Annotated in this window: 52 protein-coding genes and 1 other RNA gene (1 of these 53 running past the window's edge); 18 read left to right on the forward strand and 35 right to left on the reverse strand. The window is 41.9% G+C overall.

Annotated features, from left to right (window positions below; all coding sequences use genetic code 11):
• Positions 1 to 10: 10 nt before the first annotated feature.
• Positions 11 to 649, reverse strand: a complete 639-nt coding sequence (gene trhA, locus NDN60_RS01145; RefSeq protein ID WP_099947792.1) for a PAQR family membrane homeostasis protein TrhA — start codon at positions 647 to 649, stop codon at positions 11 to 13.
• A 160-nt stretch (positions 650 to 809) separates the two neighbouring features.
• On the opposite strand from trhA, the gene NDN60_RS01150 reads away from it, so the two are divergent.
• Complete coding sequence (locus tag NDN60_RS01150; RefSeq protein WP_076632507.1) at positions 810 to 1,310, forward strand: DUF1836 domain-containing protein; 501 nt, start codon at positions 810 to 812, stop codon at positions 1,308 to 1,310.
• 83 nt (positions 1,311 to 1,393) lie between these two features.
• On the opposite strand, the gene NDN60_RS01155 is transcribed toward NDN60_RS01150, so the two are convergent.
• A complete protein-coding gene (locus NDN60_RS01155; RefSeq protein WP_099947658.1) occupies positions 1,394 to 2,263 on the reverse strand; it encodes a DegV family protein in 870 nt (289 codons plus the stop codon).
• A 261-nt stretch (positions 2,264 to 2,524) separates the two neighbouring features.
• Here NDN60_RS01155 and NDN60_RS01160 point away from each other — a divergent pair, with 261 nt between their 5' ends.
• Positions 2,525 to 4,240 carry an NFACT RNA binding domain-containing protein gene (locus tag NDN60_RS01160; protein ID WP_099713208.1) on the forward strand — a complete coding sequence of 572 codons (1,716 nt, stop codon included), beginning with the start codon at positions 2,525 to 2,527 and terminating at the stop codon, positions 4,238 to 4,240.
• Positions 4,241 to 4,390: 150 nt separating this feature from the next.
• On the opposite strand, the gene pyrE is transcribed toward NDN60_RS01160, so the two are convergent.
• From pyrE to NDN60_RS01225, 13 genes are all read right to left on the reverse strand, one after another.
• Entirely contained in the window at positions 4,391 to 5,029 is a 639-nt protein-coding gene (pyrE, locus tag NDN60_RS01165) for an orotate phosphoribosyltransferase (RefSeq protein ID WP_076631846.1), read from the reverse strand.
• Positions 5,026 to 5,745, reverse strand: a complete 720-nt coding sequence (gene pyrF / locus NDN60_RS01170; RefSeq protein ID WP_056947637.1) for an orotidine-5'-phosphate decarboxylase — start codon at positions 5,743 to 5,745, stop codon at positions 5,026 to 5,028. The genes pyrE and pyrF overlap by 4 nt, the downstream gene beginning before the upstream one ends.
• 3 nt (positions 5,746 to 5,748) lie before the next feature.
• Positions 5,749 to 6,672: a dihydroorotate dehydrogenase gene (locus NDN60_RS01175; RefSeq protein ID WP_076631847.1), complete on the reverse strand. Its 924-nt coding sequence runs from the start codon at positions 6,670 to 6,672 to the stop codon at positions 5,749 to 5,751.
• Positions 6,672 to 7,463, reverse strand: a complete 792-nt coding sequence (locus NDN60_RS01180; protein ID WP_099947657.1) for a dihydroorotate dehydrogenase electron transfer subunit — start codon at positions 7,461 to 7,463, stop codon at positions 6,672 to 6,674. Before NDN60_RS01180 ends, NDN60_RS01175 begins: the two co-directional genes overlap by 1 nt.
• A 106-nt stretch (positions 7,464 to 7,569) precedes the next feature.
• Positions 7,570 to 10,752, reverse strand: coding sequence for a carbamoyl-phosphate synthase large subunit (gene carB / locus NDN60_RS01185; protein WP_056947644.1), 3,183 nt, complete (start codon positions 10,750 to 10,752; stop codon positions 7,570 to 7,572).
• 17 nt (positions 10,753 to 10,769) lie between these two features.
• Positions 10,770 to 11,846, reverse strand: coding sequence for a carbamoyl phosphate synthase small subunit (locus NDN60_RS01190; protein ID WP_011374656.1), 1,077 nt, complete (start codon positions 11,844 to 11,846; stop codon positions 10,770 to 10,772).
• 3 nt (positions 11,847 to 11,849) lie between these two features.
• On the reverse strand, positions 11,850 to 13,139 hold the full coding sequence (locus NDN60_RS01195; protein WP_011374655.1) for a dihydroorotase: 1,290 nt from the start codon (positions 13,137 to 13,139) through the stop codon (positions 11,850 to 11,852).
• Between the two features lie 11 nt (positions 13,140 to 13,150).
• Positions 13,151 to 14,068, reverse strand: coding sequence for an aspartate carbamoyltransferase catalytic subunit (locus NDN60_RS01200; RefSeq protein ID WP_011374654.1), 918 nt, complete (start codon positions 14,066 to 14,068; stop codon positions 13,151 to 13,153).
• A complete protein-coding gene (locus NDN60_RS01205) occupies positions 14,061 to 15,365 on the reverse strand; it encodes a uracil-xanthine permease family protein (protein WP_011374653.1) in 1,305 nt (434 codons plus the stop codon). The genes NDN60_RS01200 and NDN60_RS01205 overlap by 8 nt, the downstream gene beginning before the upstream one ends.
• Before the next feature lie 174 nt (positions 15,366 to 15,539).
• Entirely contained in the window at positions 15,540 to 16,079 is a 540-nt protein-coding gene (gene pyrR, locus NDN60_RS01210; RefSeq protein ID WP_011374652.1) for a bifunctional pyr operon transcriptional regulator/uracil phosphoribosyltransferase PyrR, read from the reverse strand.
• A 182-nt stretch (positions 16,080 to 16,261) separates the two neighbouring features.
• A complete protein-coding gene (locus tag NDN60_RS01215) occupies positions 16,262 to 17,167 on the reverse strand; it encodes an RluA family pseudouridine synthase (RefSeq protein ID WP_011374651.1) in 906 nt (301 codons plus the stop codon).
• The gene (gene lspA, locus NDN60_RS01220) at positions 17,160 to 17,615 is read right to left on the reverse strand and encodes a signal peptidase II (RefSeq protein WP_011374650.1); all 456 of its coding nucleotides are present in this window, start codon (positions 17,613 to 17,615) and stop codon (positions 17,160 to 17,162) included. Before lspA ends, NDN60_RS01215 begins: the two co-directional genes overlap by 8 nt.
• A 105-nt stretch (positions 17,616 to 17,720) precedes the next feature.
• Complete coding sequence (locus NDN60_RS01225) at positions 17,721 to 19,394, reverse strand: formate--tetrahydrofolate ligase (protein WP_099947656.1); 1,674 nt, start codon at positions 19,392 to 19,394, stop codon at positions 17,721 to 17,723.
• Between the two features lie 202 nt (positions 19,395 to 19,596).
• On the opposite strand from NDN60_RS01225, the gene NDN60_RS01230 reads away from it, so the two are divergent.
• The gene (locus NDN60_RS01230; protein WP_011374648.1) at positions 19,597 to 19,803 is read left to right on the forward strand and encodes a cold shock domain-containing protein; all 207 of its coding nucleotides are present in this window, start codon (positions 19,597 to 19,599) and stop codon (positions 19,801 to 19,803) included.
• Between the two features lie 62 nt (positions 19,804 to 19,865).
• Here NDN60_RS01230 and NDN60_RS01235 read toward each other — a convergent pair whose 3' ends face one another.
• Entirely contained in the window at positions 19,866 to 20,282 is a 417-nt protein-coding gene (locus NDN60_RS01235; RefSeq protein ID WP_011374647.1) for an EbsA family protein, read from the reverse strand.
• 75 nt (positions 20,283 to 20,357) lie between these two features.
• On the opposite strand from NDN60_RS01235, the gene NDN60_RS01240 reads away from it, so the two are divergent.
• The 5 genes from NDN60_RS01240 (at position 20,358) to nrdF (ending at position 26,247) form a co-directional block, all read left to right on the forward strand.
• Positions 20,358 to 20,741, forward strand: coding sequence for a ribonuclease HI family protein (locus NDN60_RS01240; protein ID WP_011374646.1), 384 nt, complete (start codon positions 20,358 to 20,360; stop codon positions 20,739 to 20,741).
• Positions 20,742 to 20,826: 85 nt separating this feature from the next.
• Positions 20,827 to 22,284 (forward strand): cardiolipin synthase, encoded by a 1,458-nt coding sequence (gene cls / locus NDN60_RS01245; RefSeq protein ID WP_011374645.1) that lies wholly within the window; start codon positions 20,827 to 20,829, stop codon positions 22,282 to 22,284.
• A gap of 319 nt (positions 22,285 to 22,603) precedes the next feature.
• On the forward strand, positions 22,604 to 22,834 hold the full coding sequence (gene nrdH, locus NDN60_RS01250) for a glutaredoxin-like protein NrdH (RefSeq protein ID WP_011374644.1): 231 nt from the start codon (positions 22,604 to 22,606) through the stop codon (positions 22,832 to 22,834).
• Positions 22,835 to 22,958: 124 nt separating this feature from the next.
• On the forward strand, positions 22,959 to 25,130 hold the full coding sequence (nrdE, locus tag NDN60_RS01255; protein ID WP_056947652.1) for a class 1b ribonucleoside-diphosphate reductase subunit alpha: 2,172 nt from the start codon (positions 22,959 to 22,961) through the stop codon (positions 25,128 to 25,130).
• Positions 25,131 to 25,290: 160 nt separating this feature from the next.
• Complete coding sequence (gene nrdF, locus NDN60_RS01260; RefSeq protein WP_011374642.1) at positions 25,291 to 26,247, forward strand: class 1b ribonucleoside-diphosphate reductase subunit beta; 957 nt, start codon at positions 25,291 to 25,293, stop codon at positions 26,245 to 26,247.
• Between the two features lie 67 nt (positions 26,248 to 26,314).
• On the opposite strand, the gene NDN60_RS01265 is transcribed toward nrdF, so the two are convergent.
• The gene (locus tag NDN60_RS01265; protein ID WP_056947654.1) at positions 26,315 to 26,821 is read right to left on the reverse strand and encodes a MarR family winged helix-turn-helix transcriptional regulator; all 507 of its coding nucleotides are present in this window, start codon (positions 26,819 to 26,821) and stop codon (positions 26,315 to 26,317) included.
• A 137-nt stretch (positions 26,822 to 26,958) separates the two neighbouring features.
• Between NDN60_RS01265 and NDN60_RS01270 the strand changes: the two genes are divergently transcribed.
• From NDN60_RS01270 to NDN60_RS01290, 5 genes are all read left to right on the forward strand, one after another.
• Complete coding sequence (locus NDN60_RS01270) at positions 26,959 to 27,900, forward strand: ATP-binding cassette domain-containing protein (protein ID WP_056947656.1); 942 nt, start codon at positions 26,959 to 26,961, stop codon at positions 27,898 to 27,900.
• A gap of 12 nt (positions 27,901 to 27,912) precedes the next feature.
• Entirely contained in the window at positions 27,913 to 28,665 is a 753-nt protein-coding gene (locus NDN60_RS01275; RefSeq protein WP_099947337.1) for an ABC transporter permease, read from the forward strand.
• Positions 28,666 to 28,762: 97 nt separating this feature from the next.
• The gene (locus NDN60_RS01280; protein WP_011374638.1) at positions 28,763 to 29,230 is read left to right on the forward strand and encodes a DUF2975 domain-containing protein; all 468 of its coding nucleotides are present in this window, start codon (positions 28,763 to 28,765) and stop codon (positions 29,228 to 29,230) included.
• A 12-nt stretch (positions 29,231 to 29,242) separates the two neighbouring features.
• Positions 29,243 to 29,449, forward strand: a complete 207-nt coding sequence (locus tag NDN60_RS01285; RefSeq protein ID WP_011374637.1) for a helix-turn-helix domain-containing protein — start codon at positions 29,243 to 29,245, stop codon at positions 29,447 to 29,449.
• A 118-nt stretch (positions 29,450 to 29,567) separates the two neighbouring features.
• Positions 29,568 to 30,581: a lipoate--protein ligase gene (locus NDN60_RS01290; RefSeq protein WP_011374636.1), complete on the forward strand. Its 1,014-nt coding sequence runs from the start codon at positions 29,568 to 29,570 to the stop codon at positions 30,579 to 30,581.
• 209 nt (positions 30,582 to 30,790) lie between these two features.
• On the opposite strand, the gene NDN60_RS01295 is transcribed toward NDN60_RS01290, so the two are convergent.
• The 4 genes from NDN60_RS01295 to NDN60_RS01310 form a co-directional block, all read right to left on the reverse strand.
• Positions 30,791 to 31,444, reverse strand: coding sequence for a B3/B4 domain-containing protein (locus tag NDN60_RS01295; RefSeq protein ID WP_056947662.1), 654 nt, complete (start codon positions 31,442 to 31,444; stop codon positions 30,791 to 30,793).
• Between the two features lie 197 nt (positions 31,445 to 31,641).
• Complete coding sequence (locus NDN60_RS01300; RefSeq protein WP_099947655.1) at positions 31,642 to 32,388, reverse strand: hypothetical protein; 747 nt, start codon at positions 32,386 to 32,388, stop codon at positions 31,642 to 31,644.
• A complete protein-coding gene (locus tag NDN60_RS01305) occupies positions 32,381 to 33,253 on the reverse strand; it encodes an ATP-binding cassette domain-containing protein (protein ID WP_011374632.1) in 873 nt (290 codons plus the stop codon). The genes NDN60_RS01300 and NDN60_RS01305 overlap by 8 nt, the downstream gene beginning before the upstream one ends.
• Positions 33,246 to 33,617: a GntR family transcriptional regulator gene (locus tag NDN60_RS01310; protein WP_099947336.1), complete on the reverse strand. Its 372-nt coding sequence runs from the start codon at positions 33,615 to 33,617 to the stop codon at positions 33,246 to 33,248. The genes NDN60_RS01305 and NDN60_RS01310 overlap by 8 nt, the downstream gene beginning before the upstream one ends.
• A 159-nt stretch (positions 33,618 to 33,776) precedes the next feature.
• Between NDN60_RS01310 and NDN60_RS01315 the strand changes: the two genes are divergently transcribed.
• Together NDN60_RS01315 and NDN60_RS01320 are read left to right on the forward strand one after the other, a co-directional pair.
• Positions 33,777 to 34,580, forward strand: a complete 804-nt coding sequence (locus NDN60_RS01315) for a hypothetical protein (RefSeq protein WP_011374630.1) — start codon at positions 33,777 to 33,779, stop codon at positions 34,578 to 34,580.
• Positions 34,577 to 35,332, forward strand: coding sequence for a DUF3307 domain-containing protein (locus NDN60_RS01320; RefSeq protein ID WP_011374629.1), 756 nt, complete (start codon positions 34,577 to 34,579; stop codon positions 35,330 to 35,332). The genes NDN60_RS01315 and NDN60_RS01320 overlap by 4 nt, the downstream gene beginning before the upstream one ends.
• A gap of 231 nt (positions 35,333 to 35,563) precedes the next feature.
• On the opposite strand, the gene NDN60_RS01325 is transcribed toward NDN60_RS01320, so the two are convergent.
• Entirely contained in the window at positions 35,564 to 36,604 is a 1,041-nt protein-coding gene (locus NDN60_RS01325) for a zinc-binding dehydrogenase (protein ID WP_056947669.1), read from the reverse strand.
• A 131-nt stretch (positions 36,605 to 36,735) separates the two neighbouring features.
• Positions 36,736 to 37,320 carry a tyrosine-type recombinase/integrase gene (locus NDN60_RS01330; RefSeq protein WP_056947671.1) on the reverse strand — a complete coding sequence of 195 codons (585 nt, stop codon included), beginning with the start codon at positions 37,318 to 37,320 and terminating at the stop codon, positions 36,736 to 36,738.
• Between the two features lie 434 nt (positions 37,321 to 37,754).
• On the opposite strand from NDN60_RS01330, the gene NDN60_RS01335 reads away from it, so the two are divergent.
• The gene (locus NDN60_RS01335; protein WP_231953190.1) at positions 37,755 to 38,057 is read left to right on the forward strand and encodes a DUF1398 family protein; all 303 of its coding nucleotides are present in this window, start codon (positions 37,755 to 37,757) and stop codon (positions 38,055 to 38,057) included.
• A gap of 54 nt (positions 38,058 to 38,111) precedes the next feature.
• Here NDN60_RS01335 and NDN60_RS01340 read toward each other — a convergent pair whose 3' ends face one another.
• From NDN60_RS01340 to NDN60_RS01360, 5 genes are all read right to left on the reverse strand, one after another.
• Entirely contained in the window at positions 38,112 to 39,065 is a 954-nt protein-coding gene (locus NDN60_RS01340; RefSeq protein WP_011374624.1) for a phosphoglycerate dehydrogenase, read from the reverse strand.
• Positions 39,066 to 39,167: 102 nt separating this feature from the next.
• Positions 39,168 to 40,319, reverse strand: coding sequence for a THUMP domain-containing class I SAM-dependent RNA methyltransferase (locus NDN60_RS01345; protein WP_011374623.1), 1,152 nt, complete (start codon positions 40,317 to 40,319; stop codon positions 39,168 to 39,170).
• 78 nt (positions 40,320 to 40,397) lie between these two features.
• Positions 40,398 to 40,758, reverse strand: an RNA gene (gene rnpB, locus NDN60_RS01350) — RNase P RNA component class B.
• A 50-nt stretch (positions 40,759 to 40,808) separates the two neighbouring features.
• Positions 40,809 to 41,189, reverse strand: a complete 381-nt coding sequence (gpsB, locus tag NDN60_RS01355; protein ID WP_011374622.1) for a cell division regulator GpsB — start codon at positions 41,187 to 41,189, stop codon at positions 40,809 to 40,811.
• A 79-nt stretch (positions 41,190 to 41,268) separates the two neighbouring features.
• Positions 41,269 to 41,829, reverse strand: a complete 561-nt coding sequence (locus NDN60_RS01360) for a DUF1273 domain-containing protein (RefSeq protein ID WP_016265078.1) — start codon at positions 41,827 to 41,829, stop codon at positions 41,269 to 41,271.
• Positions 41,830 to 41,904: 75 nt separating this feature from the next.
• Between NDN60_RS01360 and recU the strand changes: the two genes are divergently transcribed.
• Both recU and NDN60_RS01370 read left to right on the forward strand, forming a co-directional pair.
• Entirely contained in the window at positions 41,905 to 42,537 is a 633-nt protein-coding gene (recU, locus tag NDN60_RS01365; protein WP_035146917.1) for a Holliday junction resolvase RecU, read from the forward strand.
• 6 nt (positions 42,538 to 42,543) lie between these two features.
• The gene (locus NDN60_RS01370) at positions 42,544 to 44,847 is read left to right on the forward strand and encodes a PBP1A family penicillin-binding protein (RefSeq protein ID WP_035146921.1); all 2,304 of its coding nucleotides are present in this window, start codon (positions 42,544 to 42,546) and stop codon (positions 44,845 to 44,847) included.
• Between the two features lie 84 nt (positions 44,848 to 44,931).
• On the opposite strand, the gene nth is transcribed toward NDN60_RS01370, so the two are convergent.
• The 7 genes from nth to NDN60_RS01405 form a co-directional block, all read right to left on the reverse strand.
• The gene (gene nth / locus NDN60_RS01375) at positions 44,932 to 45,582 is read right to left on the reverse strand and encodes an endonuclease III (protein ID WP_099947654.1); all 651 of its coding nucleotides are present in this window, start codon (positions 45,580 to 45,582) and stop codon (positions 44,932 to 44,934) included.
• A gap of 23 nt (positions 45,583 to 45,605) precedes the next feature.
• Positions 45,606 to 46,229 carry a DnaD domain protein gene (locus NDN60_RS01380; RefSeq protein WP_011374617.1) on the reverse strand — a complete coding sequence of 208 codons (624 nt, stop codon included), beginning with the start codon at positions 46,227 to 46,229 and terminating at the stop codon, positions 45,606 to 45,608.
• A gap of 119 nt (positions 46,230 to 46,348) precedes the next feature.
• Positions 46,349 to 47,647, reverse strand: a complete 1,299-nt coding sequence (gene asnS / locus NDN60_RS01385; protein WP_011374616.1) for an asparagine--tRNA ligase — start codon at positions 47,645 to 47,647, stop codon at positions 46,349 to 46,351.
• Between the two features lie 110 nt (positions 47,648 to 47,757).
• A complete protein-coding gene (locus tag NDN60_RS01390; protein ID WP_011374615.1) occupies positions 47,758 to 48,234 on the reverse strand; it encodes a cell wall elongation regulator TseB-like domain-containing protein in 477 nt (158 codons plus the stop codon).
• Between the two features lie 77 nt (positions 48,235 to 48,311).
• Positions 48,312 to 51,146 carry a helicase C-terminal domain-containing protein gene (locus NDN60_RS01395; protein WP_099947653.1) on the reverse strand — a complete coding sequence of 945 codons (2,835 nt, stop codon included), beginning with the start codon at positions 51,144 to 51,146 and terminating at the stop codon, positions 48,312 to 48,314.
• Positions 51,147 to 51,211: 65 nt separating this feature from the next.
• Positions 51,212 to 54,955 carry a helicase-exonuclease AddAB subunit AddA gene (gene addA / locus NDN60_RS01400; protein ID WP_056947675.1) on the reverse strand — a complete coding sequence of 1,248 codons (3,744 nt, stop codon included), beginning with the start codon at positions 54,953 to 54,955 and terminating at the stop codon, positions 51,212 to 51,214.
• A protein-coding gene (locus NDN60_RS01405) for a PD-(D/E)XK nuclease family protein (RefSeq protein ID WP_099947652.1) crosses the window boundary here: on the reverse strand, positions 54,939 to 57,671 show its 3' portion. It continues 828 nt past the right edge of the window; 2,733 of the gene's 3,561 nt are visible here — the last part of the coding sequence; the start codon falls outside the window, past its right edge — the gene reads right to left on this strand; it ends in the stop codon at positions 54,939 to 54,941. Before NDN60_RS01405 ends, addA begins: the two co-directional genes overlap by 17 nt.

The following is a 57,671-nucleotide window of genomic DNA, read 5'->3' on the forward strand; positions in this document are numbered from 1 at the left end:
AGTCAATAATTTAGATGTTCAGATAAATTGAAAAGAACATTAATGTCGTTCCAAGCATTACGAAAAAGTGCCAAATCAAATGTAAACCAGGAATTTTAGGAAAACTGTAGATCAAGGCGCCAACTGTGAAGACGATACCACCACTGACGAGTAACCAAAAACCTGAGGGTGATAAGTTAGTGTATAACGTCTTGCCCGCCAATAAGCATAACCAGCCCATAATAACGTAAATGCTGGTTTCTAGACGTTGGTAGCGACCGTGGCTAAAAATATGTGTTAAAATGCCCGCAATTGCAAGTGTCCAAATTGCAATCAATAGACTAATGCCCGCCGTATGCCCGATAAAAATCAAACAGTATGGTGTATAGGTACCAGCGATTAACAAGAAAATGTTACTATGGTCAAATATCTGGAAAATCCGTTTGGCTTTAGTAAAGGCTAAACAGTGGAATAACGTTGATGCGAGATACAGCGCTAGTAATGTGGCACCGTAAACGATTAGACTAGCAATCGCAACTGGGGATAGCGATTTTTGAACACTCTTGACAATCAGGAGGATTACCAATGCTAGGCTACCGAAGAAGCCCACACCGTGTGTAATGGCATTCCAAACTTCGTAGATAATTTGTTGTCGTTTATTAGTCATCATATGCAAATGATCGCCTCTTTTTTCTCTATTTGTCGAGTATTATAGATTGATATAGAATATAAGTCAACTAAAAATAGAATTGTATTCTACGTACGTGACAAATGATTAATGCTATGGCATAATAAAAGAACAAACAAGTCGGTCGTTAAGGAGTATCGAAATGCAATCTCAAGAATTTAAGCAGTGGCTTAGTGACTTTCAAGCTCTGCGCCTGCCGCAATGGGGAGATTTTCCGGATCTAGAGTTATATATGGATCAAGTGATTAATGAAGTCAATAAGCAACTAGAGCCACTCTTGCACGTTAAGATTACGAAAACGATGATTAACAGTTACGTTAAGATGGCCATTATTGAACGGCCAATTAAGAAACGCTACAACCGCGATCATCTAGCTGAATTGATTATTGTCAGCATTATGAAGCTTGTTTTTCCGCTAGACGTCTGTAAAAAAGGCATTCAACAAGCCTTAGATAATACTAGTACCGGTGAAGCTTATGACCAATTTGTGGCCCTTTTTAACGATGAAATGGCCAATATTAATGCGCCTGCCAGCGTCAATGAATTTGACCTCAGCGAATCGTCGTTGGCTATTGTGCAAAAAGTAGCTGTTAAATCTGTTATTTATAAACTCATTGGCACAAAATTAGTCGAAATTGGCTAACCGCTTACATGATTATATAACTAAAAAATGGTTTACAGCAAACTTAATTGCTGTAAACCATTTTTTTAAAGCATTATTTAATGTTATTCTTTCGTAAAATCCTTAATCCAAGCTAAGGCAATTGCCTTTTCACCTAAGTGGGCACCGATAACTGGGCCAAAATAGCTGATATCAATCGGTAAATCAGGATGTTTTTCACGGAGCTTGTCACGCCATGATAGTGCTGCCGCTTCATCGTTGGCATGAATAATTAATGCCCGTAATGGGTAGTCAACACGTTCTTGTGTTTCTTCGAAGATTTGTTCAGCGCGGGCGTATGCCTTCTTCAATGAACGCACCTTCTCAAAAGCTGTAATCTTGTTGGTTTCGTCATCAAATGTTAATAATGGCTTAATTTTTAACATGCTACCGATAAAGGCAGAGGCATTTGATAGACGGCCACCACGGACTAAGTTTTGTAAGTCGTTGACGATGAAGCATTCATCAATTGTGCTTCTTAAGTCATCAAGACGGGCCGTAATTTGTTCAACAGTGACTTCTGGATCGCGCGCCATTCTGGCTGCTTCCATTGCTAGATAGCCCATTAACATCACGGTAATCCCAGAGTCGTAAGGCACGACTTGGACATTATCGATGGTGCTGGCCGCATTTTTCAAAGTTGTCACAAATCCGGAGATCGTGCTGGCAAGGTGGATACTGATGACGGCATCGTAGCCTTCATTACCTAGATCTTCGTATAATTTTAACATCTCGCCTAGTGGAGGCTGTGAGGTGCTTGGAAATGTTTCGGCTGTTTTTAATTTTTGATAGAACTCTTCAGATGTAATGTCGACGCCTTCATCGTACACTTGTCCATCGAGAATCACTGGGATCGGAACAACGTAGAGATGATGGTCTTTCACTTGCTGTTCTGTGAGATAAGCAGTACTATCAGTGACTACAGCAATTTTCATGTTGACACCTACTTTTTTATTATTCGGTAATAACTATATCATAAATGACGGGCTAATTCCCCTATTAATCGCTTTTTTCAAAAAGTTGTATAGGCCCTCTCCCTTTAGTTTATCGTTATAACGGCGATGATAACGGTTTAGCTAATTATGTAAATTTTAAACACCTGCAGTTAGTTAGCAGATACGTTAATTTCTTTGAGGTTCTGTGCCAAAACAGTTACAATAAGTAAGATAATTCTATTATAGAAAGTGTGACCAATAATGACCTTTGACGGTTTAATGACTCACGCCGTTGTCAACGAGCTCAATACAACGCTTGCCGACGGTAAAATTACTAAAATCCAACAGCCTTATGCCAATGAGGTAATCTTAACCATCCGGGCTAATCGTAAGACATACCCCCTTTTGTTATCTGCACACCCTTCTTATGCACGAGTGCAAGTAACGCGGGTGCCTTATACGAACCCTGCAACGCCACCAAATTTTGCGATGACGCTTCGTAAATATTTAGACGGTGCTATTTTAGAACAGATTGAACAAGTTGAAAGTGACCGAATTTTGCGTCTAACCTTTAAATCCCGTAACGAATTGGGCGACATGCAGAAGCTATGTTTGATTGTCGAATTAATGGGTCGGCATAGTAATGTCATCTTGATTAACCTTGAAACTCAAAAAATCCTGGATTTAATCCGCCATGTCGGGGTTTCACAAAACCGGTTCCGCTTTTTAATGCCGGGTGCTGATTACGTTAATCCACCAGAACCAACTGGTCTAAATGCCTTTACGATCGATCTAGGAACTCTTGATTGGTTAAGTTACTATAATGAGGATGCCGATGAACAAATTCACTGGCTACAACAACAATTCCAAGGCATGAGCCGCGAAAGCGCCCTTGAATTGCAAACCCGTTTAATGGACCACGATAACTATTTAGCAGTCGTGACTGATTTCTTCAAGCAATTTGACCAAGCACAACCAACGTTAACAATTGGTGAAAAGAAATCATGGTTTACCGCCTTCCCTTATCAGAGCCTAACAGGGACGCAGAGCCATTTTGAAACGCTGAGTGAACTGTTAGACCAATACTATCTTCATAAGGCTCAGCGCGACCGTGTGCAGCAACAAGGTGGGGCCCTCATTCACTTCATTCGTAATGAGATTCAAAAGGATGAAAAGAAACTTAAAAAACTACAAAAAACGCTTAAAGCAGCTGATAGTGCCGACGATTATCGGATCAAAGGTGAAATTTTAACCACCTACTTACGCCAAGTTGAACGTGGCATGACCGAAGTGACACTCCCTAATTTTTACGATAACAATGAACCTATTAAAATCACGTTATCCAATCAAATTAGTCCTTCTAAAAATGCGCAGAAGTACTTCTCGAAATATCAAAAACTAAGAAACTCGATTGCTTATGTGAATGACCAAATGGCTAAGACAGAAGCTGAATTACAATATTTCTACACCATTATGGCCCAAATTGAGATCGCTGAACCTAAGGATTTGGAAGATATCAAGGCCGAATTACAGGCTGAAGGCTATCTTAAGATTAAGAAAACAGGCGCTAAGAAACAAAAACGCTATAAGATTAGTGAACCAGAAGTTTTCTATGCGACAGATGGCACGCGAATCTTTGTTGGGAAGAATAACTATCAAAATGATCAGTTGACCTTGAAAAAAGCGCATAAAACCGATATCTGGTTGCATGTTAAGAATATTCCGGGTTCCCATGTGATTATTGATAGTCCGACACCGTCTGAACAAACGATTCAAGAAGCCGGTAACTTAGCGGCTTACTTCTCGAAGGCCCGCTTATCAGCCGCTGTACCAGTTGATTACATTCAAGTTAAGAAAATTAAGAAACCAAACGGTGCCAGACCCGGTTTTGTCATTTACGAAGGACAACAAACCCTCTATACAACACCGGACGAAGCACTCGTTCAGCAGTTACGTAATAAACCAGTGCAAGCCTAATTAAAAAGCGTTCCGCCAAATTAAATTTTGACGGAACGCTTTTTTGTTGGTTTAGGCATATGACTTCCGCCACTTTCTAAATGTGTTCTATTAGTCATCCTATTCAGGGTTAATCCTCAAAGCATACCCGACTGGTGTCACGCTCTTTTTTTAATGTGCGTCTGACCATGCTTGTGGATCTTGGCGCCATTCATTTAAGGATGTCGCTTGTTCTGGTGTCAGATTATCGGCAGCTTGTTCAACGGCTAATAATGCTGAAAAGTTAGAAAGGGTCATCAGTGGGAAACCGGCTTGTTCGAAGTTCTTGCGACCAGCAGCTAATTCGTATGAGAAAATCCCGAAAACGCCTAGGATTTCAGCCCCTTCTTTTTGAGCAGCTTGAGCAGCTTGGAGCACGCTACCGCCAGTTGAAATTAAATCATCAATTAAGACCATTTTTTGACCGGCTGTAAAAGGCCCTTCGATTTGACGCCCTTGACCGTGGTCCTTTGGTTTAGAGCGAATATAGACCATGGGTAGATTGAGTTCAGCTGCAATCCAGGCAGCATGTGGAATCCCAGCGGTTGCGGTGCCACCAATGACTTCAACTTCTGGGAATTGCGCTTTGATGGCAGCGGCTAATTGACTGGCAATTAGCTTGCGGACCTGAGGATAACCAATTGTAAGTCGGTTGTCACAGTAAATGGGGCTTTTGAGGCCACTCGCCCAGGTAAAGGGTTGATTTGGGCTTAGGCTCACTGCTTTGATATCGATTAAGGCTTGTGCGACTTGTTCGGCAATTGTTGTCATTTGAAAGACTCCCATTCTGATTTGATAGCTTGGTAAGCTTGATAAGGATCACTGGCCTGCGTAATTGGGCGTCCAACAACGATGCCGTTACTATGCATCTGAGCAGCTTCAAGTGGTGTGACTGCTCGTTTTTGGTCGTTATTTTGGCTCGTTGCGGGACGAATACCCGGTGTGACGCAGAGAAAATCTGTAGCCGTCTTGCTTTTAATAGTGGTAATCTCTTGTGCAGAACAGATCACTCCGTCACAGTCGGATTGTTGCGCGAGTTGTGCGTAATGTGCTACTGACTCAGGCAGGCTGACAGAAACGAGTTGTTCCTGCTGCATTTGGGCCTCATTGGTTGATGTTAATTGCGTGATGGCTAATAACTTGGCGGGTTTGACATTGGCTTGTTTAGCACCCGCTTTTAACCCAGCGGCGCCGGCTTGCAGCATTGTTTGTCCGCCTGCTGCGTGAATCGTTGTGTAATCGACGCCTAATTGGCCGATGACGGTCATTGCGCTCTGAACCGTATTGGGAATATCGTAGAGCTTTAAATCGAGGAAGATCCGATAGCCGCGTGCTTTGAGCGTTTTAATAAGCTGCGGCCCTTCTTGATAAAAAAGTTCCATGCCGATTTTTACGAATAGCGCTTCATCTTTGGGGAATTGTTGGAGAAATTGGTCTGTTTTTTGCCAATTGGGAAAGTCTAGCGCGATAATTACGGGATTTGTCATTAATTATAGAACCTCCTGGTTAACGGCGAACGTTTTAAAGTCATGTAAATCGTACTTAGCAAGTTCATCAGGGAGCGCCTTGATGATATTGGGACAAGCAAATGGTTCACTGAAATTAGCCGTGCCAACAGCAATCGCGTTAGCACCAGCTGCCATCAGTTCGAGTGCATCCCCCGCTGTTGCAACCCCACCCATCCCAATAATCGGGAGGTTGGAAATTGAACGCACTTGATGAACTAGGCGGATTGCGACTGGCTTGATGGCTGGGCCTGAGAGGCCTCCAGTTTGATCAGCGAGGATTGGTTGCCGGGTCTTTGGATCAATGCGCATCCCAACTAAGGTATTGATTAGTGAGAAGCCAGCTGCCCCCGCTGCTTCGACTGCCTTAGCTATCGGTCGAATGTCGGTGACGTTTGGTGAGAGTTTGACGTAGACGGGGACCTGGCTAACTGCAACACAGGCTTTCGTTAAAGTCGCGGCGGCCTCTGGTGAAGTTCCGAACTCTAAGCCGCCGTGTGCGACATTGGGGCAAGAGATGTTTAATTCAATCACATGAACGTTCGGTGCTTGGCTAATCCGTTCACAGACAGCGACATAGTCTGCTTCTGTATTCCCCGCAACGTTGGCGATAATTGGCAGGTCTGGGTAACGTTCTGCTAACCAAGGTAGCTTTTCAGTCATAATGGCTTCAATCCCTGGGTTTTGTAAGCCGATTGCGTTTAACATCCCACTAGGTGTTTCTGCCACTCTTGGTGTGGCATTCCCTAAGCGGGGTTCTTTGGTCGCGGCTTTAATGATAATTGCGCCGAGTAAATTAAGATCATAATAACGGCCGTACTCTTGGCCAAATCCAAAACAACCTGATGCTGGCATAATGGGGTTCTTCAGTTCTAAGCCGGGTAAAGACACGTGTAAATCGCTAGTCATTAGAGTAACACCTCGTTTGTTTTAAAGACTGGTCCATCATCGCATATTTTTAGCTGGATTGTTGGATCGACTTTTAGTTTCGTGACGCAGGCGTAACAAGCACCAATTCCGCAGGCCATTCGCTCTTCTAATGAGATATAAGCGTTTGGATGTTCGCTGAAGCGATTATCGACAGCCATTAACAAGCCTTTAGGCCCACAGGCATAGATTGCGTCGTAGGTTGTGGCGGCATCTGCAAATTGCGCGTCGAGTAATAAGCCGACGTGACCTTTGTAACCGTAAGAGCCATCATTAGTTGCATAGGCGGTTGGCCCTAGTTTTTCAAACTCTGCTTGATAAAAGATAGCCTCTTGATTGGCAAAGCCAAAAACGTGTTGGACTTGAACGCCTTTAGCGACTAATTGTCTGGATAATTCGTGTAACGGTGGAATGCCGGTTCCCCCACCGATGATTAAAGCTTTTTGCTGAGGCTTAAGTTGATCAATTGGATAGCCGTGTCCGCCTAATGGACCTAAGACGGATAATTCAGTTCCCTGTGAACACTCACTGAGAATTTGGGTCCCTTCGCCAACCGTCCGATAAAGTAAGGTAATGGTGTTATGTGCGGCATCGACATTGGCAATCCCAAATGGGCGTCTCAACAGGAGCGCATCGCTAGGAATTTTAACATCGACGAATTGTCCGGGTTGCACCTTTTCTTGGGCTAAGTCACCTGATAAACGGAGTTCGAAAATACCAGGCGCAATTTCAGTTTGGTTTTGAATCGTTAACAGCCATTCTAGTGGCAACATAAGCGTGACTCCTTTGAATTTTTATGTAATAAAAGCGCCAAGAGACCAAGGCGGTCCTTGGCGCTTTTATAATGCTCAGAATATAACCAGTTTGAACGCACTTCCTTTATAGTGGTTTTGTAAGGAGTGATTGTGATTCTAGGACCGTTAAGATGGCATCCGTCGTGTCGAGCGATGTTAATAATGGAATGCCATGTTCAATAGCGGTTTGGCGAATGACAATACTATCTTTAGCCACTTGGGGTGCTTCGTTTAAACCGGTTGTATTGATGACCAGTTGGATATGGCCGGCCTTAATCTTGTCGAGTAAGTCGCCTGAAGTGGCGTTGATCTTGTCGACTTGTTGGACTGGGATGCCCGCCGCTTTAAATTGTTGTGTTGTTCCCGGGGTCGCGATGATTTGGTAACCAACCTCTCTAAAGCGTTTTGCTAAAGCAAGTGCTTGGGCCTTATCTTGGTTCGTGACTGTCATTAAGACGTTTCCGTGACTGGGCAGATGCATGCCACTAGCTTCAAAGGCTTTATAAAGTGCTTTTTGCATCGTGACATCTGTCCCCATCACTTCACCGGTTGATTTCATTTCAGGTCCTAAGAGACTATCAACACGGGTTAGTTTTGAGAATGAGAAGACTGGTGCTTTCACGTGGATGAGTGGGCCTGCTGGTAACAAACCTGTTGGACTCTTCAATTCAGCTAAGGTGCTGCCTAAAATTAATTGGGTCGCGAGTTGTGCCATTGGAATTTGAGTAACTTTACTTAAGAATGGCACTGTCCGGCTAGCACGAGGGTTGACTTCGATGACGTAAACTTCGTCATTTTGAATGATGAATTGGATATTCAACAAACCATGACAATCAAGTGCGAGACAAAGTTTAGTGGTGTAGTCGATAATTGCTGCTTTTTGATCTTCTGTGAGGTTTTGTGGTGGATAAACGGCCATTGAATCGCCTGAATGGACGCCGGCCCGTTCGATATGTTCCATGATACCTGGAATTAAGACCTCTTGACCGTCACAGATAGCATCGACTTCACATTCTTTCCCCATTAAGTAACGATCGATTAAGACTGGGTGTTCGTCTGAGACCTTAACGGCTTCTTGCATATAGTGGGTTAAGTCTTCTGGGGTATGCACAATTTCCATTGCCCGGCCACCTAAGACGAAACTAGGCCGAATTAAGACGGGATAACCAATCTCTGTTGCAATCGTTAACGCATCGGGTGCGTTGGTTGCTGTTTTACCGACAGGTTGGGGAATATTCAATTCTTGAATTAATTGGTCGAATAAATCACGGTCTTCAGCGCGGTCTAAGTTGGCAACGCTCGTCCCTAAGATCTTAACGCCGTTTTCTTCAAGTGGTGCGGCCAAGTTAATCGCTGTTTGACCCCCGAATTGAACGATAACGCCTTCTGGTTTTTCTAGTTCAACGACGTTTAAAACATCTTCGAGTGTTAATGGTTCAAAGTAAAGCTTGTCGGAGATTGAAAAATCGGTAGAAACAGTTTCTGGATTACTATTCATGATGATTGCTTCGTAACCGGCCTTTTGAATGGCTTGTACACAGTGGACGGTTGCGTAATCGAATTCAACCCCTTGACCGATCCGAATGGGGCCAGAACCGATAACTAAGATTGATGGTTTAGCGGAAACTAAACTTTCATTTTCTTGTTCGTAGGTTGCGTAGTAATAAGGGGTTTGTGATTCAAACTCGGCAGCACAAGTATCGACCATCTTATAAACGGGTTGAATACCACTTTCTTGGCGCATTTGGCGTACTTGAATTGGCGTGATTTGCCATGTTTTGGCAATCTTTTCGTCTGAAAAGCCGTTTTTCTTAACAATTTCGAGTAATTCGACGTCGCCTTTTTGACTACGGAGTTGTTCTTCTAGTTCAACGATGTGGCTGATTTTATCTAAGAAGAATAAATCGATCTTCGTTAATTCGGCTAATTCCTGAATGAGATACCCGCGACGTAATGCTTCTGCGAGGTAGAAAAGACGGTCGTCTTGCGGATGAATAATCCGTTGGACCAGATCGTTGTCGCTGACGCTGGTTAAACCATCTAATTCAAGGTGGGCTGTGCCGATTTCAAGTGAGCGAACGGCTTTTAGGAGTGATTCTTCGATGTTCCGGCCAATCGCCATAACTTCGCCAGTCGCTTTCATTTGAGTGCCTAATTGGCGGTCACCCTTATTGAACTTATCAAAAGGCCAGCGGGGAATCTTGGCAACAACGTAATCCAACATCGGTTCGAATTGCGCGTAAGTAGTCCCGGTAATTGGGTTATAGATTTCGTCGAGTGTTAGACCAACCGCAATTTTAGCGGCCATCTTAGCAATTGGATAACCTGTTGCTTTTGAGGCTAAAGCTGATGAGCGACTAACCCGAGGGTTAACTTCAATGATGAAGTAGCGCTCGCTGTTAGGATCGAGGGCTAATTGAACGTTACAGCCCCCCTCAATCTTCAAGGCCCGGATAATTTTTAATGAAGCATCCCGAAGCATTTGTACTTCGCGGTCACTTAATGTTTGAACTGGGGCAAAGACGATTGAATCACCGGTATGGATACCGACTGGATCGAAGTTTTCCATATTGCAGACGACTAAGGCGTTGTCGTTGCGATCACGCATCACTTCAAATTCGATTTCTTTGTAACCAGCAATACTTTGTTCAACAAGGACTTGACCAACTGGGGATAATGCAATCCCGTTTTTGACGATTGTTTTGAGTTGGCCTGCATTTTCGGCAATCCCACCGCCTGTCCCACCAAGTGTGAAGGCAGGGCGAATAATTACGGGGAAGCCATTTTGTTTTACAAATTCTTGTGCATCATCTAATGAGTGCGCAATGGCTGATTCAGGAATGGGTTCATTGAGTTGGTTCATCAAGTTCTTGAATAACTCCCGATCTTCAGCTTGATCGATGGCGCTTAATTTTGTCCCGAGTAATTCGATATTGAGTTCAGCAAGAATCCCACAATTAGCGAGTTCTAAGGCCATGTTTAAACCTGTTTGACCCCCAAGTGTTGGTAAGATCGCATCTGGTAGTTCTTTTCTTAAAATTTGTGTCACAAAATCAAGTGTGATTGGTTCGATATAAACCGTGTCAGCAACTGTTTTATCAGTCATAATCGTCGCAGGGTTTGAGTTGATGAGCACCACTTGGTACCCTTCTTCTTTAAGTGCAAGACAGGCTTGGGTTCCTGAGTAATCAAATTCGGCAGCTTGACCAATCACGATTGGACCGGAGCCAATGACTAAAATTTTACGAATATCGGTTCTTTTTGGCATCACTAAATCCCCTTTTTCTATTTTTGGCGGCGATTAAAATCATCAATCATGTCGATGAATTCATCAAATAGGTGGACAGCATCGTGTGGACCAGGTGCTGCGTCTGGATGGAACTGAACGGAAAATGCTGGGTACTGACGATGACGGAGTCCTTCGACAGTGTGGTCGTTAATTTCAACGTGAGTCACTAATAGTTGTTGTGGGTCGATTGAGTCTGCGTCAACAGCGAAACCGTGATTTTGTGACGTGAAATCAATCCGGTTAGTGGCAATTTCGCGAACGGGATGGTTAAAGCCGCGGTGACCAAACTTCATTTTGTATGTTTTAGCACCGTTAGCGAGTGCGAACAATTGATGGCCAAGACAAATCCCGAAGATTGGTAGCTTGCCTTGAATGCCCCGAATCATTTCGATTGCTTCTGGAACATCTTCTGGATCCCCAGGGCCATTGGTTAGCATGACGCCGTCCGGATCGAGGCTGAGAATTTCTTCAGCGGTGGCATTATAAGGTAGGACGGTTAAATTACAGTTGCGTTTTGATAATTCGCGTAAAATACTGTGCTTCAATCCGAAGTCGATAACCACGATATTGCGACCGGTCGCAGGACTAGGATATGGTTTAGCCGTTGATACTTGTTGGACTTGATTTTTAGGTAATACCAAAGCTTTTAATTGATCAAAAGCATGATCGTCGGCGGCATCCACGATGCTGGCCTTCATAGTACCTTTATCCCGTAAGCGACGCGTTAAGGCGCGGGTATCAATGCCCCAAATACCGGGAATTTTCTTTTGTTTTAAGAAGTCGTCAAGGCTCATGTTCATTCGCCAGTTATTAGCTAAGCGTGGGACTTCATGAACGACCACCCCTTTACAGGTAGGTTTGATTGATTCAAAATCATCGCGGTTAACACCGTAATTGCCGATTAATGGGTATGTAAAAGCAATAATTTGGCCGTTGTAGGATTGATCCGTAATGGTTTCTTGATAACCACTCATACCGGTATTAAAGACAATTTCACCGGTTGAGATTGTAGGTGCACCGAAGCCAAAACCGCTAAAGACGGTGCCGTCTTCTAAGATGAGATAACGTTTCATAAGCTATTTACTCCTTTGATAAGCAACTTGACCGGCAACTAAGGTCAATTCTGTACCGCCAAGTACCGTTTCACCGATGAATGGCGTGTTGTGACCCTTAGATTGAAAGTCGGTTGCTTGAATAGTAGTGGGTTGTGTCAGGTTAAAAACAGCGATATCGGCTTGGTCGCCAACGCGTAGTTGACCGGCTGCTGGTAGATTGAAAACCTGTGCCGGAACGGTCGTCATTTTAGCTAATAATTGGGCTAAGCTAAAGGGCCCATTAACGACCAGGTGTGTATAGAGTAAACTGAAGGCTGTTTCACTCCCTACTATACCAAATGGTGCTTGTAATAACGACTGACTTTTCTCAGCCGCGGTATGTGGTGCGTGATCAGTCGCAATCACGTCGATTGTACCGTCCATCAGACCTGCCCAGAGGCTTTGACGATCTGCTAACGTTCTGAGGGGGGGATTCATTTTTAACATGGTATCGTCACTAATGATTGAACGATCGTCGAGTAAAAGATGATGTGGTGTGACTTCGCAAGTGATATTAACACCATCTGCTTTAGCGCGGCGGACAAGCGCCACTGTTTCTTTAGTTGAAATGTGGCAGATATGATAGTGAACGCCGGTTGCACGAGCAAGTTCGATATCACGTGCGACTTGGGCGGATTCGCTCACACTAGGAATGCCAGGAACGTTTAACCGTTTAGCCGCGGCACCGTCGTGAATGACACCTCCGTTGACTAATGAGATGTCTTCAACGTGCGCGACGATTGGCGCATCAATTGCTGCTGCTTGTTGCATGGCGAGGTACATTGTTTGGGCATCTTGCACACCGTGACCGTCATTGGTAAAACCGGCGGCGCCTGCTGCTTTGAAAGCCGGCATATCAACTAGGTCATTATTGACTAAATCGCCGGTGATTGGTGCAAATTGATACGTATGGACGCTTGTTTCCGTTTGGTTACGGGCAACTAATGTTTTGAAATCGGATAGATTATCGGGCACTGGGTTGAGGTTCGGCATTGCAATGACACTCGTATAACCCCCGTGAGCCGCAGCCTGACTACCTGTTTGGAGGGTTTCTTTATCGGTGAAACCTGGATCTCTGAAATGAACATGTCCATCAATTAACCCGGCACTCACGAGCGCCCCTTGTGCATCAAAAATGGTTTCGGTTGGCTCGTCAGTTGGTGTAATTTGCGCTTCAATCGCAGTGATCCGTCCTTTTTCATCAATCGCGATGTCTCTTTTGACGAGTTGATCGTCAATTAATAGTTGACCATTTTGGATAAGTCGATACATACTGCAGACCCCTAATCTTTAATGAGATTTTTTTGTTTTAATAAGTATTCAATCATTGCCATGCGCATGAAGACCCCGTTATGCATCTGCTTAAAAATTCGTGATTGGGGTGCTTCGACTAATTCATCGGCGATTTCAACGTCGCGGTTAACTGGTGCTGGGTGTAACCAGATAGTACTTGCTTTTAATTGGGCGGCCCTTTGTGCTGTTAGGCCGTATTTAACGTGGAAGGCTTCGTCGGTCATTGTTTCGGCTGAATCAAAGCGTTCGTGTTGAATTCTGAGTAACATGACCACATCGACTTGATCTAAGATGCTATCGAGGGCGACGTGTTGACCGTAATCGTTGAATTCAGCCGTAAACCATTCTTCAGGACCGGCGAAGTAGAGTTGTGCGCCCAGTCGTTTTAAAAGTTGCATGTTAGATTTAGCAACTCGTGAGTGGCGTAAATCACCGCAGATAACGACTTTCAAACCGTCGAAGTGCCCGAACTCTTCATGAATGGTCATCATATCGAGTAGACATTGTGATGGATGTTGACCACTGCCATCCCCACCGTTAGCCAAGGCTAAGTGAAAGGCTGGATCGGCGAGTAAATCGTCGTAGTAGTAGTTTTGCGGATGACGAACAGCGACAAAATCGACGCCGATTGCTTGGACCGTCTTAAGTGTATCGCTGAGTGTCTCTCCTTTTGAAACTGAACTGGTTTCGGCTTCAAAAGACATTACTGATAATCCGAGCTTGCGTTCGGCCATTTCAAAACTCGTTTTGGTTCGAGTGCTATTTTCAAAAAAGAGGTTCATCGCGTATACGGGACGCGTTAATTCGCAAGTCGCACCTTGTTTAAAGGCTTCTGCCCGTTCAATTAAATTTAAAACAGATGAATTTGTTAGTTGTTCAACAGATACAATCGCCGTTTGATTAGTCATTTTGTTGTGCCTCCAATTCGATTTCACTCTTTGATTTTTGTGGTAAGATCAGGTTCATTGCGATGCCTAAGACCGTTGCAATCGCTAAGCCTGAGAATTGATATTGACCAAGTTGTAAGTAGGCATTCCCAATCCCAATCACTAAGATTGATGAGCCAATCATTAAGTTCCGTTTTTTATCGAAATCGACTTGGTTGTCGATTAAGACCCGGAGCCCACTTGAGGCGATAACGCCGAAGAGTAAGAAGCTAATCCCGCCGATAACAGGTGCCGGGATGCTTTGGATGAGTGCGCTTAGTTTACCGATGAAACCGAAGATGATGGCAAAAAATGCGGCGCCGCCTAATACCCAAACACTGTGAACTTTAGTAATGGCCAAGACGCCGATGTTTTCACCATAACTGGTGACAGGAGGGCCCCCAACAAAAGCGGCGATGATTGAAGCTGTTCCGTCCCCTGCTAAAGTCCGGTGAAGACCAGGATTTTTGAAGAAGTTGCGTTTCGTTAATTTATTTAAGACCATGATGTGGCCCATGTGTTCCGTCATTGTAACAAACGCAATCGGTGCCATACTGAGGATTGCGCCCCAGTAAAGACCGGGTTTATAGGTGACAAATGGCACTTGGAAATCCGGTACCTTGAACCAAGGAGCGTTTAAGACCGGTTGGAAATCAACGATGCCGAACAAGACGGCGATGATGTAACCTGAGACAATCCCGAGTAAGACCGGAATCAAACTCATGAAGCCTTTGAGATACATGTTAAAGGCGATTGTGATTAGTAAGGTTAAGATAGCGACTGCGAAGAATTTCAAGTCATAGTTACCAGCGGCATTGATTGTCGCTTGTTTAGCGGCTGTACCGGCTAATGAGAGGCCGATGACCATGACAATCGGGCCGACAACAATCGGTGGCAAGGCTTTGTCGATCCAGCCGGAGCCAATTAAACTTACTAAGACAGAAACGATGAGGTAAACCGCACCGACGGCCATTGTCCCTTGCGCAATCCCGGGATAACCAGTTGTTTTCATTAAAGCGAGCATTGGGACGATGAATGAGAAACTCGATCCCATGTAAGCTGGAATCTTCCCTTTAGTAATTAATAAGTACATCAGGGTGCCGACCCCGGAACTAAAGAGTGCGATACCGGGGTTTAAGCCGACCAAGATAGGCACTAAGACGGTTGAGCCAAACATGGCGAACATGTGCTGGATGGATAAGCCAATCCATTTCCCGGTTGTTGGACGCTCGTTCACGTCTAACACCGCATCGGGATTGCGGTAAGTTGATTTTGTCATATGAAGACCTCCGATAATTAATCATTAAGCGATAATGGCGATAAAAAAAGGACATCCCTACTCTGCGGGTATGTCCTTTGGACGCATAGTGGGCGAACTGATGCTAGTCAGTTTTCGCCAATTATGCGGGCAAACCCTTTTGCTCTCTCTGGAGACAATTAAACGGTTCTAGCTTTAATTCAATTTTTCAATGGTAATGCCATCATGTTCGTCAATTTCTTGCATAGCGACTTTAATTTGTTCGTTAAGAGCAGTTGGAATGTTTTTACCAACGAAATCAGGTCGAATTGGTAGTTCGCGGTGACCACGATCGACTAAAACAGCGAGTGAGATTTTTTTAGGGCGACCAAGATCCATTAAGGCATCAAGTGCGGCCCGAATTGTCCGGCCAGTATATAAGACATCATCGATGAGGATAACGTGTTTGTCCGTAATATCGACAGGGATGTCATTGCCATTTAGTTGGGGTTCATTATGACTATTTAAATCATGTTGATCATCACGGTAGAGTGTAATATCAAGTGTCCCCACTGGTACCGTAACGCCTTCGAGTTGTTCTAAACGTTTAGCGATGCGTTCAGCGATAAAAACGCCCCGTGTTTTGATGCCGACAAAGACAAGGTCTGAAATCCCCTTGTTTTGTTCGATAATCTCGTAAGTAATCCGTGTAAAAACACGTTTCATTGTTGTGCTATCTACGACTTCTTTCACCATGTTCATGACACTCCTTCCAACAAAAAACCTCTCAACCGATATTGGTTGAGAGGTTACAGTTTGAGACTAGTCCTAGAGTTCTAATCTAATGGATTAATTCACCGTGCCTTCTCAGCCTCACGGGACTGAAATTAAAGGTTTCTATTAAGTTGTGATAATCATAGTTGATAAATCGCGGTTTGTCAATTGTTTTCGCGTAATTCCTGCAACGTTTTTTCAAAAATGGCTGGTAATGGCGCTTCAAAACGCATGTTTTCACCGGTTGTTGGGTGCTTAAAGCCTAAAACAGCAGCATGTAAGAATTGCCCTTTACCAGGCAATGTCTTCCGAGGACCATAAGTTGGGTCGCCGGCTACTGGGCGGTTAATATAAGCGAGATGCACACGGATTTGATGTGTCCGGCCCGTTTCTAAGCGACAACGAATTAAAGTATAATCCGTAAAGCGTTCGACAACTTCAAAATGAGTGACCGCTGGGCGGCCGTCTGGGACAATTGCTTGTTTCATCCGATCCAGTTTTGAACGGCCAATTGGTGCATCGATTGTGCCTTCGTCTTCTTCGATATTACCATGCACTAATGCGAGGTATTCACGGAGATTAGACTTAGCCTTTAATTGTTCTGATAATGATTCGTGGGCTTCGTTAGTCTTAGCGACCATCAATAAACCGGAAGTATCCTTATCAATTCGATGCACGATTCCTGGGCGGAAAACACCGTTGATTTCAGAAAGTGGTGTATGTGCTAATAAAGCATTCACCAAAGTGCCATTAGGATGGCCTGGTGAAGGATGAACAACCATCCCTTGTGGCTTATTGACCACAAGGACTTGGTCATCTTCATAGACAATGTCTAAGGGAATATCTTCTGGTACTAAATCGAGTGAGACAGGATCCGGAATCGTGACGCTAATTTTTTCATCAGCAACCACTTTATGGTTACCTTTAGAAGTTTGCCCGTTGATTTCAACGAGGTCCTTTTTTAACCATTGTTGGATTTGGGAACGCGAATAATCAGGTAGTAATTGGCTTAATACCTTATCAATCCGGCCAGTTTCGGTTGTAATTGTAAATTCTTTTTTTTCAGTCATGAGTCACTTTCTCTTTCAACAAGATGGCAATAAAGACGCAGATAACACCACAAGTAAGGGCGGTATCTGCAACATTAAAGATGGGAAAATTAATAAATTCTAATTGGAACATATCGACCACGTATTTTAAATGTAAACGATCGATGAAATTCCCTAACGCGCCGGCTAACATTAACGTCAAGCCGATGCGATATAGTTTTTCAGATCGTTCAGAGGTATAAAATAAATAGCCAATAACACCTACTGCGATGATGGTAACAATATAGAAGAACCATTGCTGACCAGCCAACATACTCCAAGCAGCGCCGTCATTTTGGACGTAAGTAAGGCCGAGAATGTTAGGAATCACAGTGTGCAACGCGCCATAGCTAACATTGGCGACAATCCACCCTTTTAAGAGTTGATCACCCACCAAGATTAATAGGCCTAAAATAATATAAAGTAGCATGGTTGCCTCCTATTCATACTGATTAACATTGTCCTTAAAAAGAGCGCGCTTGTCAATCAGTTTTCGTGGTGGGGTGCAGGATTGTGCAATTTAGGTGCAGTCTCGTTAGAATAAGCCACTAATTTGGCCGTCTGCAGTAACATCCATATTGAGTGCGGCTGGTTTCTTAGGTAACCCGGGCATCGTTAAAACGGCGCCAGTCATTGCGACGATAAAACCGGCCCCGAGCTTTGGAATCAATTCGCGGACGTGAATTGTAAAGTCGCTTGGCGCACCGAGTGCTTTAGGATCATCTGATAATGAATATTGTGTTTTGGCGATGCAGACCGGTAAGTGAGCCCAACCATTTTTTTCAATTTGTTTTAGTTGATTGATCGCTTTGCCTTCGAACACGACGTCGCGGCCACCGTAAATTTCGGTTACAACGGTTGTTAACTTAGATTTGATGTCAGCTTGTGGATCATATAATGGTTTGAAGGCCTTAGGTTGTTGTAAGGCTGCTAAGACTGCTTTGGCTAGTTCAATCCCGCCTTGACCACCATTGGCCCAGACACTAGTTGGGACCGCAGTGACCTTCATTGCTTGGCAAAGATCTTGTAGCAATTGGACTTCGGCAGCCGTATCGCTTATAAATTCATTAACTGACACGACAACGGGGACGCCATAGCGTTGCATATTGGCAATATGTTTGGCTAGATTACTGAAACCAGCTTTCAAGGCATCTAAGTTTTCAGTGGTTAAATCGGCCAAGGCCACCCCACCGTTATACTTCAAAGCACGGATAGTCGCCACAATCACGATGGTATCTGGTGTTTTCCCTAATTGCGGTACCTTAATATCGAGGAATTTTTCAGCGCCTAAATCAGCCCCAAAGCCAGCTTCAGTAATGGCAATATCGCCTAATTTCAAGGCTGTTTGAGTCGCTAAGATACTATTACAGCCATGGGCAATATTGGCAAATGGGCCACCATGTACGAGTGCTGGTGTATGTTCTAAAGTTTGGACCATATTAGGCTTGAGTGCGTCTTTTAATAACATGGCGATGGCCCCGGTGACTTCTAAATCACCAACAGTCACGGGTTCGCGATCATAGTTGTAGCCAATCACGATTTTGCTAATCCGGTTTTTGAGGTCGGTAATATCGGTTGCTAAACAAAGAATCGCCATCAATTCACTGGCAACGGTAATATCAAAGCCGTCTTGTCTTGGCATCCCTTGTACTGGTCCACCTAAACCAATCACCACTTGGCGTAAAGCACGATCGTTAATATCGAGTGCGCGTTTCCAGATAATCCGTCTAGGATCGATGTTTAAAACGTTCCCTTGTTGTAGATGATTATCAATTAAGGCTGCTAGGGTATTTACGGTGGCAGTTAAGGCGTGCATGTCACCGGTAAAATGTAAATTAATGTCAGCCATTGGTACGACTTGGGCATAACCACCACCAGTCGCGCCCCCCTTCATCCCCATGACAGGGCCTAATGAAGGTTCGCGTAAGGCAATGACTGCTGATTGATCAAGTTGGCGTAAAGCATCCCCTAGGCCAACAGTAACGGTTGACTTACCTTCTCCGGCTGGTGTTGGATTAATCGAAGTGACTAAAACGAGTTTGCCATCTTCTTTTTCTTTTAACCGATTGATGGCTTGAAAGTTAAGTTTTGCTTTATAAGGGCCATATTGTTCAATATCGGTGGCCTGCAACCCGATTTGTTCGGCAATTGCCGTAATGGATTTCATTTCTGTAGCTTCATTTGCTTGTGCGATTTGAATATCTGACATAACGACCAGCTCCTTTTGTTTATGATAGTACCTAGTATAGCCGATTTTGTACGGAATTGGCAGATAGTAATCCGATAAATTTTATCTTCGACACGTCTCGACTAAAGTGGTAAGATGTAATTGTGATCAGTTAAGGCCTACAACTTAATTGGCACAATGACAATGGTGTGTTGACACACCACTCTTTAGAGGAGGGATTGTGATGGAACGAGGAATCGTGAAATGGTTTAGCAATGCTAAAGGTTATGGCTTCATCAATTACCGAGATGATGAGGAAATTTTCGTCCACTTTACCGCAATCCAAATTGACGGCTATAAGACACTAGACAAAGATGATCAGGTCTTATTCGAAGTCAAAGAAGGCGCCCGCGGTCTACAAGCGGCTAACGTCCAAAAAATTGAAGCTTAACGATATTAAAAAAGAGGACCCGCGCCAAAACGATTTTACGTTTTGCACGAGTCCTCTATTTTTTACTGTTTATTTTGAACTGGCCAGTTATTTGCTTGTAATGTGGTAATCAATTGTTGCTTAACTTTTTTCGATAATAATAATTGCTCTGGTTGATAGTCAAGCTCAGTTGTCTTAATTAATAAGCCGTGTTTTTGAACAATTACGGCTGTTGTTTGTGCCAATTGAATTGTTCGGTTATATTTAAATAATGGTCGTTTAAGCGTTATCGTCTGTGCAGAGATGTCGAGACGGTGACCAAATAGATTAATAATGGTTAAAATAACCGCGATGATCCCCACCGTAATTGATTGCCAATTAAGATTAATGAGTTCAAGTTGCAGAATTAAAGCTAGCGTATAAATAAAACCAATCCAAGACCAAATCGTGACGCAATAAGCGTAGTTTGGCTGATAAAATAGGCGTTTGTTAGTTTGCAATAGAAACACTCCTTATGCAGTCCATATTACCATTAACTAGGGGTCTCTGTCAGTGGAAAGGTGGAAACTTTACGAATGATTAAACTTTATACGGATGCGGCCACACTTGGCAATCCCGGTCCCAGTGCAGCTGGGATTTTAATTGTGACCGCCAAAAAGCAATATCAATTTAGCATTCCCTTACCGCCGGTTGATAATCACATTGCCGAATTTATGGCGGTTCAATTAGGTTTAGAAAAGATTGCCACACTCGCTTTGACCGAGTCACTGCTTCAAATTAATGTTGATAGTAAAATTGTCTGTCAAAGCCTCGAAAAACAATATGCGAAACATTATCAGCAATATGTTGATCAGATTATCGCCTTAGAACAGCCCTATTCCCTCGTGCTACATCAGTGGTTACCTGATCGGCAAAATAAAGGTGCGCACCACCTCGCACAACAAGCCTTAAAAAAATAGTCATTAAAAACATGGCGTTTCGAAATGGGTTTTAGTAGACTGTTTATAAATACACTTAATTAGTTTCTGGAAGGATTGGTTGCATATGATACTACTAACGGAGATTATTTCCGCAATTATTTTAATTAACGGCCTCTTTGCGGTCATTACCGTCTTACGACAACCGCGCGATATTGCGGCGACTTGGGCATGGCTACTAGTTTTAATCTTACTGCCTGTTGTCGGCTTTATTTTGTACCTTTTTACAGGGCGGGGGTTATCCCGGAAAAAGATTTTCCAAAGTCAGTCACAAATCAACGATGGGGTTTTGGCCTTAGTTGATATTCAACGTCAAGAAAATCGGCGGAATGAGTTATTACCTAAGAAGGTGTTGTCCAGTGAAGCGACTGAAATGGTCAATCTTTTCTTAAACATCAACAACGCACCGGTTTTAAAGGATAATCACGTAACGTTATATACTGACGGGACCGAAAAATTCGCTGCCTTGTTCGCCGATATTAAAAAAGCGACTAAGAGTATTCATATTGAGTACTACACCATTTACAATGATCAAATCGGTAATGAGCTACAAGCACTATTGGTTCAAAAAGCCCGAGAAGGTGTCGCAGTAAACGTCTTATACGATGCTTGGGGTTCTCAAGGGGCGACCCAAAAATGGTGGCGGCCACTTGAAGAAGCAGGCGGACATGCCCGGACCTTCTTTAGTTCGAAACATTCAATCACGGATTTTCGTTTGAATTTTAGAGATCACCGTAAAATCGTCGTTTTAGATGGCACAATTGGGTATATCGGCGGTTTTAACGTTGGCGATCAATATCTCGGCCGTAGTGCTAAGTTCGGCAATTGGCGTGATACACACATGCGCATTACCGGGAATGCGGTTTTGGCGCTTCAAGTACGCTTTTTGATGGATTGGAATGCCAGTGTTGAAGAAGCAATTCGTTTAACTTATTCTGAAAGCCACTTCCCGATTGCAGCGGAAGCTAACCGCGGCACGGCAGCGATGCAAATTGTTTCGAGCGGGCCTGATAAATTAGACGAACAAATCAAGTTGGGTTATTTGAAGATGATCAGTTCAGCTAAGAAAAAATTATGGATTCAAACCCCTTATTTGGTACCCGACGATAGTATTATCGATGCGCTCACGACAGCAGCGATGTCTGGTGTCGATGTGCGGATCATGACCCCTAGCATGCCGGATCATCCTTTTATTTATCGGGCCACACAGTATTATAGTCAGTTATTACATGAAGCTGGCATTAAGATTTACGCTTATCAAGACGGTTTCTTACACGCCAAAACAGTTGTCATGGACGGTCATATTAGTACGATTGGTTCGGCTAATATGGATATTCGTAGTTTCAAATTGAATTTTGAAGCCAATGCTTTTATTTATGATCCTAAATTGGCTCGTCAGCTCGAGCAGATTTATTTAGAAGATATCAAAAACGCGGTATTATTAACAGATGAAATGATTGCCCAACAATCTGCATGGTTACGTTTCAAACAAAAATTTTCACGACTTCTATCACCCATTTTATAAATCGTTCGGTAAAAAAAAGACCTTTGATTTTTCAGGGGTGAATCAGAAATTTTAATATTTTTTAGGAACGTTGCTACGGCTGAAACGGTGTCGGTTTCAAATTGCTTGCAATCGAATTGGGGATTGACATTATCCAAGATAATGGTAACTTTAAAACAGGAACACTACACAAGTTGAATTTAGAATCATTCGCGAACAGCCACTATAATTAGTGGCTGTTTTACTTTTAACTACCATATCTAGTATTTAAACATTGCATGATTCTTTTTTAAACGGTATACTAAAATTACTAATTAAGTTCCACAAGGAGTTAATCACAATGGCTAACATTACACTATATACGAAGAACGGCTGTCCTCAATGCCGTATGACGAAGCATTTTTTAGAAACACACAATATCACTTTTAGCGAACATAATATTAATGATGAACCCCAATATATTGATTACTTAAAAGAAAAAGGGTTCCAAGCTGTTCCTGTGCTTGAAGCTGACGGTGTTGAAAGTTTCTCCGGTTTTAGACCAGCCGAATTACAAAAATTGGCCTTTTAAGTTTAAGTGCTGTCCTTAAAATAGGCATCTACGAGTGGGACCAACTCCTTGAAGAGTTGGTCTTCACTTTTTTTACACCCAAAATCGGGCATTTTATTAATTTTTTTAAGAAAGTGGTGCGCTAATGTCTTTAAAAGAGATTAAAACTGAAAACGTAACTTATTATGAATTGAATAACCAAATCAACATTCCGGTTAACGGTCAAATCCCCCTTCAAAAGGATCAAGAAGCACTAGAAGCCTTTTTAGAACAAAATGTGCAACCCAACATGGTGACTTTTAAATCACTACAAGATCGCTTAAATTACATGGTGGCTGAAAACTATTACGAAGCGGATTTTCTAAAGGCCTACTCAATCGATTTTATGGAACGCTTAAACCAATATTTAATCGATCAAGACTTTCATTTTAAATCTTTCATGGCAGCTTATAAGTTTTATGCGCAATACGCTCTTAAAACAAATGATAACGGCTTTTACTTAGAAGACTTTAAAGACCGGGTCTTCACCAACGCGCTCTATTTTGCGGATGGTGACGAAGCCCTTGCAATGAGTGTTGCTGATGAAATGATCCATCAACGTTACCAACCAGCGACGCCTACCTTCTTAAATGCGGGACGTTCTCGTCGTGGTGAATTAGTGTCATGTTTCTTATTGCAAACAACCGACGATATGAATTCAATTGGCCGGACCATCAACTCTGCTCTTCAATTATCACGAATTGGTGGTGGCGTCGGGATTAGCTTGTCTAACTTGCGTGGTGCTGGTGATCCAATCAAAGGCATCGACGGTGCTGCAAGTGGTGTCTTACCTGTTATGAAATTATTAGAGGATTCATTCTCTTATTCCAACCAATTAGGGCAACGTCAAGGCGCTGGTGTTGTTTATCTGAACGTTTTCCATCCAGACGTCGTGGCTTTCTTGGGCGCTAAAAAAGAAAATGCGGACGAAAAATATCGGTTAAAGACCCTCTCACTAGGCTTAACAGTGCCAGATAAGTACTATGAATTAGTCAAAGAAGACGCTGATATGTATCTCTTCAGCCCATATAGTGTTGAACGTGAATACGGCCAACCTTTCTCATACATCGATATTACGGCCGAATATGACAACTTAGTGGCTAACGACGCGATTAAGAAGACGAAAATTAAAGCCCGTGATTTAGAAAATGAAATTAGCAAGCTCCAACAAGAATCAGGTTACCCTTATATCGTGAATATCGATACGGCTAATAAAGCCAACCCAATTGACGGTAAAATTATCATGAGTAACCTTTGTTCTGAAGTCTTACAAGTGCAAACCCCTTCTCAAATTAACAATCGTCAAGAATATGACGTTTTAGGAACTGATATTAGCTGTAATTTAGGTTCAACTAATATTCCGAACATGATGACCTCTCCTGATTTTGGCCATTCAATTGAAACGATGGTTCGTTCATTAACTTATGTGACCGATCATTCTGATATCGATGTTGTCCCTTCTGTGGCACATGGGAACCAATTAGCCCACACAATCGGCTTAGGCGGCATGGGCTTGCACACCTACTTCGCTAAGAATCAAATGATGTACGGTTCAGAAGAATCAATCGACTTTACAAGCAATTACTTTATGTTATTGAACTACTGGACATTAGTTGCTTCAAACAAGATTGCTAAAGAACGTGGGATTACTTTTGATAATTTTGAAAACAGTAAGTACGCTGATGGTAGTTACTTTGATCAATACCTGAATACTGAATGGGCGCCTAAGACGGCTAAAGTCAAAGGATTATTCGACGGCGTCTTCATCCCGACCCAAGCAGACTGGGCCGCTTTGAAAGAAGCGATTATGCAAGATGGGTTATATCATCAAAACAGACTCGCAGTTGCACCTAATGGCTCAATCTCATATATTAACGATACTTCGGCTAGTCTCCAACCAATTGTCAACCGCGTTGAAGATCGCCAAGAAAAGAAAATTGGGACAATTTACTACCCAGCACCAGGTCTATCAAACGAAACGATGCCTTATTATGAATCAGCCTATGACATCGATATGCGTAAAGTAATCGACATCTATGCTGCTGCACAAAAACACGTTGATCAAGGGATGAGTATGACACTCTTCATGCGTTCAACAATTCCAGCTGGCTTATACGACTGGAAAGACGGTCGCACAGATAAGATGACGACCCGTGATCTTAACATTCTCAGAAACTACGCGCATCATAAAGGCATTAAATCAATCTACTACATCCGCACATATACGGACGACGAAAACGAAGTCGGCGCAAATGCATGTGAAAGCTGCGTAATCTAAAAGAGTGCGCAATAAGCCGGGTATCTTCTGAGGATTAGCCTAGTCAGGTGAATGACCAACTTGTTGGTCGTTTGACAGACGTAGCTAACCGGAAGAAGCTGCCAATTAAACCCCAGCTGTTCCTCAGCTGGTCTACATACCTCAAAGGAGTTCATAGACGATGACAGAAAATTATCATGCAATTAATTGGAATCAAGTTGAAGATCAAATCGATAAAGCGACTTGGGAAAAGCTAACCGAACAATTTTGGTTAGATACACGAATCCCCCTTTCAAACGATTTAGATGACTGGCGTAGTTTACCAGACAATGAAAAATGGATTGTGGGTCACGTTTTCGGCGGATTAACGCTACTTGATACATTACAATCGCAAGATGGTATGGCGAGCTTAAAAGCCAATATCAGAACACCGCATGAAGAAGCTGTTTTGAATAACATCCAATTTATGGAATCAGTGCATGCTAAGAGTTATTCATCAATCTTTTCAACGTTAAATACGCCTAATGAAATTGATGAAATTTTTGACTGGACAAATACTAACGAATACCTGCAATACAAAGCCAATAAGATTAATAGTATCTATCAAAATGGCTCACCACTCCAACAAAAAATTGCCAGTGTTTTCTTAGAAACATTCCTCTTCTATTCTGGTTTCTACACTCCTCTTTATTACTTAGGGAACAACAAATTGGCTAACGTTGCTGAAATCATTAAATTAATTATCCGTGATGAATCTGTTCATGGCACTTACATCGGTTATAAATTCCAACTCGGCTTTAACGAATTAGCAAAAGCTGAACAAGAAGAACTTCAAAACTGGATGTATGATTTACTTTACGATCTTTATGCCAATGAAGAAAAGTACACTCACGAAGTTTATGATGGCACTGGCTGGACGGAAGAAGTCTTAACTTACCTCCGTTATAACGCCAATAAGGCCCTAATGAACTTAGGACAAGGCGCTCTCTTCCCAGATACAGCCGAAGATGTGAACCCAGTTGTCTTAAACGGGATGTCAACATCAACAGCGAACCATGATTTCTTCTCACAAGTTGGGAATGGTTACCGCTTGGGCAATGTTGAAGCCATGAACGACAGCGATTATGACTTCGATTAACAATAAATCTAACTAAAAAAGCGAGCTTCACTAAGAAATTAGTGAGACTCGCTTTTTTGATTGCCATTTATTTTTTAAATTGATTTAAGTACCGACTAGCCAATAACTTATGGAATTTAACGCCCAATGTGGGATTAGACGCGTCGATATCAGCGTACATCGCTGTTGTGATTTTTGTCAGTAACGGTACGAGTTGATCTAGTTCTGCTTCAGAAAGTGCGTTCACAAAAGGTGGCACTTCTCGACTAGCGGATTCGATTTCCTGGCGACCAGCAGCGGTCAGATTTACTAAATTAACCCGCCGATCACTCGGTAACTTGGTCAAAGTGACCAATTCACGTTTAACAAGTTTCGCAACAAATTCACTGGTAGATTGTGGCGACATGCCTAAACGTGAGGCGAGTTCTCGTTGGGATAAGTGATCCTCATCAGCTAGTGCCAATAAGATTTTCCCTTGACCTTCGACAATCAGATGGGGTCGCGCTTGTTTGACGATATCATCATAGATTTTACTGAGTTGTTCATATTCGGCTAATTTACCAGCAACTAATTCTGCTTTGACGCTGTTTGTCATGTGTCATCTTCCCCTTTGTCTTTCATCCAGTATACACCATTCTAAAATTTGAAAATAGCAATCCTTGACATTTTGGTAAGGGGGACTTACTATATTGTTTAATCAGGTGACCTGATTAAATATGAGGAGGCGCTAATATGCGTGAGGATAATGTCATTGAAGTCAGAAATGTTCAAAAAAAATTTGGTCAAAAGAAAGTCGTTCAAGATATTTCTTTCAATGTAAAAAAAGGCGAAATATTTGGCCTCTTAGGCCCAAATGGCGCTGGCAAAACGACCCTTTTAAAAATGATGACGACTTTATTACGCCCTGATGAGGGGCAGATTACGCTGAATGGCTTTAATACACTAAGCCAAAGTCGCCAAGCACGCCAACAATTTAGCGTGACGAATCAAACGGCAGCGATTGATCAAGACTTAAGTGCACGTGATAATCTCCGTTTATTTGGACGGTTAAACGGACTTAGCAGTCAAGCCAGCCGGATTCGTGCAGACGAGTTACTGACGGCTTTTGATTTAACGCAATCGGCTAATCAAGCGTTGGCCACTTTTTCCGGTGGCATGCGACGCCGTTTAGACTTAGCAGTCAGTTTAGTGGGTCGTCCGAAGATTTTATTTTTGGATGAACCGACTACCGGTTTAGATCCTAGAACAAGAATTCAAATGTGGCAAGCAATTCAAGCATTGGTGGCCCAAGGATCGACTGTCTTTTTAACCACCCAATATTTAGAGGAAGCAGACCAATTTGCCGATCACATCGCGCTCATTGATCACGGTCAACTTATCGCCAGTGGTACACCTAATGAATTAAAGCAAAAATTAGGTGGCTTACAACTTTCTTTAACCGTCACTGAGCTAGCACAATTATCCCAAGCACACGCGATTGTCCAGGACGTTTTAAAGCAACCAATCAGCGTTAGTGAACAGACATTAGTCAGCCCACTTGGTGGCGACGCTCTTCCAGCGATAATCGTAATATTAAATCAATTACAAATTGCTAAAATTACAGTTAGTCATTTAAAACTTGAGACACCTTCGTTAGATGATGTTTTCCTAAAAATGACGGTTGGTAAAAACTAAGGAGCTCAGATAATGAATACAAATATAATAAAACGTCATACTATACGTGATATTCTCACTTTAACCCACCGTAACTTATTAAAAACGCGCCACAATCCCGATAACGTCAGTGATGTGCTCATCCAACCGATTATCTTTACCCTATTGTTTGGCTATCTATTCGGCGGCGTCATCGCCGGTAGCGTTCACGCCTACTTGCCGATGCTGGTTTCTGGTATTTTAGTTCAAAGTATTTTAAATGCAGCTTCTGGTTCTGGCCAACAATTACGAGAAGATATTAATAACGGTATCTTCGACCGTTTTAAAACATTACCGATTTCCCCAATAGCACCACTGGCAGGGCAATTAGTAGGTGATATTTTGCGATTAGTGCTTTCTGGCGGAATGGCGATTCTTACAGCGGTGATAATGGGTTGGCGCCCCACCGTCAATCTGGGGGCACTGATCGGGGCATTACTACTGGCGGTCTTTATCGGCTGGTCAACTTCTTGGATTTTTGCCTTAGTGGGGTTAATGGTCAAAAATGCAGAGCTGATCAGCAGCTTATCGATGATTATTATCCTCGTGTTAACGTTCTTATCGAACGCCTTTATTCCCATCAAAACGCTGCCCCATTTTTTACAGCCAGTTGTTAGGATTAATCCGGTCAGCACAACAATTACCGCTATTCGGACGATCTTAAATACTGGCAGTTGGAACAATACAGCGACAATGGTCCTCATCAGTGGTGCGCTGATTATCAACACCGCTAATAGTGATTATTAACAAAGTATTAATTTATCGAAAAACGATAAAAATTAATTGTTTATCGATATTAAAATGTTATAATCAAGCTATTAATTCATTCAATGAGGTGTTTGATATGTTAAAAAAATGGCTTTTACGTTTAGCACTTTTAGGAATCGGCGCAGTCTTCTTCCTTTTTAGCTTTTTAGTTACCGTCCAGATTGTGACGGCAGCTAAATTAGACTATCCTTTTGAAATTATCACGTTGGCCCTGGCCGCTTATAGTGTGACGATTTGTGTGTGGGTTGCTTTATATGCGCTGCATCGCATTCTCAATACGATTGAACAACACCAAGTGTTTGCGCCAAAAACATTGCGTTATGTATCATCGATTAGAAATGCGGTCTTAATCGCAAGTTTTGCTAGTTTATTGTCACTTCCCTTTTTCTATCGGATTACGCAACTAGAAGATGCGCCGGGTTTGTTGTTACTTGGGATTGCGCTCATCTTTATTCCGTTTGCTTTGGCCATTCTGATGCAGATCGTTGAAGACCTATTTAAGAGCGCTATTGCATTGCAGACGGAAAACGACCTCACAGTCTAAGGAGGATTTAAAATGCCAATTCGGGTTAATTTAGACGTCATTCTGGCCCAACGAAAGATGAGTGTCACTGAACTTTCACAAAAAGTTGAGATTACCATTGCCAACCTTTCAAACTTAAAGACGGAAAAGGCAAAAGCGATTCGTTTTTCGACATTAGAACGTCTTTGCCAAGTGCTTGACTGTCAGCCAGGCGACCTATTAGAATATGTAGATGATTAAGAAAACCCGGATAAATGACCATTATCCGGGTTTTTTAGTAACTTCCTTTTTGTTAGTCCCTTTTTTTGAATCTGTAGTATAATGAGAAAGTAGTGAAAATGAAAGGGGTTTTATGCTGATGTATTACGTTGTTATGAAGTCAAATGATATTCGCCGTAACCTGGCCACCGAACAATATTTAATGAATCAAAAGAACTTTGATGAACCATTATTGCTTTTCTATATTGAAAAACCATGTATTATTGTGGGTCGGAATCAAAATACGTATGAAGAAATTAATCAAAAATACATTGAGGATAATCACATTACGGTGACCCGCCGCTTATCTGGTGGTGGTGGTATTTATCAAGATCTCGGCAACCTTTGTTTTAGTTTCGTTGTCGATGCTGATTCAGAACAATTTGGGGATTTCAAATCTTTTACGCAACCAATCGTCGATGCACTTCACGAAATGGGCGCAACATCGGCTGAAGTCTCTGGTCGTAACGATATGTTAGTCGCTGGTAAGAAATTCTCTGGCAATGCGATGTATACCAAAAACGGCAAAACGTTCTCTCACGGGACCCTTTCATGGAACGTCGATCTAGATGTCCTCACACAAGCGTTGAACGTCCCTGCTGATAAGATTGCTTCTAAAGGCATCAAGTCCATTCGCCAGCGGGTAACTAATTTAAAAGACCACGTGAACCCTGAATATCAAAATATGTCGACCGAAGAATTTAGAGATGTCTTACTCTTGAACCTTTTTAATGCCAAAAGCTTACCAGAAATTGCCGATCGTGAATATCAATTAACGGCGGCAGATGAACAAGCCATCGACAAGATTTTCAATGATCTCTATAGTAACTGGGACTGGGTTTATGGCAAGTCACCTAAATCAACAATTCAAAAGCGGAAACACTTTGATTTTGGGACGATTGATGCCCGCTTATTGATCGAAAATGGTAAGATTGCCAACGTTAAATTCTACGGCGATTTCTTCGGTTCAGGTGATGCTAATGATTTAGCAGAAAAATTAGCCGGAACGATTTATGACCGTGAACACTTAGCAGCAGCCCTCGAACCAATTGACACAACACCTTACTTTACAGGCATTCCTAAAACAGAATTAGTAGAATTATTAGCGCAATAAAAAAAGTGTGCCGTAACTCGGTTAGAGTGTTTCGTCAGCCGGGCAGGTCTTGAGGATTAACACAAAATAGCGAATGATTGCGTAGCAATCGTTTGATATTTAGGGTTAACCGGAAAGAGTTGGCTGACAGAACACGTTTAGACTATAAAAGTTCAGATAAATAAAAGAGGCTGAGACAAAATTTACTTTTGTCTTAGCCCCTTTTTCTTTTACGCGATGATTTCAGTTGTGATTTCTTCTGGGTTAAAGGCTGCCTGAAGGACGGTTTTAACGGTTTGTTCAATTGCCGCTAATTGTGCTGGTGATTGTCCAAAAGCATAGACAACAAGCATCGCTTCTGTCGTTTCAGGGGCAATCATGGCGCGTGTGGAATCCGAAATTGGACTGCCAAACGCACCTTGTTGATCGACTAGTGTTGGAAAGTGACTGATATTAATCGCGCCCTTACCAATTCCAGCATACTCGGCCCCTTCTTCAGCGACTTGATAACTGATTGGACCGTCGATTTTAGCTAAGTCGTAACTGCCAATCGGTAGTTGTAGCTTCAAAGAGAGATAATTATTCACATCAACTAACGCATTAATTTGATAGAGCCCCTGTCCTTTAACGACGCGGCGTAATAAACTATCCGAAGATGGTCGATGACGTGTTGCATCAAGACCGACTGCTTTATACGCTTTTTTCGTCGCAATAATGTTAGGCAACTCGCGAATTTGTTCGAGTGTTAAATCAGCTTCAATCTCCTTGAGTAACGGGGTTAAAGTCGTCTTCCAAAATGCAGTATCTTTTTTAGAATTAGTAAATCCAAATGTTGCGGTTACCAATTGTGCTTGCTCTAAGATTGCTTGTTTAGTGATTGTCATGTGTAAATCCTCCAATTTGTGTTAAATGCACGGAATTAGCGGATTGTTGGCACATCGCATTCAAAAAGTGGTGAATATAACATATTGATAGCCTCCTTAGTACTGATAAGTATTCATTATAATCAAAATAACACTAAAAAACAATCTGGGAACAAAAAGTCGGGTAATGACTATCATCATTACCCGACTATATTCAATTAAGCTGAACGACGCCACTTGAGCGCGATTTTTTTGGTTTGCATGAAGTATTGGCAGACCCACGCAACTAACAATGGGAAAACAAAACTGGTGAAAACAGTTAGCCAGAAATACGGACTCATCACAACCACTTTAGCAGCTGTCATAATGCTAACGTTATTGAAATTGAGCGCTGTGAGCTTGGTCCAAGTGGGTAAGATTGAATTAATAACGGGATGAACATAATGTTCAAAAAGAATATCTAGTACTACCCATAAGGTAATCACAATCCACCAAATCTTACGTTCAAATAAAGTGATAAAACTGCTAATTTCAATCCCACTAGCAATCACAATCCAAGCACCAATAATCATGATAAACATGAGATACGGATCAAATAGATTCGTATTGTCTTCAATGTGTGATTGAAAAATGGCGGCTGTTGCGGGATAAAAAAGCATAAAGGTCACAAGCTGACTACCTAATAGACTAACCAGATGTGTTGCATAATTCGTTTTTCTGGAAATGCCATTTAGAATCCCAAACTCAAAATAGGGTCGGGTCATTGTGAATGAAAGGACAATGAGACAGAGTTGTGTGACGATTAAACCGGTCATTGCTAAACTAGCGCCTAGTAATCCTATACTAAATGCTTGTTTGCTTAAAATTAATTCACTGGCAGTTGTTACGACGGCACCAATCGCTAACGCAATTAGCAACGTTTTCCAAATGGCCGTTAATCGATATCGTAACATTGCTTTAAACATGCTGTTCACGCCCCTTTTCAGTTAATTTAATGAAGATTGTTTGCAAATCGACATGTTTGATTGCTACGCGATCGGGGATCACCCGGTCTGCGGGTAACTCAGTGTAGAGATAGTTAGTGTAGAGTGTCCCGATTTGTTCACTCGCTAAGATTGGTAATTCCTGGCAATATGCCAAGACGTCTTCTTTGGGACCGCTAATTTGATAACTGTGATCAAGGACCGTTTCTAGATCATCATCAACAATGATTCGAGATTGATCAAGGATTAAAACGTGTTCGATTAAGTTAGCAATCTTTTCGATAATATGAGTTGATAAGACAAATGTCCGTGGTCGATTTTCGTAGGCTTCCAAAATATAGCGATACAATAAAACGCGGTGATTAGCATCTAACCCGAGAATTGGTTCATCTAGAAAAACGTAATCCGCTGGCACACATAATGCGACAATTGTTTTGAAAATTGTCCGATACCCAGTTGAGAGTTGATTAAGCTTTTGTTTGGGATTGAGTTCGAAATCAGCTAACATTTTATCAGCAAGCGTTTGATTGAAGGCCCCTTGTAATAAGGCGGTATCTTTCATAATCTTTTTAAGCCGATTTTCTTTATTGAATATGTTTTGTTCTGACATGAGATAAATGGCTTGTAAAGGATGATCACGCCCGGTTAACGGTGTTTTATCCCAATTAATTGTGCCACTTGAAGCAGTTATTTGGTTCGCTATAATGCTTAATAATGTACTCTTACCAGCACCGTTTCGCCCTAGTAAGCCATAGATCGTATTTGGCTTTAAAGTTAAATTGATATCATCTAATACAACCCGATTACCGAATTGCTTAATCAAATGTTCAGTTGTTAATTCAGTCATTTTGATAGCCCCTTTCAATCAGTGCAATTAAGTCGTCCTTCGATAATTTTAGTTGTTGCGCTTCTGTAATGAATGCTGCAACGTAATGATCTAAAAATTCATCTTGTCGTTGTTGATTAATTTGTTTTTGTGCCGTTGTCGTGACAAACATACCGCGCCCTCTTTTCTTTTCAATTAAGCCTTTTTCGACAAGTTGATTCATGCCTTTTAAAACAGTGGCCGGGTTAATATTAAATTGTCGCGATATCTCGGTTGTTGAAGGTATCTGACTCTCTGGTGGGAAAACGCCCGTAAAAATCCCTTCTTCAATTTGGTCGGCAATCTGTCGATAGATAGGAGTTTCGTTATTAAATTCAAAAAACAAAGGATCACCTACTTCCGTTAGTTGATTGGTTAGTTACTTATGTAGTTAACTATAACACTAACGTATAAAATCGCAAGTCTTTCAATTAAACATTTGATTTTAAGGATATATTTAGCTATTATGTACTTATAATCAAATGTTTTCCAAAGGAGGTTCATTATGCAAGCTGCTTATTGTTTTATCGATTTAGTTGGTAGTCGAACGAATTTTGCCGATCAAACGCAAGTTTTAACGTTATTACAGCACCTGCAGAAAAAACTGAATGATCGTTTCCCGGATTTACTCACCCCTTTCATGGTAAAAGATGGTGATGGGTTATTAGGTGGTTTTCAAGCGGCAGACCAAGCGCAATTGGCAGATTTATTTATTTTCTGTAATGCCTATTTGCGCAGTGTGGCTTTTAGACAATTTTGGGAACCGCTTTTTGGGTCAGTAGACCTTCCTGAATTCTATTTTGGCGTTGGTTTAGGAAAACTAGTTACAGTTGAAAAGGCAGATTATCAGGATGTTAATCGCGTAAATGGTTCGGCAATTGTTAATGCCTTAACTGCGGTTGATCAGGCAAAACGCCTAATGCAAGGCGCAACTTTACCCCTCGGTTATCCATTTTCAACCTCTCTTTTTAAGTGGCAATTAGTCACTGATCAGGCTGCAGAAACCGCTAATGGCATTAGTGCCCTTTTTTATTTAATTTATGAACGGCTATTAAACACGAAGCTGCGAAAAGAGACGTTTGCTCTACTTTATGCGCAACCGAACTTGAAACGTTATGAGCTGGCTCAAATTTTATGGGAAGCATATGGTAATCTGACTTATCAAGTGGATTATACGCAGCAAAAAGAGCGTGCTGTCGCTTCTAGTAAGATCAGTCGGTTGCTCAATCAGATGGATTATCCGCTCATTGAGCAGACGTTAACAACGGTTCGAGCGCAACTAATGAGTTTGGCGGAGGTGAACGCATGACGTTATTTGCGATTTTGCTATTGGCCCATTTCTGGACGGATTTTTTAATCCAATCCGATCAGATGGCCCGGTGCAAACGCTCAACAAAATTGGCCGTTAAATGGTACCCATTATTGGGGCACGCGTTGACGCAAGTGCCAATGGTGGTTGGCATCTGGTTAATCGGAACGCTACTGCGTGTTGCAAACTGGCCTTTTCTTGAAACGTTCGGCATTAGCTTAATAATCGTCGTGCTAACGCATTGGCTAATCGATGTCACTAAGCAGAATTGCCAACCCATTTTGAAACGTGCATTACGCTTAAAACCCAATCAAGTCCCTCTAATCAGTTACGTTTTAGATCAGGTTTTGCATTTAGTTGTGATTGTCATTGTTAGTCAATTATTAGGGACTAATTGGCAGTCAACCACGATTAGTCGGTGGTTATTAGCCGCAAGTGTGATAATTGCGACATTATATTTTGCCGATTATTTCATCAGCTTATTTTTAAAAAGCTTAGATTTAAATGTGGAACGACTACCAGACCGAGCACAACTGGGTCGGCACATCGGTCTCTTAGAACGTTTGGCGATTCTGTTATTATGCTATACCAATAATGTTGCGAGTATCGCGGTCGTCGTCGCAATCAAAGCCCTCACGCGGTTTCGCGCCATTGAAGCCAATGAACATCATTTTGCAGAATACTACTTAATTGGTAGTTTATTAAGTCTTATCTTTGGTTGCTTAGGTGGTTATTTACTTAAACTCATTTAAAAATACATAAAAAGCCGTCCGGATAAATTATCCGAACGGCTTTTTTGAGCTATATTAGCGTGTTAGTCGCTGATGTCGATCAACGAAATAGTAAGTAAGACCATATATAAGAATCATAACTGGTCGGTAATCATTGAAAAATGGGATTTTAATCCAGAAGCTAAGCAGTAATAAAATGACAAAAATTAAACTAATTAACCGGAAAATCATGCAACCATTCCTTTCAAATGATTAATCGCTAATCACTAATAATGATTTGATGGCTTGGCGTTGATCCATTGCTTCGTAAGCAGCTTGAATATCATCTAGGTTAAAGCGTTGCGTGAAGACCTTACCAGGGTTGATTTCACCCTTTAAAACAGCGTCGAGTAACCGTGCTTTATCATGGGTTGTGACTGCCGCAATCCCACCACGGAGGCCGATGTTCTTCCGGAATAAGACGTTGGTATTCATTTCTGCCTTTTGTGGAATCCCAACACGACCGATAACAGCACCCGCGCCAGCAACGGCTACCGCTGTTGCAACGGATTGTTCAGTCCCGACACATTCTAAGACGGCGTTAGCCCCAGCGTTGTCAGTTAGTGCCATCACTTTTGCAACAGCTTCGTCCCCACGTTCAGCAACAATATCAGTTGCACCGAATTCTAGTGCTAGTTTTTGCCGATCTTCATGACGACTCATGGCGATAATCTGTTCTGCACCTAATAATTTAGCACCGATTACACCACATAAACCAACTGCACCATCTCCCATGACGACCACTGTGTCACCAGGTTTAACTTCAGCAGAAACAGCGGCGTGATACCCAGTTGCCATAACGTCTGAAAGTGTTAAGAGATTATTTAACATTTTGTCCGAATAATCAGCTGGTTGGCCAGGGATTTTAACCAAGCCCCAATTAGCATTGGTATAACGGAGGAATTCACCTTGATAACCACCATTGCCACCGCCTTCTTGGTTTGTACAATCACCATCGAAGCCAGCTAAACAAGCAGCACAGTGTCCGCAACCATGCGTAAATGGGACAATTACAAAATCTCCAGCTTTAATATCAGTCACTGCTTCACCAACGGATTCAACAACACCGATTGCTTCATGTCCGACTAGTGATCCTGATTCACGTTTTGAAAGGCCACGATACCACCATAAATCAGAGCCACAGACGCAAGCCCGAATAATCCGAATAACGGCATCTGTCTTCTTTTCGATTGTTGGTTTAGGTGCCTCAGTAATCACCATTTTTCCTGGTTCAATAAAAGTTGCTGCTTTCATAAAAACATCTCCCAAAATTTTTTTGAACGTGTTTCTTCCTATTATATAGCGAAATTTCTAAACACAATTACAACTTATATAATTGATATCTCTACTATACACCTTGAAGCTCACTTTAAGGCAAGCCTTTTTTAAAGGCCGATTGCCAATTGTTGTTTCTTACTTAAAACTTCATCTTGGGTAATCCCAATATAATGTAAAGTCGTTTCCTGTGTTGAATGGCCAAAATCAATCATTAATGATCGCACATCACCAAATTGTTTATAGAACCAATACCCGTAAGTTTTGCGCATTGTATGTGTGCCAATATCATTGCGGCCGAGTTTCTTACCCGCCTCGGTTAACATACGATAAACACCATTGACTGTAATGTGACTATCACCGACGCGACTCCCGAATAACCAGTCGTTACCAGTCAGTTCATTATTTTGAATATATAAACTAATGTAGGGTCGCAAACTGGTTAAACTAATTTGGCGCCACTTACCTGTTTTTTGTTCGACGATGACCGGGTTGTCTTCGATTACGTCTTTCACTTTTAATTGGACAATATCAGAACAACGTAAACCGGTATTGATGCCTAATAAAAAAAGTAAATAATTCCGACTACCAATTTGGGAGTGTCGTAAGATAACTTTCATGTCCTCAATCTCGTCTTTGGTCCTTAAAGGCTGTACGTTTAATTTTTTACCTTTTTTAGTTCGTGATTTTCGCATTAAAATTCCGTCCTTTTGACCGCATTCTTTTTACTTATATCATTATAAACCATGCGGTCGTATTTTGCACCCCTGACTATCGTTGATTTAAAGGGATTCCGAGCGCATTCTTTCTACCAAAAGCGTGCGCTCATACCGATAAATACCAGAAGTGGTTCAAAGGCCGGTCTAATCACGTTTAAAACACACTAATTACGAGAGGCGCATTTTAAGCGCATTTCAGATTAACTAACGGACAAGTGGTCGTTAAAACGTCTCAAATCACGGATTTAAAAAAGGCGATTTTACTTGTTCGAAATTCGTAATTGTTGTACGCTAAAAAGAAAAAATAGAAATGAGATTAGTGATGTTAAATTATAACGCAATTCAAAAAGCGGTCGACGCTGAACAGAATGCTAGTGACTTTCCAAAATTAATGCAGGCCTTTAAAAAAAATGGGTGTCCTTAAATATGATTACCTTGTTGAATCCGGAAAATATCGCTATTACGATAATGACGGTTATCTTGATTTTAAAATGAATGGTGTGCCACAAAAGGTTGCCCCTAAAAGTAATGCCACTCAAATTAAAGCTGCGGTCCAAAAAGCGCAGACTGGTCAAATCACTTTTGAAGTGTTTTGTGAGCTAGCTGCAGCTGCTGGCATTATTTATTGGCGAAGTGATCTAACCCAAAAAGTTGTCAGTTATTACGATCGAACAGATGACTGTTTATTAGCGGAACCAATTCCTGGTCTATAGAAATTTAACCACAAAAATAAGACTTAACACTGATATAGTGTTAAGTCTTATTTTTTAGTAACCAGCCGATAAATCAACTTGGTTAACAGCGAGTTGCCCGTCCGTTAAGAAGACTGGTAAATTCTGTTCGAAGATTCTAAAGAGTCGTTCGTGAATATCTGGAATGTAACCCGAGATATGTGGGGTGATAACTAAGTTGGTTGTCGTCCAAAGTGGTGATGTTTCTGGTAATGGTTCAGTTTGTGCAACATCAATTGCGGCCCCTGCGAGATGACCATTATTCAATTGTGCCATGAGCGCTGTCTCATTAATTGAAGCACCACGACCTAGGTTGAAAAAGTAGTGCCCTTCACCCATTGCATTAAAGAATGCCGTATCGAAAAAGTTTTCCGTTTCCGGTGTTAACGGCATCATGTTCACAACGAAATCCGCATCAGCTAATTTCGTTTGATAATCTTGATCCGTTAAAATTTCGTCAAACGCATCGCGTTTTTCACCGTGACGATTAATCCCGATGGTTTTTAACCCCAACGCTTTAGCGTAAACGGCAATCTGATGACCGATTTGGCCGGTACCAAAGACCATAATTGTTCGGTGCTCAAGTGTTTCGGTCGCGCGCCCAATCTCATGATGGCGCCATTCCTTGTTAGCTTGAGAACTCAAACTTTGACGAATACCGCGAGTGAAATATAAAATATAACTCATCACAGTTTGTGCAATCGGAACAGCGTGCATACCCTTGGCATTTGAAACGATAATGCCTTGTTCGCTCAATGTTGCTAATGGTAAATAGTCAACACCAGAGCTAGCTGCTTGAATCCATTTCAAGCGATGATTTGGTGTTGCTAAAATTTTAGGCCCCACCATTTTATTCCAACCAAACATAATATCGATGGTTGCCAATTGTTCGGGTTGTACGTTATCCAAATTAATAATGGTTAACCCTTGTTGCTGTAAATCTTCTACGTGTTGTTCAGGAATTGGTTCTGCTGCTAATATGACTGTCAAGTCGATCCCTCACCTTATTATTGAAGTAATCTTAATTATAATGGATTTTGGGCAAATAAAAAAGCATTTACCCCGATATAATGGGAAAATACTTTAAATTTCTTATTTTTCGGCTTTTTCAGCACGTGGCCATACTGGACGACCCCAATATTGGAATAAATCAGTCTGAATCCGACCATTATAAAGTTTACGACGTTTTGTTGCGCGTTGGCCGAAAGATTCTTGGAATTGTAAATCACTTGTTAAAATGTATTTACTCCAAGTTTTCAATGAACGATAAGTATCGCCCATTTCTTTATACAATACCCGCGCTTGAGTTTGATCACTCAAACGTTTACCGTATGGTGGGTTAGCAATGATGACCCCGTTCGTTAAATCCGTTTTAAAATCTTTAACAGCTAATTGTTTGAACTGGATATCATGTAAGACACCCGCTTCATTAGCATTCAACTTAGCGATATCAACCATATTTTGGTCAATATCATAACCGAAGATTTCAAGTTCTTGATCTGGTTTTTCTTGTGCTTTAGCATCAGCCTTCGCATCAGCTAAAACAGTGGCGTCAATCCAGTCAAAGTCTTCAAAGGCAAACTTACGGTGCATACCAGGCGCGATATTACGACCAATTAAGGCCGCTTCAATCGCAATTGTTCCTGAACCGGTCGTTGGATCAACAAACGGCATATCTGGTTGCCAACGACTAAGGAGAATTAATGAGGCCGCGAAGTTTTCCTTCAATGGCGCTTCCCCTTTTTCAAGACGGTAACCACGTTTGAACAAACTAGGACCAGTTGTATCTAAACTAATTGTCACCATGTCTTTTAAGATGCTGACTTCTAGCGGATAGACAGAACCAGTTTCAGCTAAACGCGTCCGACGGTGATAAACGGTACTCAACTTATCAACAATCGCTTTTTTAGTGATGGCTTGGACATCTGGTTCACTATGGAGTGTTGAACGCACAGAACGACCAGCTACTGGGAAAGCAGCATCTAGTGGTAAATATTGATCCCATGGCAAAGCTTTCACTTGTTCAAAAAGGTCATCAAATGTCTTTGCTTCGAATTGACCGATGGCAATCTTCACACGATCGGCACTGCGTAACCAAAGGTTAGTTTTGGCGATATCTGCCAAGTCACCTTCGAAATAAACCCGACCGTTATCTGAACGCGTTTCGTAGCCTAAATTCTGTAGTTCTTTAGCCGTAATGGATTCGATACCACTTGCCATTGTAGCGTATAGTTGGTAAGTCATTTTTTAAAGATCCCCTTAGGAAATTATTTTTTAAATAAAAAGAGCTTGGGCAAAAGCCCAAGCCACCTGTTTGTAAACCTCTATAGGCCATGTTTTGTTCCAGAACTTCCCCAGGAAGAAAGCTCCTTCAGTAATCATCTATCTGTTCTTTCGAACTCTCATTTTTAGTTCATTTCCATAAATGAGACGCCCCTACCAAAGTTTGGGTTACTCGCTCGCGGGGTTTACCTCGTTCCATCGTTTGGGTTTCCCCAAACGCTCCGTCACTGTGGCACTATTTAAGGATATTAACGCATGACCGAAGTTTTAGCGCTTTTTCCGCCGTTACCATTAAGGTACCCTGGCTTATTGGGCCAGGCACGAACACTACAAGCATCTCAGCCTGTGCGGGCATGGACCTTCCTCAGCCTACTGATGTAGACCGCGATTACTCAAGATTTACAAATGTTAATCAATGTATATTATTATAGTACATCTTAAGCGATTTGTCTAATCAAATTGTGAATGATTTTGAACTCTTGTTTGAGCGGCACCATTTTGGTCACTTAACTTAGCACCAAATACGTGACGTTCAAGATTTGATAAACGTTTCAAAATATCATAGTTAGTTGCTGCTGAAGCCTGTTGTGGCTTGACTTCTTTAACACTGTCAGAAGCACTTAGTTGACGATTAAGTTCTTCAACCTTGTTAAATAAGCGGGTATTATCGGCCGTTAAACGATCGATATTTTCTTGATAAGTTTGGTAATCTTTAATCACTAAATCTAAATAACCGTCGACTTCTTCAGGATCATAGCCGCGCATCTTTGACTTAAATTCTTTTTTCAAAATTTCAGTTGGGTTTAATTCGATTTCTAATTGATTATCCATTTTGACACCTCATTTATAATAAATATACCATAAATCCCATTATAGCAAAGTTATTAAAGTTATTAAAGAATTAAAAGCCCTAAAAAGCTTGATTCTCTAACTCCGCCAACTCGTTTGCTAAATCTTGTAGTTCAAAAAAATCGACCTGATTATTGGGATACTCATGTTGTTCTTGATAGGTCTCAATTGCTTTAGCATCGTATTCTGGTTTACCAGGCGCTTCACGATCATAGTACAATAATGCACCATCTGTATGCGTCAGCATAAATTGCTGATATTGGCGCAACTGTTGGGGCCCAGAATACGGGGCTTTAATGACGGGTTCACAAAAGTCGACCTGGGCTTTTAACGTCATCAACGTACCCTGATTTTGTTCGTTCCACTGTTGACCAAAATCGCTAAACGGTAGCATCATCGCAACCTTCAATTCAGGATAATCTATTTTAAGTTCCTGTGCAACTTGAATCCCCCACTGCTCAATACCCATCTGACCCCCGGTGATAAGCCATTCTAAGCCATCATCGAGGTAATTATTAAGTTGCTTTTTTAAAGAATATTTAATAACTTTAAGTTTCTCATCGGAATCGCCAAAAACGCCGAGTTCATAGCTTCGATAACCGGTTAACCATAATCGCTTCAATTGTCAGTCCTCCACCTAATGATTTTAAATTTGAGTGAATATTGCTATAATAGTTTCACAGGAGTGTGATTCTTGATGGCCTTTCATTATCCAAACGGACAGCCCTACTCAAATCATGAAACAAAACAGCCTAAAAAGCAAGGGCGACATACTAGTCCAACCACCTTATATGGTAAACGCGGTATGTCATTAGAAGAAGAGATCAACGATAGTAATCAATATTATCGACTACGTGATGCTGCGGTTATCTATAAGAAACCCACCCCTATTCAGATCGTTAAGGTTGATTATCCAGCACGTAGTCAAGCTGTTATTAAGGAAGCCTACTTTAAGCAAGCTTCAACAACGGATTATAATGGCATCTATCAGGGGCACTATGTGGATTTTGAAGCGAAGGAAACTAAGAATAAAACGTCATTTCCGTTCCAAAACTTTCACCAACATCAAATTGATCATTTTAGAGCTTGCTTACAACAAGGCGGGGTTTGTTTTGTGATTATGAAGTTCGTCCCACTTCAACGTTTATTTGTGTATCCGGCAAACTTATTGATTACACAATGGGACAATCAAGCAACTGGTGGTCGGAAGTCAATTCCACTAGCGGCGATCGTTGCCGATGGGTTTGAAATTCAGTATCAATTAAACCCAAGTATTCCCTATTTAGAGGCCGTCGATCAATTAATCGCACGCCACCACAAAGGAGTTTAAATTAACATGTCTGCCAATCAAACAGGTAACACACGTGTCACAAGACACCAGAAACCGGCCAAAAAGCGTACTAAATCGCTATTTGGCCGTATTATCAAATGGGGGTTATTAGCCCTCTTAGCGCTAATCATCGCGGGTATTGGCTTATTTGCGTATTATGCAAAAGATGCCCCGGAGATTACACAAGCGAAATTACAAAACGGTAATGCAAGTGTGCTCTATGACAGCAATAACAAAGCTTTTAAACAATTAGGTGCTGCTAATCAGACTTATGCTAGCAGCGATCAAATCCCACAAACGTTAAAAGATGCCGTGGTTTCAATCGAAGATCGTCGCTTTTATAAGGAGAAATTTGGGATTGATCCAGTCCGAATCGCATCGGCGGCCTTTGCTAACATTACTGGGCACTCTTCGTTAGGCCTACAGGGTGGGAGTACTTTAACGCAACAATTAATCAAGTTATCGGTCTTTTCAACAAAAAACAGCGATCAAACCTTCAAACGTAAAGCACAAGAAGCTTGGTTGGCCGTTCAAGTTGAACGACAATATTCTAAGGATCAAATTTTGGAATATTATATGAATAAAGTTTACTTGAATAATGGTGTTTATGGTATGCAAACAGCTGCCAAGTACTATTATGATAAGACGTTAAAACAATTGAGTCTCCCACAATTAGCATTGATTGCTGGTATGCCACAGTCCCCTGCTAATTACGATCCTTATGCACATCCGGATCAAGCCAAGACGCGTCGTGATTTAGTAATCGATGCCTTACAACGGAACAATAAGATTTCTGAAGCAGAGGCGACTGAAGCTAAAGCTGTTCCGATTAACACTGGTTTAGTCGCACAGAAATCTGAAACCAATGAATCAACGAACGCTAAAGCAACTGATGCCTATGTTAAGGAAGTTATTACAGACCTCAAGAAAAAAGGCTATGATCCTTATAAAGACGGCTTGAAAGTTTATACGAATATCGACATGGATGCGCAAAAGAAGTTATATAACACCGTTAATGACGATACAACCGTTCAATTCCCTGATGACAAAATGCAAACAGCCGTCACTATTACTAACCCTAACAACGGTAAGATTGTTGCGATGATTGGTGGTCGCAAAACTGGTGATGTCCAATTGGGCTATAACCGGGCAGTCTCTTCCGGACGTAGTAATGGGTCTTCTATGAAACCAATGATGGACTTTGCACCAGCGATTGAATATCTTAATTATTCAACGGCTCAAAAACTTCAAGATACAGCTTATATTTATCCAGGTACCAACATTCAACTGCACGATTTCGATAACCGCTACCTGGGTACAATTACAGCACGTAATGCGCTAGCTAATTCTCGAAACGTACCCGCAATTCGCTTATTAGAAGATGTCGGTATGACGCGTGCACGTAAGTTTGTTAAAGGCTTAGGGATTACGATTCCTGAAGATACCGGTCTTGCTTATGGGATTGGTGGGAACGTTTCTACCTTAGAAGAATCGGCTGCCTATAGCGCTTTCGCTAATGGCGGGACTTACTACAAACCAACCTACATCAATAAAGTTGAAACGGCAGATGGTGTTACACATAATTACAATTCTGAAGGCTCTGACGCGATGAAAGACTCAACTGCCTATATGATGACTGATATGATGAAAGACGTCATCAAGAATGGTTCTGGGACGTTAGCACAGATCTCAGGGTTACATCAAGCTGGTAAGACCGGGACAACCGATTATTCGAGTGAAGAATTAGCCAAATCAGGACTCAGTTCAGACCTTGCGAAAGATAGTTGGTTTGCCGGTTACACGAAGCACTACTCCATTACTGTTTGGACGGGTTACGACAAGCCACTCGAAAATGGTTTAACGATGGAGGAACGAAACATTGCGGCCTATATTTACCGCGCAATGATGGTTTACCTTTCACAAAATGTTTCAAATACGGATTGGACAATGCCTAGTTCAGTTCAAGCTAAAACGATTGCCGGTGTTAGAGAGCTCTTCGTTAAAGGTACGACCGCCGCAATTTCAGATGCTTCAACGAGCTCCTCATATTCATCAACCCATAGTGTCATCGAAACACCAACACCATCGATTTCGGTACAAAGCTCAAGTCAAAGTGTTCCCTCTTCTGAAAGTAGTGAATCAGTAAGTAGTAGCTCTGTTGAATCTAGTTCAAGTGTGTCATCGACACCAAGTGAATCATCTTCAACAGTAAGTTCTTCTTCTGAAGCCCCCGCTAGCTCGTCAAGTACACCCGCAACCAGTCAATCGACGAGCCAACCATCAATATCAACGCAAACAACATCACACTAATTAAAAATAGCCTGATTGTCACTCTATTAATAAGAGTACAGACAATCAGGCTATTTTTTTATTATTAAGACTTGGAAATAGTGTTTAACCGCGTTCTTGCAGCATTCGTTGCCCTGCCGGACAAATACTTAACAATGGGCATTGATCACACTTAGGGTTGCGTGCTGTGCAGACTTGGCGTCCAAATAAAATTAATGTGTGGTGCGCTTGCACCCATTCTTTTTGGGGGAGCTTGGTTTGAAGGTCAGTTTCAATTTGGCGTACAGAGGCGTTTTCAGCACTAATCGTTAAGCGCTTGGCAATTCGACTAACATGCGTATCGACAGCAAACGATGGCACATTAAACGCATCGCCTAAAACAACATTAGCGGTCTTCCGACCAACACCGGCTAATTGCTCGAGTTCTGCGTGGGTTTGTGGGACTTCGCCACCAAAATCCGTGATTAACTGCTGACAACAAGTGCGGATATGTTTCGCTTTATTGTGATATAACCCAATTGAACGAATGTCGGCTTCGATTGCGGTTAGATCTGCGGCCGCAAAACTGGCTGGGGTTGGAAAATGTTCAAAAAGTTGGGGTGTTACTTTATTGACTGATACATCGGTCGCTTGCGCACTTAACATCACCGCAATCAATAATTGAAATGGACTGTCCGCAATTAAGGCCCCCTTTGCATCGGGAATCAGCTCGTACAGTTGTGTCATGGCCCATCTGGTTTTTGCTTTTGATAACATGTTCAACTACCTCCCTTATCAGATTAACGTCGTGGATGCGCCTTTTGATACGCTTGTAAATCTTCCTTAGTCTGAATATTTTGTTTCTGCCAATTTAATAAAATTTTGTCGACATATTTAAGTGAATAAACTTGGTTTAAGACCGCTTCGCGAACTGCGAGCTGAATTAGTTCAGCTGAATAATGATCTAAATCCAACCAATTTGAGATAATTTCAGATTCAAGTGGCGACAATGGGCGCCCAAAGGTTTGCTCAATTTGGTTAAAAACGGACAGGCGTTGATTTGTTTCTTGCGAATTTAATGCTGCCTGATTTTGTTGGACAGCTAGGACACTGAGCTTGGACAATGCTGGTGTTAGATCATAATGATCAACTGGCTGGCCTTGTTCATTAACCGTTGAGTTCAACGTGATAATTTTCTTTTTAAGTAATTGATGGATTAACTCATAAATTTGCGTTGGCGCCAATCCCATCCGTTCACCAATCACCGCTAAGTCTGGAAAAGTATCCCCTTGGCTGGCAAAATCACTCAGTTGTAAATAAACAACCAGTTCGTCAGAAGACATTCTGAGCGTTTGGTAGTGTTGTAATAATAAGCGCGACACGCTAAGCTGACCGCCCTCTATAAATGCCGTTAATTCGTTCATATACTAGCCTTCTTTTTGAAAAATGATTACTTCTATTGTAACGGGTTTTGAGAAAATAAAAAAGCATGTCGGTCAATAATTGACGACATGCTTTTAAAATATACTTTTCAAAATTTAATTTATGGTTTGATTCTGTTAATCATTCGTGGGAATGGAATAGCTTCGCGTAAATGATCGATACCACAAATCCATGTGATTGCGCGTTCAAGGCCTAAACCGAAACCAGAATGTGGCACTGAGCCGTAACGACGTAAATCTAGGTACCATTGATATTCTTCAATATCTAAGCCCATTGATTTGATTTCAGCTTCTAATTTATCGAAGTCAGTTTCACGTTCACTACCACCGATAATTTCACCGTAACCTTCTGGTGCTAATAAATCAGCACATAAGTAGACATCATCACGTGTTGGATGTGGCTTCATGTAGAAAGGTTTGATAGCTTTAGGGTAGTTTAAAATGAAGACAGGTTGTTCGAATTGATCAGATAAGTAAGTTTCATCTGGTGCACCGAAATCATCGCCCCATTTAATATCGAAGTCAGCTGCTTGTAACATTTCAACAGCCTTATCATATGAAATACGTGGATATGGTGTTTGTGTGTACTTCTTCAATTGGTCAATATCACGGTCTAATAATTTTAATTCATAGGCACAGTGATCGATAACGTTTTGAACAAGGTAAGCCACGTATTTTTCTTGGACTTCAAGACTTTCATCTTGTTCCATGAAGGCCATTTCTGGTTCAATCATCCAGAATTCAGTCAAATGACGACGTGTTTTTGATTTTTCAGCACGGAAAACAGGTCCGAAGGTAAAGACTTTACCAAAGGCCATTGCACCAGCTTCTGCGTATAATTGACCACTTTGTGTCAAATAAGCATCGTTGTCGAAGTATTCGATGTGGAATAATTCAGTTGTGCCTTCAGGTGCACTACCCGTTAGGATTGGTGGGTCCATCTTCATGAAGCCTTCTTGGTTGAAGAATTCATAAGTAGCACGAATGATTTCATTTCTGATCTTCATGATTGCAAATGGGCGTTTTGAACGTAACCATAAGTGACGGTGATCTAATAAGAATTCGATCCCATGTTCCTTAGGTGTAATTGGGTATTCACTACTGTCACCAATTAATTCAATATTTGAGACTTCAATTTCGTAACCGAAATGTGAACGTGTATCTTCATGAATCACACCTGTAATCCACATGCTTGATTCTTGTTTAACGTCTTTAGCCAATTGGAAGACTTCTTCACTTACTTGGCTCTTAACAACAACCCCTTGGAAAAAGGCTGAACCATCGCGCAATTGTAAGAATGAAATCTTACCGCTAGAACGCTTATCGGTTAACCAAACGCCGATTTTGACTTCTTCATCGACATGGTCTTTAGCGTCAATAATACTGATTTTTTTAACCATATACTCTGTCTCCTTATGCTGACTTAATTTAACTTAAACAGTTCAAAATAACTGATAATTATTATTATATAACAAAACACTGACGACAACAGCCCTAATTAGCAAAACTCCTAGATATTTTCAATTAATTGGGTCGTATTACCGGTCTTGAAATCAAGCGTTAAATAACAAAGGCGGCCCTTGTCGCTGCGATAAACGACTTCCCAAACAGGTTTATTCTTATAAAAACCAAAGTTAATATTGAGGACCTTTTGAGGATTCTTAGTGGACCACGTCTTTTTAAGGGCTTCGTTTTTAGTCATCCCTTTTGATTGACGATAAACGGTCACATGATTGCCCTTTTCGTTAATTAATACATAGATACCATTTTTATTTTTATCTTGACCACTGACTGTATAATACGTGCCATTGCGATGGTACGTGTAAAAACCATCTGGATTTTCTAGCTTAGCGTATTTCTTAGCAATCTTGGTCGCCTTCGCTTCTGCGGTGACTTCGGGTGAGCGCGCTTGGTGGTAGACGAAAAACATCGTGCCCATCAAGACTACTAATAAAAATACCCATATCCATCTCTTATATTTACGCACGGCGCATTCTCTCCTTGCTACATTGAATAGCTTTATTATAGCAAAAAACAAGTTTTGCTACGGTTAAATCCCAGAACTTAGTCAGAATTTAACCAAAATAAATCACTGAGCTCTCTAATTGTCTGCACAGGTGCCGCCTTTTGAGGCAGACTCGCCGGTAAAGCACGGCGCATTTGTTGACCATATTGCGTCGTCAACAACCGTGGATCCAGGCAAATGAATAACCCCCGGTCATTTGGCGTTCGAATTAAGCGGCCAAATGACTGCCGCAACCGGATTGTTGCCTTAGGCAGTGCTTCAGCCTTAAACGGATTAATCCCTTGGGCTGATAATTGTGCATAACGGACACGCGTCTGTAATGCATTGGGTGCATCAAATGGTAATTGAACCAAAATAACCATTTCAAGGGCGGCCTCAGGAAAATCAACCCCTGAGACAAAACTACTAGTTGCTAGTAAGACCGAATCGTGTCCTAACATGAACCGTTTAGTAATTTTTTCGGCACTGCCGGTAATGCCTTGAGCCAACACTTCACGATCGAGTGATAACCCAGCACGACCTAATGCGTAATAAACTTGTTCTAATGTTTGATTGGCATTAAACAAAATGAGCGTTTGATGCGGATTATTGGCAATTAAAGTCATCACTTGCGCTGCTACCTGTTGATGGTAATCGCTTGGTGTTAGTTCTTTTTGAACCGGGCCATCCTCTGCGATATAAAAACGGGCTTGTTGTTTAAAGCGGAATGGACTTCTTAACTTCTTAGTTTGTAAGGCTTGCTCTTCAGTAAAACCAAATTCACGTTTGAGATAGTCGAAATGGCCATTAACCGCTAGCGTCGCGCCTGTTAATGTAACAGGTTCAAAGTGGCTTAATACTTGTTGCATTTGGGGCCCAGCCGATAACAATTGCCAGTGTAATTTAAATTGCGGTAATTGACTCGGTTGACTAGGCCGTGTAATTTGAATCGCTAACGCATGGCGTTCCTGCGGTTTCGTCGCAATGAATAGTTGTTCAAAGCGTTGATAATGGTCAACATCTGCTAATAAGAGATTGAGTTCATTTTCAAAAGATTGCCAAATTGCTAGATCAGATTCGGTATAACGTGCCAACTGATCTTCTAGGACATAGCGTAACGCCAAGAAATGATCTTGAATCGTCAACAATTCTCGATTTAACTGGCCAAACTCACGCTGACTAGCATTAACGAATTGAATGACTTCGTCTGGATTTAAATACCGTTCACTAAAAGTTTGTCCATCTGTTGGTTCATCTGGCTTAAACTGCTCCGTTAGATAAGTTTCTAAATGCGTTAAGGTCCGTGTCAACTTACCCAATGTCTTATGCAATAACTTCAATGAACGATTCTGCGGTGTTTCCGCTGGAAATAGTCGCACCAAATTATTGGTTTGGGCCCCTGTCGTATATTGGAGTCCTTTTTGGGCCCAAAATTGCCAACTGGACAACGACCAAGTCTCTTGTGAAATGGTCTGCACGTTAAACACCATGTTTTGAGCTTCATCTAAGACCAAGTAAGGTTTTGGCCCCCAAATTTGTTGTTCATCCGCGTGACTTGCTAAATAAGCATGATTGGTCACCAATAATTCGGCTTGTTGCTGCCGGTGTGTCAATCGTCTTAGGAAGTCTTCATGATAAAACGGTGCTTGGGGGTTCAAACTAGCCAGACCTCTATGTTGAATGCTGACAAAAAATGGGGTTTTGTAACTGGTTAAATTGAGCTCATCTAAATCACCAGTCGTCGTTTGCGTTAACCAAACTAAAATTTTCATCTGCAACAAGCGAATCATTCGATTTTTATGCGGTAACCGCAATGATAATTCAAAGCGATGCAAATCAATATAGTGACTCGCACTTTTGACAACCGCCGCATTGATTTGCCGACCAACCAAGCGCTCTAGCAGTGGCTTGGCCTGAGTTAGGATTTGTTCTTGTAATAGCGTCGTTGAGGTCGCAACCACTAATTTATGATCACGTGACATCCGATAACTATACGGGAGTAAGTAGCCAATCGTCTTTCCTAACCCAGTTGCTGCTTCAATTAACAATGGTTCCGGCTTTTCCAACTCGAAATTATCGTGGATTAAATCCATCATCGTCGCCTGTGCCTTACGCCATTTCAAATGTGGTTTTAAAAGACGCTTTTTTTCAGCTTCAGTCACTGGATACTGAGCCGCATAGCTCGAACCAGGGTAGATTTCAAAATCAACCGGTGCGGGTTTACGGAGTGCAATCTCCTCTTGAATTAACAATTCGTTGGGGAGTGGCTGCGATTTTTCGCGCATCTGTTGGGCAGTATCGGTAAAGAAATCACCGGTTTGCCGTAATAATCCTTCACCAAGTTCGCTCAGGCGGTTAAGGGTGACCGATGGCAAAGCCTGTAAGCGGGCGCTTAACTTCAAGAAAAGTTTAGCCGTTACAAGCGCGTCACTGTCGGCTTGATGGGGATTATCGTGTTCAATCTCTAATAGTTGGGTTAAATCCTGTAGTCGATAGCTAGGCGCCTCGGGCAAGATGATTTGGGCCAATTCAACCGTATCGATTCCTGCTAAATCTAATGGTTGTAAGCCGACGCGCGTTAATTCGCCATTTAAGAAAGGTAAATCAAAATTAATATTATGGGCCACAAAAACAGTGCCAGATAAAATTTCAACTAATGTGGGCGCCAAATCTTCAAAGATTGGGGCTAACTCTAACTGATCAGCCGTAATATGCGTCAAATGTTGAATTTTAGTTGGTACGTCGCGTAGTGGATTCACATCTTGTGAAATGGTCTGAATAATTTTGCCGTTTTGAACAAGGGCACAACCAAATTGAATGATGCGGTCCCCATCTTTAATGTTCGTTCCCGTTGTCTCCAAATCAACAACGGCATAAATAGTCTCTCGGTTCATGCTGTCACCAATACTTTACTCATAATTAATGTTAATCATACTATGAATGGCGCTGATAAACCAGTCTAGTTAATCTCAACCAGTTCGCCAATTGACAATAAATAAAGATATTTATGGGTCACTGGCTTTTGGACAATCTGATTTAAAGCAGCGCTATAGAGGTTAATCTGGCCAGCATAGCGGTTTTTAACCCGTTCAATCGCCGCTTCTTGATCACTGGGGTCAATAAAGTCGGTTTTGTAATCAAATAAATAACAACCGTCGTCAGTCAATAAATAACCATCCATAATCCCATGGATTAGGACGTGGTCGTCATCTGTGGGACGAATGCCTTCAAAAATCGTTTCTGCTGGTAATAACAACGAAAATGGCACTTCCCGCTTAACCGCTTCTGGATGGGCTAATAATTGCTGTCCCAAGTCACTTTCAAAGAAGGTTAATAGGTGATTAAGATTAATCTTAGCCGCAACATTGGCGCTTAAACTATTCTGTAAAACAAGTCGATCGACAAGACCTTGCAAACTCGCTAGCGTTACTGGTTGCGTTAAATCAATTTCTTGCAAGACCAAATGCGTTGCGGTCCCCACTTCTGCTGCCGTTGGTTGTTGAACGGTTTGTAAGAACTGTGGTTGCGCTAAGCTATCCGTTACGTAGCGATTTGCTTGGCGCGGTTGTTCAGCCGCTAGGTCTAATTGTCCCAATCCGGTATTATCAGGGTCTTCAAAAAGGCGTTTGACTTCCGAAACAGATTGATAAGCCGTCGTTTGGGTCGCAACATTAGCGGGATACTTAAAGGTTAATTGCTCAGCAATCGCTGTTGCTATCCCACTGTTTAAATCAATTGTTTGAAGTGCCTTTTGCTGTTGTTGCCCCCAGTCCTGATCGTTATGCAGGCTACCTGGTATTTCACCAAGTAAGGCTTCATTAGTCATAATCAACTTAAACTCGGTTTGATCACCACTTAAAGCCAGTAGTGGCTCATAATCAGTGATCCAATCTTTAGCTTGTGGATGGCGAATTAAGCTAAGACCTATCCAGTCCAGTAAACTTGCGGCATCGTTGCGAACACCATCATCTAATATTTGGTGGGTACTATTTTGCCCTTTTTGCCATTGCTTCATCAATTGGGCCTGGTTATCACAATGGCCAACGATGATTAACCATTGTTCCGCACGTGTCAAAGCAACGTATAGTTTTCGCATTTCTTCTGCTCGTAATTTTTTTCGTTTCTGGGCGGTAATCGCTAATTCTGGCAGTGTTGGTACCTTCAACCGCTTTTGGCTATCTAAATAAACGACCCCTAAACCACCATGATTATCCAAAACATATGAGCGTTGTAAATCCTGTTGGTTAAAGCGGCGACTAGTATCGATTAAAAAGACGACTGGAAATTCAAGTCCCTTACTCCCGTGAATGGTCATAACAGAGATGGCGTCTTGATTTTCTAAGCTCGTTGGTTGTGCTAAATCCTTATCTTGTTTTTGAAGACGTTCGATAAACTGAATGAACTGGAAGAGTCCTTTAAAACCATTTTCTTCATACGCCGTGGCACGTTCATAAAGCGCGTGTAAATTAGCTTGACGTTGACGTCCAGCTGGCATCCCCCCGACATAATCTAAAAAGCCAGTTTCTTGGTAGATCGTCCAAATTAAGTCCACAATCGGTTGTTGACGAGCGATTGTTCTAAACGACGTCAATAAAGCCATGAAGTGCGTCAGCTTCTGCATCACTTGTTGGCCTAAGTGGCCGACTTTCTGCTCATTATATTGGTCAATAAAGTTAAAGACCGCTTGATAATAATCATCCGTCTTATCGTTAATCCGAATTAATGCCAATTCATTTTCGTTTAACCCGACAATTGGTGAGCGTAAAACACTGACCAGTGGAATATCTTGGTTAGGATTATCAATCACCTGAAGTAGGGCTAACATAATTTGGACTTCAGTCGTTTGGAAATAATTTTGCGCATCCTTAATCACAACCGGCAAGCCGAAGCGTTTAAAGTAATCCAGGATAAACAAATTATTACCGCGGGTTGGGGCTAGTAAAACGATGTCCCGATATTCAATCGGCCGCATTTTTTCGAGTTTCTTATCCCAAATCTGTTCCCCATTAGTCATCATGGCTTGAATCCGTTTAGCGACCGCCACGACTTGGCCCTCACTCTTATCTAATTGCGGGTTGGCAACTGCCTCTTCCGGCTTAGTTTCATAAAGCAAGAGTTCGGTTGGCGCGGTTGGGTGCTGGTCAGGATAATAACGAGCACCATATTGTAAGGCGGCATTTTCGTCATAGTCTAATTCACCAAGATTTTCGTCCATTAATTGTTTAAAAATCAGATTGGTAAAGTCATCGATATTGCGGCGCGAACGGAAGTTTTCAGCTAAGATGATTCGTTCACTATCACGTTCAGCTTCCGTGACACCAAATTCGTTATACTTATTCTTAAATAAGCTTGGATCGGCCAATCGGAAAGCATAAATTGACTGCTTAACATCCCCGACCATGAAGAGATTGCGTGGATGATCAGAAGTGACCTTTTGGATAATCGTTTCTTGGAGCGGATTGGTATCTTGGTATTCATCAACTAGCACTTCGCTAAATTTTTGTTGGTAAAAGGCTCTTGCTGGTGAATCTTCTGCCGATAAAATTGTCAGACAGAGTTGTTCTAAATCACTAAAGTCCAATAAATGGCGTCGTTCTTTTTCGGCTTGAAAGGCTTCTCTGAAAGTTAACGTGACGCGCACCAATTTTTGGACCAACTGGCCAGCTTGGCGCTGAATATTAGTGGTGGTTGCTTCATCAAACACAAAATAAGTGTCTAATAACGTTTGGATTTTCTTTTTGACATCATCTAAATCGGCTTTCAGACGGTCTTTATTAATTTGTTCATCAGGCTCTAATTTCTTAGTGCGTTTAGCAGGTCCTAGCTGGGCATCCGTTAGTTGTTGGCGCCATGCTTGCCAATTTAACGTTTTGGCATCTGCTTTGATTTGTGTTAAGGCTGCTTGCGTAGTGGTAATTTGAGGCGCATAAACCATCAGATTTTCGCTAGTTTGACTGAGCTGTTCAGCTTCTTGTAAAGCTTCTAAGCATTCGGTGAGTGTTTGCTGTAATATCGGTAATATTTTTTCTTGGAAATAGCGACTGGCAGTCAAACCAGTCTCATCAACAGCATAGCTTTTGGGTAGTTCGTTTAACCATTTAACCGGGTTTGGATTGGCATTTGCAAAATCGAGCAACTCAAAAACAATGTCGGTTAGGCCGTCATCGTTACGATCATTCGAGAAATTTTGGGCCAATTCGTAAAATAAGGTGTCTTGGGTGCCCTTTTCAACATACTCGTGGCTGTAGAATGCTTCTCTCACCCGTTGCCATACTTGATCCGCTAAGAGGAGTCGTTCTGCAGTATCACTCAATAAGCGGAATACGGGATCACGGTCAATCACGTAATAAAATTGTTTAATGACTTTTAAACAAAAAGCATGCAGCGTACTGATTTGTGCGGTTGGCACGAGACTCAGTTGTTGCCGTAAACGTTGTTTAACAGCTGGCTCGGTCGCTTTCTCACTGGCATCGCGTAGTGCGGCTTGAATCCGTTGGCGCATTTCAGTAGCAGCGGCTTCCGTAAAAGTCACAACAAGCAAGGTGTCGACATCGGTGCCTTTTAAGATTTTCTGGATGACCCGGGCAACCAGGACGGATGTCTTCCCTGAACCAGCTGATGCGGATACTAAAATATCGTGGCCGTCATGATTGACAGCCGCTTGCTGTGAAGGTGTAAATTGCGGGTTACTCAAGATTGCCATCTCCTTTTTTACTCATTAAGCGTTCAAGAACTGCTTTTTCGTCTAGTGCTTCTAGTTGGCGATAATTATTTTCCGGTAACATCGCATCAAATTGGAAAATCGACTTAAAAGGCGACAAGGTTAAGGCATTCGTTCGATCTGGACGCATAATCGGATTTAATGCTGTTTCCCCAGCAAAAATCGCCCGGCCCGCTTCTTTGATTAATTCTTCGTTGTGCGCCATCAATAAATCGAGTTGATCTAGCGTCACCAGTTGTTTAGAACTAAATTTACCGCTCTTTAACTTACTGAAGGCAAAGAGTGGCGATTGGCCGTTGACAAGCGTTGTATCGAGATTTTCGAGTAATTCCTCATCGTTGACGATGAGCCCGTTGTATCTAAATTGATCTAATAACATTTGATCGAACTCGCCTTTTTGGAGTTGACCCATTTTTTTCTTAGTTAATTGTTTGAGGGTCAATGTCGGATTCTTCAGATGTAAGTAAAAGGCACCGGCAGGTTTCACCGCACTATTGGCCGGCAAAATAGCCTGTTGATCTTGCAAAACTGTTTCGAGATAGGTCAACATCTGCAGGGCCAACCCGTAATAAGCATCCCGGAAATTAAAACTATGCTGACTAGATTTATAATCAACAATCCCTAAGTAAGGTTGGTTATTAATAGTCAATTGATCAATCCGGTCAATCTTTCCTCGGACCTTTACTTCACGATGATCGTCTAACATGAAGTTTAACCCTTGGAGCCCTTTTTCTGCACCGACTTGGCCAAATAAAACTTCGGTCGCTAACGGCCGTAAGTTAGTTGAAAGACTCTGATTACGAAGCGCTAGGCTGACGCGTTTAACTGTTTGTGTTAATTGCTGACGAATATAGCCCATCCGCGCTGTTTTATTGAGAATCTTAAACTCGGGTTGCTCATAGGTTTTAGCCAAGACTTCACTGACAAGTTTATCAATTTGCTGATCATCCAATTCTGGCAGGGCAATTTGTTGGCCTTGAATCAGCTTAATAAAGCGATCCATCACTTCGTGGTAAAAGTTCCCGGTATTAGCCGGTGTTAATTCAAAAACAGGCCGTTCTTGTAATTTCAAACCGTATTTCAAGAAATAAGCGTACTGATTTTGATAGAACTCTTCTAGTTTTGAAATCGATGTGTGGATTTCATTGCCGTATAAACCAGTGACAATTTCCGGTGTCAAGCGCTCTGGCTCATTACGATAATTGAGACTTTGGAATAATTGCGTTGTTAAGAACTGACTTTGCGGTGCTTGTTGCAAGAGTCGATAGGTCGTTAACCACTGTTTCGGAATCAATGCTTGATTTTCTTGCGCTTGTCGACTGACTTGAATGAGATCACTTAACAAGCTACGCCATGATCCTCGGGGAATTTCTGTGGTTTGTAATGCTGGTTCAGCCGTGACCTTTTGAACGGTCAAATTAAAATAATTTCTAATGCGTTCAACATAAGGTGACATTTTGAAAGTTGTTCCCTCACCATTGCCTAATGGATACGTAAAATAAACCGCGGTTTGACTACTTAAAAAAGCGAGGTAGTTCAAGTAAGGTTCAGCGTTCATTTTACCGACACTAGATTCGTTTAATAACGGCGTGGCTTGCCCTTCATTATCCAACAATCGCTGACGATCCTGATCGGTTAGTAATGCCGTATTCTCAATTTGATCAGGCATAACTTGATCAGTCGCCCCAATCATAAAGGTGATCTGACGTTGCTTGGTCTGGACCATTCCGGATTCTGAGAGAACCACTTGGTCAAGCGTTGAGGGAATCTGTGCATATTGAGCTGCCGCAAAACCGGCCGAAAGAAGTTGCTTAAATTCATTTAACCGGTCGGTATCTTCTTCTTCAAACGAAACGTCTCCTAACAAGGTGACATAGTCATCAAGCATTTGTATAAAGGTCGACCACGTCTGCTCCGGTTGACCGGCTTGAGCCACATGATTGGCAGTCAATGCTTGGTCCCGCCAATTTAATAGTTGGCGATCAACGCCTTGGTCAATCAAAAATTGATAGAGTACTTGGGCCACTTGGCGCCCCGTTTTGGCTGCTTTCAGTGCACGATAAAACGGGGGCAAAATTGTCTGTACATAGCGCCGAATACCATTAATGCGTTCCGTTAAGGCTTCATCTTGAGTCGTGCGCGTGCCTTCTTGGTAAGAACCGAAACGATAAAATTGCCAATCTAAATCACTTAACCAATCTTTACCTTCATAGCCATTTTTTAGAATTAAATTTTCATAGAGATCTAAATCAGCCCTAAAATCGATGATCGACATCCCTTTAGGAATTAACAATTCGGTTTTTAATAAGGCCATGACGTCTTCGTACCGGTAAAAATGCAGATTAACATCCAATAATTTCTCCAATAGTGATACTAAGGGATGGGCTGCCATTGTTTGTGGTAAATCACAGAAGTACGGAATCTCATATTCCGTTAAAATCGGGGCTATCATCGTTTGATATGGTGCTAAGTGACGCGTCAAAATTAAGAAATCCTGGTAGCGATAACGGCCAGTTTGGACTAAGCGCCGGATTTCACGAGCCACATAGCGCAACTCTGCATAGCGATTTTCAGCAGCCACAACGTGCAAATGCTCAGTAACCGGCACGGGGCTTAGTTTTCGATTACCGGAGCTTTCAGAATTAATCCAAAATTGATCAAGCGCTGCTAAAGCTGGCGTTAATCGCTGCTTGGCCGC

It is taken from the genome of Latilactobacillus sp., from assembly GCF_033176295.1.
Taxonomy (GTDB): domain Bacteria; phylum Bacillota; class Bacilli; order Lactobacillales; family Lactobacillaceae; genus Latilactobacillus; species Latilactobacillus sakei.

Coding starts and splice junctions, on each gene's coding strand:
- trhA (WP_099947792.1), bottom strand. CDS start 649: ATGATGACTAATAAACGACAACAAATTATCTACGAAGTTTGGAATGCC.
- NDN60_RS01150 (WP_076632507.1), top strand. CDS start 810: ATGCAATCTCAAGAATTTAAGCAGTGGCTTAGTGACTTTCAAGCTCTG.
- NDN60_RS01155 (WP_099947658.1), bottom strand. CDS start 2,263: ATGAAAATTGCTGTAGTCACTGATAGTACTGCTTATCTCACAGAACAG.
- NDN60_RS01160 (WP_099713208.1), top strand. CDS start 2,525: ATGACCTTTGACGGTTTAATGACTCACGCCGTTGTCAACGAGCTCAAT.
- pyrE (WP_076631846.1), bottom strand. CDS start 5,029: ATGACAACAATTGCCGAACAAGTCGCACAAGCCTTAATCGATATCAAA.
- pyrF (WP_056947637.1), bottom strand. CDS start 5,745: ATGACAAATCCCGTAATTATCGCGCTAGACTTTCCCAATTGGCAAAAA.
- NDN60_RS01175 (WP_076631847.1), bottom strand. CDS start 6,672: ATGACTAGCGATTTACACGTGTCTTTACCCGGCTTAGAACTGAAGAAC.
- NDN60_RS01180 (WP_099947657.1), bottom strand. CDS start 7,463: ATGTTGCCACTAGAATGGCTGTTAACGATTCAAAACCAAACTGAAATT.
- carB (WP_056947644.1), bottom strand. CDS start 10,752: ATGCCAAAAAGAACCGATATTCGTAAAATTTTAGTCATTGGCTCCGGT.
- NDN60_RS01190 (WP_011374656.1), bottom strand. CDS start 11,846: ATGAAACGTTATCTCATCTTAGAAGACGGCACCGTCTTTAGCGGTTTT.
- NDN60_RS01195 (WP_011374655.1), bottom strand. CDS start 13,139: ATGTATCGACTTATCCAAAATGGTCAACTATTAATTGACGATCAACTC.
- NDN60_RS01200 (WP_011374654.1), bottom strand. CDS start 14,068: ATGACTAATCAAACGGCGATTGTATCTGTTGAACAACTAACAAATTCA.
- NDN60_RS01205 (WP_011374653.1), bottom strand. CDS start 15,365: ATGACAAAATCAACTTACCGCAATCCCGATGCGGTGTTAGACGTGAAC.
- pyrR (WP_011374652.1), bottom strand. CDS start 16,079: ATGGTGAAAGAAGTCGTAGATAGCACAACAATGAAACGTGTTTTTACA.
- NDN60_RS01215 (WP_011374651.1), bottom strand. CDS start 17,167: ATGACTGAAAAAAAAGAATTTACAATTACAACCGAAACTGGCCGGATT.
- lspA (WP_011374650.1), bottom strand. CDS start 17,615: ATGCTACTTTATATTATTTTAGGCCTATTAATCTTGGTGGGTGATCAA.
- NDN60_RS01225 (WP_099947656.1), bottom strand. CDS start 19,394: ATGTCAGATATTCAAATCGCACAAGCAAATGAAGCTACAGAAATGAAA.
- NDN60_RS01230 (WP_011374648.1), top strand. CDS start 19,597: ATGGAACGAGGAATCGTGAAATGGTTTAGCAATGCTAAAGGTTATGGC.
- NDN60_RS01240 (WP_011374646.1), top strand. CDS start 20,358: ATGATTAAACTTTATACGGATGCGGCCACACTTGGCAATCCCGGTCCC.
- cls (WP_011374645.1), top strand. CDS start 20,827: ATGATACTACTAACGGAGATTATTTCCGCAATTATTTTAATTAACGGC.
- nrdH (WP_011374644.1), top strand. CDS start 22,604: ATGGCTAACATTACACTATATACGAAGAACGGCTGTCCTCAATGCCGT.
- nrdE (WP_056947652.1), top strand. CDS start 22,959: ATGTCTTTAAAAGAGATTAAAACTGAAAACGTAACTTATTATGAATTG.
- nrdF (WP_011374642.1), top strand. CDS start 25,291: ATGACAGAAAATTATCATGCAATTAATTGGAATCAAGTTGAAGATCAA.
- NDN60_RS01265 (WP_056947654.1), bottom strand. CDS start 26,821: ATGACAAACAGCGTCAAAGCAGAATTAGTTGCTGGTAAATTAGCCGAA.
- NDN60_RS01270 (WP_056947656.1), top strand. CDS start 26,959: ATGCGTGAGGATAATGTCATTGAAGTCAGAAATGTTCAAAAAAAATTT.
- NDN60_RS01275 (WP_099947337.1), top strand. CDS start 27,913: ATGAATACAAATATAATAAAACGTCATACTATACGTGATATTCTCACT.
- NDN60_RS01280 (WP_011374638.1), top strand. CDS start 28,763: ATGTTAAAAAAATGGCTTTTACGTTTAGCACTTTTAGGAATCGGCGCA.
- NDN60_RS01285 (WP_011374637.1), top strand. CDS start 29,243: ATGCCAATTCGGGTTAATTTAGACGTCATTCTGGCCCAACGAAAGATG.
- NDN60_RS01290 (WP_011374636.1), top strand. CDS start 29,568: ATGTATTACGTTGTTATGAAGTCAAATGATATTCGCCGTAACCTGGCC.
- NDN60_RS01295 (WP_056947662.1), bottom strand. CDS start 31,444: ATGACAATCACTAAACAAGCAATCTTAGAGCAAGCACAATTGGTAACC.
- NDN60_RS01300 (WP_099947655.1), bottom strand. CDS start 32,388: ATGTTTAAAGCAATGTTACGATATCGATTAACGGCCATTTGGAAAACG.
- NDN60_RS01305 (WP_011374632.1), bottom strand. CDS start 33,253: ATGACTGAATTAACAACTGAACATTTGATTAAGCAATTCGGTAATCGG.
- NDN60_RS01315 (WP_011374630.1), top strand. CDS start 33,777: ATGCAAGCTGCTTATTGTTTTATCGATTTAGTTGGTAGTCGAACGAAT.
- NDN60_RS01320 (WP_011374629.1), top strand. CDS start 34,577: ATGACGTTATTTGCGATTTTGCTATTGGCCCATTTCTGGACGGATTTT.
- NDN60_RS01325 (WP_056947669.1), bottom strand. CDS start 36,604: ATGAAAGCAGCAACTTTTATTGAACCAGGAAAAATGGTGATTACTGAG.
- NDN60_RS01330 (WP_056947671.1), bottom strand. CDS start 37,320: ATGCGAAAATCACGAACTAAAAAAGGTAAAAAATTAAACGTACAGCCT.
- NDN60_RS01335 (WP_231953190.1), top strand. CDS start 37,755: ATGGGTGTCCTTAAATATGATTACCTTGTTGAATCCGGAAAATATCGC.
- NDN60_RS01345 (WP_011374623.1), bottom strand. CDS start 40,319: ATGACTTACCAACTATACGCTACAATGGCAAGTGGTATCGAATCCATT.
- gpsB (WP_011374622.1), bottom strand. CDS start 41,189: ATGGATAATCAATTAGAAATCGAATTAAACCCAACTGAAATTTTGAAA.
- recU (WP_035146917.1), top strand. CDS start 41,905: ATGGCCTTTCATTATCCAAACGGACAGCCCTACTCAAATCATGAAACA.
- NDN60_RS01370 (WP_035146921.1), top strand. CDS start 42,544: ATGTCTGCCAATCAAACAGGTAACACACGTGTCACAAGACACCAGAAA.
- nth (WP_099947654.1), bottom strand. CDS start 45,582: ATGTTATCAAAAGCAAAAACCAGATGGGCCATGACACAACTGTACGAG.
- NDN60_RS01380 (WP_011374617.1), bottom strand. CDS start 46,229: ATGAACGAATTAACGGCATTTATAGAGGGCGGTCAGCTTAGCGTGTCG.
- asnS (WP_011374616.1), bottom strand. CDS start 47,647: ATGGTTAAAAAAATCAGTATTATTGACGCTAAAGACCATGTCGATGAA.
- NDN60_RS01395 (WP_099947653.1), bottom strand. CDS start 51,146: ATGAACCGAGAGACTATTTATGCCGTTGTTGATTTGGAGACAACGGGA.
- addA (WP_056947675.1), bottom strand. CDS start 54,955: ATGGCAATCTTGAGTAACCCGCAATTTACACCTTCACAGCAAGCGGCT.